57 protein-coding genes (2 of these 57 running past the window's edge) are annotated in these 56053 nt (G+C 66.5%); 30 read left to right on the forward strand and 27 right to left on the reverse strand.

From position 1 onward, the window contains the following. Positions 1–30, forward strand: partial view of a tetratricopeptide repeat protein gene (locus tag ACQR1H_RS01950; protein ID WP_316215930.1) — the 3' end only. The gene continues 708 nt to the left of window position 1, outside the view; 30 of the gene's 738 nt are visible here — the last part of the coding sequence; its start codon lies off the left edge, out of view; the stop codon is at positions 28–30. 100 nt (positions 31–130) lie between these two features. On the opposite strand, the gene ACQR1H_RS01955 is transcribed toward ACQR1H_RS01950, so the two are convergent. Further along, positions 131–613 (reverse strand): PaaI family thioesterase, encoded by a 483-nt coding sequence (locus ACQR1H_RS01955; RefSeq protein WP_315801205.1) that lies wholly within the window; start codon positions 611–613, stop codon positions 131–133. 198 nt (positions 614–811) lie between these two features. Here ACQR1H_RS01955 and purL point away from each other — a divergent pair, with 198 nt between their 5' ends. Next, on the forward strand, positions 812–3022 hold the full coding sequence (gene purL, locus ACQR1H_RS01960) for a phosphoribosylformylglycinamidine synthase subunit PurL (protein ID WP_316183079.1): 2211 nt from the start codon (positions 812–814) through the stop codon (positions 3020–3022). A gap of 293 nt (positions 3023–3315) precedes the next feature. Here purL and ACQR1H_RS01965 read toward each other — a convergent pair whose 3' ends face one another. Further along, positions 3316–4512: an acyltransferase family protein gene (locus tag ACQR1H_RS01965; protein ID WP_316183080.1), complete on the reverse strand. Its 1197-nt coding sequence runs from the start codon at positions 4510–4512 to the stop codon at positions 3316–3318. A 429-nt stretch (positions 4513–4941) separates the two neighbouring features. Here ACQR1H_RS01965 and ACQR1H_RS01970 point away from each other — a divergent pair, with 429 nt between their 5' ends. Next, on the forward strand, positions 4942–5115 hold the full coding sequence (locus ACQR1H_RS01970; RefSeq protein ID WP_009031962.1) for a DUF1328 domain-containing protein: 174 nt from the start codon (positions 4942–4944) through the stop codon (positions 5113–5115). A gap of 80 nt (positions 5116–5195) precedes the next feature. On the opposite strand, the gene ACQR1H_RS01975 is transcribed toward ACQR1H_RS01970, so the two are convergent. Further along, complete coding sequence (locus ACQR1H_RS01975) at positions 5196–5561, reverse strand: DUF427 domain-containing protein (protein WP_316183081.1); 366 nt, start codon at positions 5559–5561, stop codon at positions 5196–5198. 255 nt (positions 5562–5816) lie between these two features. On the opposite strand from ACQR1H_RS01975, the gene ACQR1H_RS01980 reads away from it, so the two are divergent. Together ACQR1H_RS01980 and ACQR1H_RS01985 are read left to right on the forward strand one after the other, a co-directional pair. Continuing rightward, positions 5817–6056 carry a BolA family protein gene (locus ACQR1H_RS01980; RefSeq protein ID WP_315714834.1) on the forward strand — a complete coding sequence of 80 codons (240 nt, stop codon included), beginning with the start codon at positions 5817–5819 and terminating at the stop codon, positions 6054–6056. A 39-nt stretch (positions 6057–6095) separates the two neighbouring features. Further along, the gene (locus ACQR1H_RS01985; protein ID WP_316183082.1) at positions 6096–7298 is read left to right on the forward strand and encodes a low temperature requirement protein A; all 1203 of its coding nucleotides are present in this window, start codon (positions 6096–6098) and stop codon (positions 7296–7298) included. Here the strand turns inward: ACQR1H_RS01985 and egtD are convergent. Together egtD and egtB are read right to left on the reverse strand one after the other, a co-directional pair. Then, positions 7274–8245, reverse strand: a complete 972-nt coding sequence (gene egtD, locus ACQR1H_RS01990) for an L-histidine N(alpha)-methyltransferase (RefSeq protein WP_315801199.1) — start codon at positions 8243–8245, stop codon at positions 7274–7276. The genes ACQR1H_RS01985 and egtD overlap by 25 nt on opposite strands. Before the next feature lie 54 nt (positions 8246–8299). Continuing rightward, a complete protein-coding gene (gene egtB, locus ACQR1H_RS01995; protein ID WP_434890950.1) occupies positions 8300–9550 on the reverse strand; it encodes an ergothioneine biosynthesis protein EgtB in 1251 nt (416 codons plus the stop codon). Positions 9551–9855: 305 nt separating this feature from the next. Between egtB and grxD the strand changes: the two genes are divergently transcribed. Both grxD and ACQR1H_RS02005 read left to right on the forward strand, forming a co-directional pair. Continuing rightward, a complete protein-coding gene (grxD, locus tag ACQR1H_RS02000; RefSeq protein WP_006609190.1) occupies positions 9856–10194 on the forward strand; it encodes a Grx4 family monothiol glutaredoxin in 339 nt (112 codons plus the stop codon). Then, positions 10191–10760 (forward strand): O-acetyl-ADP-ribose deacetylase, encoded by a 570-nt coding sequence (locus ACQR1H_RS02005; protein WP_316238867.1) that lies wholly within the window; start codon positions 10191–10193, stop codon positions 10758–10760. The genes grxD and ACQR1H_RS02005 overlap by 4 nt, the downstream gene beginning before the upstream one ends. A 52-nt stretch (positions 10761–10812) precedes the next feature. Here the strand turns inward: ACQR1H_RS02005 and ACQR1H_RS02010 are convergent, their stop codons facing one another. The 6 genes from ACQR1H_RS02010 to murI all read right to left on the reverse strand — a co-directional run bounded on the left by ACQR1H_RS02010 (position 10813) and on the right by murI (position 16165). Further along, on the reverse strand, positions 10813–11880 hold the full coding sequence (locus ACQR1H_RS02010; protein ID WP_316238809.1) for a threonine aldolase family protein: 1068 nt from the start codon (positions 11878–11880) through the stop codon (positions 10813–10815). Between the two features lie 72 nt (positions 11881–11952). Then, complete coding sequence (locus tag ACQR1H_RS02015) at positions 11953–12507, reverse strand: hypothetical protein (protein ID WP_316215933.1); 555 nt, start codon at positions 12505–12507, stop codon at positions 11953–11955. 200 nt (positions 12508–12707) lie between these two features. Continuing rightward, the gene (rpsD, locus tag ACQR1H_RS02020) at positions 12708–13325 is read right to left on the reverse strand and encodes a 30S ribosomal protein S4 (protein ID WP_315801195.1); all 618 of its coding nucleotides are present in this window, start codon (positions 13323–13325) and stop codon (positions 12708–12710) included. Between the two features lie 214 nt (positions 13326–13539). Continuing rightward, the gene (locus ACQR1H_RS02025) at positions 13540–14364 is read right to left on the reverse strand and encodes an acyltransferase (RefSeq protein WP_434907041.1); all 825 of its coding nucleotides are present in this window, start codon (positions 14362–14364) and stop codon (positions 13540–13542) included. Between the two features lie 217 nt (positions 14365–14581). Continuing rightward, complete coding sequence (locus ACQR1H_RS02030) at positions 14582–15355, reverse strand: HpcH/HpaI aldolase family protein (protein ID WP_434907042.1); 774 nt, start codon at positions 15353–15355, stop codon at positions 14582–14584. Positions 15356–15367: 12 nt separating this feature from the next. After that, positions 15368–16165 (reverse strand): glutamate racemase, encoded by a 798-nt coding sequence (gene murI / locus ACQR1H_RS02035; RefSeq protein WP_315801192.1) that lies wholly within the window; start codon positions 16163–16165, stop codon positions 15368–15370. A gap of 1029 nt (positions 16166–17194) precedes the next feature. Here murI and ACQR1H_RS02040 point away from each other — a divergent pair. From ACQR1H_RS02040 to ACQR1H_RS02075, 8 genes are all read left to right on the forward strand, one after another. Beyond that, positions 17195–17524, forward strand: a complete 330-nt coding sequence (locus ACQR1H_RS02040) for an ArsR/SmtB family transcription factor (protein WP_434907043.1) — start codon at positions 17195–17197, stop codon at positions 17522–17524. Then, positions 17521–18000: an SRPBCC family protein gene (locus tag ACQR1H_RS02045; protein WP_434907044.1), complete on the forward strand. Its 480-nt coding sequence runs from the start codon at positions 17521–17523 to the stop codon at positions 17998–18000. Before ACQR1H_RS02040 ends, ACQR1H_RS02045 begins: the two co-directional genes overlap by 4 nt. A gap of 14 nt (positions 18001–18014) precedes the next feature. Then, entirely contained in the window at positions 18015–18431 is a 417-nt protein-coding gene (locus tag ACQR1H_RS02050) for a GFA family protein (RefSeq protein WP_434907045.1), read from the forward strand. 323 nt (positions 18432–18754) lie between these two features. Then, positions 18755–19549 (forward strand): RDD family protein, encoded by a 795-nt coding sequence (locus ACQR1H_RS02055; RefSeq protein ID WP_434892350.1) that lies wholly within the window; start codon positions 18755–18757, stop codon positions 19547–19549. Positions 19550–19649: 100 nt separating this feature from the next. After that, positions 19650–19928, forward strand: coding sequence for a hypothetical protein (locus tag ACQR1H_RS02060; RefSeq protein ID WP_315801380.1), 279 nt, complete (start codon positions 19650–19652; stop codon positions 19926–19928). Positions 19929–20092: 164 nt separating this feature from the next. Next, positions 20093–20854: an ABC transporter ATP-binding protein gene (locus tag ACQR1H_RS02065; RefSeq protein ID WP_315801187.1), complete on the forward strand. Its 762-nt coding sequence runs from the start codon at positions 20093–20095 to the stop codon at positions 20852–20854. Beyond that, on the forward strand, positions 20848–23214 hold the full coding sequence (locus tag ACQR1H_RS02070) for an ABC transporter permease (protein ID WP_434907046.1): 2367 nt from the start codon (positions 20848–20850) through the stop codon (positions 23212–23214). The genes ACQR1H_RS02065 and ACQR1H_RS02070 overlap by 7 nt, the downstream gene beginning before the upstream one ends. 2 nt (positions 23215–23216) lie before the next feature. Continuing rightward, the gene (locus ACQR1H_RS02075; protein ID WP_316215938.1) at positions 23217–24416 is read left to right on the forward strand and encodes an efflux RND transporter periplasmic adaptor subunit; all 1200 of its coding nucleotides are present in this window, start codon (positions 23217–23219) and stop codon (positions 24414–24416) included. A gap of 25 nt (positions 24417–24441) precedes the next feature. On the opposite strand, the gene ACQR1H_RS02080 is transcribed toward ACQR1H_RS02075, so the two are convergent. The 4 genes from ACQR1H_RS02080 to ACQR1H_RS02095 all read right to left on the reverse strand — a co-directional run bounded on the left by ACQR1H_RS02080 (position 24442) and on the right by ACQR1H_RS02095 (position 27089). Continuing rightward, positions 24442–25539: a D-alanine--D-alanine ligase family protein gene (locus ACQR1H_RS02080; RefSeq protein ID WP_434899193.1), complete on the reverse strand. Its 1098-nt coding sequence runs from the start codon at positions 25537–25539 to the stop codon at positions 24442–24444. A gap of 99 nt (positions 25540–25638) precedes the next feature. Then, positions 25639–26175, reverse strand: coding sequence for a thermonuclease family protein (locus ACQR1H_RS02085; protein WP_315801379.1), 537 nt, complete (start codon positions 26173–26175; stop codon positions 25639–25641). Between the two features lie 152 nt (positions 26176–26327). Further along, positions 26328–26510: a hypothetical protein gene (locus ACQR1H_RS02090; protein WP_409997892.1), complete on the reverse strand. Its 183-nt coding sequence runs from the start codon at positions 26508–26510 to the stop codon at positions 26328–26330. Between the two features lie 165 nt (positions 26511–26675). Continuing rightward, entirely contained in the window at positions 26676–27089 is a 414-nt protein-coding gene (locus tag ACQR1H_RS02095) for a hypothetical protein (RefSeq protein WP_315801182.1), read from the reverse strand. Between the two features lie 409 nt (positions 27090–27498). On the opposite strand from ACQR1H_RS02095, the gene ACQR1H_RS02100 reads away from it, so the two are divergent. After that, entirely contained in the window at positions 27499–28446 is a 948-nt protein-coding gene (locus tag ACQR1H_RS02100; protein WP_315801181.1) for a sensor histidine kinase, read from the forward strand. Positions 28447–28819: 373 nt separating this feature from the next. Then, positions 28820–29839 (forward strand): zinc-dependent alcohol dehydrogenase family protein, encoded by a 1020-nt coding sequence (locus ACQR1H_RS02105; protein WP_434907047.1) that lies wholly within the window; start codon positions 28820–28822, stop codon positions 29837–29839. Between the two features lie 84 nt (positions 29840–29923). Here the strand turns inward: ACQR1H_RS02105 and ACQR1H_RS02110 are convergent, their stop codons facing one another. From ACQR1H_RS02110 to ACQR1H_RS02135, 6 genes are all read right to left on the reverse strand, one after another. Beyond that, a complete protein-coding gene (locus ACQR1H_RS02110) occupies positions 29924–30838 on the reverse strand; it encodes a DMT family transporter (RefSeq protein ID WP_434907048.1) in 915 nt (304 codons plus the stop codon). A gap of 368 nt (positions 30839–31206) precedes the next feature. After that, complete coding sequence (locus ACQR1H_RS02115) at positions 31207–32379, reverse strand: M20 aminoacylase family protein (RefSeq protein ID WP_315801178.1); 1173 nt, start codon at positions 32377–32379, stop codon at positions 31207–31209. A 193-nt stretch (positions 32380–32572) separates the two neighbouring features. Continuing rightward, positions 32573–32785: a hypothetical protein gene (locus tag ACQR1H_RS02120; RefSeq protein WP_315801177.1), complete on the reverse strand. Its 213-nt coding sequence runs from the start codon at positions 32783–32785 to the stop codon at positions 32573–32575. A gap of 84 nt (positions 32786–32869) precedes the next feature. After that, the gene (locus ACQR1H_RS02125) at positions 32870–34615 is read right to left on the reverse strand and encodes a CHAD domain-containing protein (protein ID WP_434880720.1); all 1746 of its coding nucleotides are present in this window, start codon (positions 34613–34615) and stop codon (positions 32870–32872) included. Between the two features lie 240 nt (positions 34616–34855). Continuing rightward, on the reverse strand, positions 34856–35809 hold the full coding sequence (locus ACQR1H_RS02130; RefSeq protein WP_316183095.1) for an exopolysaccharide biosynthesis protein: 954 nt from the start codon (positions 35807–35809) through the stop codon (positions 34856–34858). A gap of 28 nt (positions 35810–35837) precedes the next feature. Then, on the reverse strand, positions 35838–36815 hold the full coding sequence (locus ACQR1H_RS02135; protein WP_434907049.1) for a TerC family protein: 978 nt from the start codon (positions 36813–36815) through the stop codon (positions 35838–35840). 556 nt (positions 36816–37371) lie between these two features. Between ACQR1H_RS02135 and ACQR1H_RS02140 the strand changes: the two genes are divergently transcribed. Both ACQR1H_RS02140 and ftsH read left to right on the forward strand, forming a co-directional pair. Continuing rightward, on the forward strand, positions 37372–38325 hold the full coding sequence (locus ACQR1H_RS02140) for a lipid kinase (protein WP_315801173.1): 954 nt from the start codon (positions 37372–37374) through the stop codon (positions 38323–38325). Between the two features lie 66 nt (positions 38326–38391). Beyond that, positions 38392–40239, forward strand: coding sequence for an ATP-dependent zinc metalloprotease FtsH (ftsH, locus tag ACQR1H_RS02145; RefSeq protein ID WP_315801172.1), 1848 nt, complete (start codon positions 38392–38394; stop codon positions 40237–40239). A gap of 81 nt (positions 40240–40320) precedes the next feature. Here ftsH and ACQR1H_RS02150 read toward each other — a convergent pair whose 3' ends face one another. Further along, positions 40321–40863, reverse strand: coding sequence for a cytochrome b (locus ACQR1H_RS02150; protein ID WP_316183097.1), 543 nt, complete (start codon positions 40861–40863; stop codon positions 40321–40323). Positions 40864–41137: 274 nt separating this feature from the next. On the opposite strand from ACQR1H_RS02150, the gene ACQR1H_RS02155 reads away from it, so the two are divergent. After that, entirely contained in the window at positions 41138–43570 is a 2433-nt protein-coding gene (locus ACQR1H_RS02155; RefSeq protein ID WP_434873133.1) for a DUF2235 domain-containing protein, read from the forward strand. A 133-nt stretch (positions 43571–43703) separates the two neighbouring features. Continuing rightward, positions 43704–44468 (forward strand): hypothetical protein, encoded by a 765-nt coding sequence (locus ACQR1H_RS02160; protein WP_434873134.1) that lies wholly within the window; start codon positions 43704–43706, stop codon positions 44466–44468. Between the two features lie 27 nt (positions 44469–44495). On the opposite strand, the gene purB is transcribed toward ACQR1H_RS02160, so the two are convergent. Then, a complete protein-coding gene (purB, locus tag ACQR1H_RS02165; protein ID WP_434873135.1) occupies positions 44496–45803 on the reverse strand; it encodes an adenylosuccinate lyase in 1308 nt (435 codons plus the stop codon). Positions 45804–46087: 284 nt separating this feature from the next. On the opposite strand from purB, the gene ACQR1H_RS02170 reads away from it, so the two are divergent. Next, the gene (locus ACQR1H_RS02170; protein ID WP_315801167.1) at positions 46088–46261 is read left to right on the forward strand and encodes a hypothetical protein; all 174 of its coding nucleotides are present in this window, start codon (positions 46088–46090) and stop codon (positions 46259–46261) included. Continuing rightward, the gene (locus ACQR1H_RS02175) at positions 46258–46845 is read left to right on the forward strand and encodes a TetR family transcriptional regulator (protein WP_316183102.1); all 588 of its coding nucleotides are present in this window, start codon (positions 46258–46260) and stop codon (positions 46843–46845) included. The genes ACQR1H_RS02170 and ACQR1H_RS02175 overlap by 4 nt, the downstream gene beginning before the upstream one ends. Positions 46846–47027: 182 nt before the next feature. Here ACQR1H_RS02175 and ACQR1H_RS02180 read toward each other — a convergent pair whose 3' ends face one another. Both ACQR1H_RS02180 and ACQR1H_RS02185 read right to left on the reverse strand, forming a co-directional pair. After that, positions 47028–47675 carry a response regulator gene (locus ACQR1H_RS02180; protein ID WP_434873136.1) on the reverse strand — a complete coding sequence of 216 codons (648 nt, stop codon included), beginning with the start codon at positions 47673–47675 and terminating at the stop codon, positions 47028–47030. A 10-nt stretch (positions 47676–47685) separates the two neighbouring features. After that, a complete protein-coding gene (locus tag ACQR1H_RS02185) occupies positions 47686–49044 on the reverse strand; it encodes a histidine kinase (RefSeq protein WP_434873137.1) in 1359 nt (452 codons plus the stop codon). A gap of 195 nt (positions 49045–49239) precedes the next feature. Between ACQR1H_RS02185 and ACQR1H_RS02190 the strand changes: the two genes are divergently transcribed. The 4 genes from ACQR1H_RS02190 to ACQR1H_RS02205 all read left to right on the forward strand — a co-directional run bounded on the left by ACQR1H_RS02190 (position 49240) and on the right by ACQR1H_RS02205 (position 52490). Continuing rightward, on the forward strand, positions 49240–50019 hold the full coding sequence (locus tag ACQR1H_RS02190; RefSeq protein ID WP_434873138.1) for a MotA/TolQ/ExbB proton channel family protein: 780 nt from the start codon (positions 49240–49242) through the stop codon (positions 50017–50019). Next, positions 50016–50687 carry a hypothetical protein gene (locus ACQR1H_RS02195; RefSeq protein WP_316183106.1) on the forward strand — a complete coding sequence of 224 codons (672 nt, stop codon included), beginning with the start codon at positions 50016–50018 and terminating at the stop codon, positions 50685–50687. Before ACQR1H_RS02190 ends, ACQR1H_RS02195 begins: the two co-directional genes overlap by 4 nt. After that, positions 50684–51292, forward strand: coding sequence for a hypothetical protein (locus ACQR1H_RS02200; protein ID WP_434873139.1), 609 nt, complete (start codon positions 50684–50686; stop codon positions 51290–51292). Before ACQR1H_RS02195 ends, ACQR1H_RS02200 begins: the two co-directional genes overlap by 4 nt. A gap of 259 nt (positions 51293–51551) precedes the next feature. Continuing rightward, positions 51552–52490 carry a S1/P1 nuclease gene (locus ACQR1H_RS02205; protein WP_434873140.1) on the forward strand — a complete coding sequence of 313 codons (939 nt, stop codon included), beginning with the start codon at positions 51552–51554 and terminating at the stop codon, positions 52488–52490. A gap of 13 nt (positions 52491–52503) precedes the next feature. On the opposite strand, the gene ACQR1H_RS02210 is transcribed toward ACQR1H_RS02205, so the two are convergent. Next, on the reverse strand, positions 52504–53223 hold the full coding sequence (locus ACQR1H_RS02210; RefSeq protein ID WP_434838441.1) for an SDR family oxidoreductase: 720 nt from the start codon (positions 53221–53223) through the stop codon (positions 52504–52506). Positions 53224–53322: 99 nt separating this feature from the next. Here ACQR1H_RS02210 and ACQR1H_RS02215 point away from each other — a divergent pair, with 99 nt between their 5' ends. Further along, the gene (locus ACQR1H_RS02215; RefSeq protein WP_434907050.1) at positions 53323–54213 is read left to right on the forward strand and encodes a LysR family transcriptional regulator; all 891 of its coding nucleotides are present in this window, start codon (positions 53323–53325) and stop codon (positions 54211–54213) included. A gap of 111 nt (positions 54214–54324) precedes the next feature. On the opposite strand, the gene ACQR1H_RS02220 is transcribed toward ACQR1H_RS02215, so the two are convergent. Beyond that, entirely contained in the window at positions 54325–54555 is a 231-nt protein-coding gene (locus ACQR1H_RS02220; RefSeq protein WP_315801156.1) for a hypothetical protein, read from the reverse strand. A 609-nt stretch (positions 54556–55164) separates the two neighbouring features. Here ACQR1H_RS02220 and ACQR1H_RS02225 point away from each other — a divergent pair. Both ACQR1H_RS02225 and ACQR1H_RS02230 read left to right on the forward strand, forming a co-directional pair. Beyond that, entirely contained in the window at positions 55165–55905 is a 741-nt protein-coding gene (locus ACQR1H_RS02225) for a metallophosphoesterase family protein (protein WP_434907051.1), read from the forward strand. 3 nt (positions 55906–55908) lie between these two features. Then, positions 55909–56053, forward strand: the start of a protein-coding gene (locus tag ACQR1H_RS02230; protein ID WP_434907052.1) for a serine/threonine protein kinase. 1328 nt of this gene lie beyond the right edge of the window; only the first 145 of its 1473 coding nucleotides appear in the window; the start codon lies at positions 55909–55911; its stop codon lies beyond the right edge, outside the window.

The raw sequence follows: 56053 nt of genomic DNA on the forward strand, positions 1-56053 counted from the left end.
TCGATCGCCGAGAAGCAGCTCGCGGGGTGAGGCCGTAGCCCGGATGAGCGCAGCGACATCCGGGTTCACCGAGGGAGCGCGTGAGATCCCGGATATCGCTGCGCTCATCCGGGCTACAAATCAAATCAGGCTACGGCGAGTTCGCTGCCTCCGGCGTCCGCCGCTTGACGCGCTTGATGGTCCCTGAGAACGAGAACAGCGGCTTGGTGCCGGAATGCAGCATGCCGCGCAGGAAGATCAGCGACGCGCCGGCGCGGGTGACCTCGCCGGTGGCCTCGATCAATTCCCCCTCGCGCGCGGCGTCGAGGAATTCGGACGAGAACGAGACCGTGACGCCCGGGCCCTGCATGATCGGCGCGGCGAAGGCGAACAGGCAGTAATCCGCGAAGGTCATCAGGCAGCCGCCATGGACGTTGCCGCCGCCGTTCAAATGCTTCTTCTCGACCCGGAAGGCGCAGCGGATCGAACCGTCGTCCTCCATCCGGTGCCAGAACGGTCCGGTATGGGATTCGTAGCTGTCGCGCATCCAGGTGCGCCAGCCGGCGAACTCGCCGTCGGTCGCGATATGGATGCCGGGGCGGTTCTCGAAGGCGGAACGGGTCAGATCGTGCACGTGCAAGGGCCTTTAACTGTTGATTTACCGTCTTAAATCCGATTGGCCGCCAATCTGCAAATATCCCGCTTGGCGGGTCCGGGCCAAAGCTCTGGACAGGGCGGAATAGGGCCGTAAAAGGCCTTTTCCGCTTCTGCCTCTGTATCTATGAAGCAGGGTTTAAGGGACCAGCGGCCCACGGGGCAAAGGCATTTCTCCATGCGCAATGAACCGCAGATCACCCCCGAGCTCGTCGCCGCCCACGGCCTGAAGCCCGACGAATATGAGCGCATCCTGAAGCTGATCGGGCGGGTCCCGACCTTCACCGAGCTCGGCATCTTCTCGGCGATGTGGAACGAGCACTGTTCGTACAAATCGTCCCGCATCCATCTCAAGGGCCTGCCGACCAAGGCGCCCTGGGTGATCCAGGGCCCCGGCGAGAACGCCGGCGTGATCGACATCGGCGACGGCCAGGCGGTCGTGTTCAAGATGGAGAGCCACAACCATCCGAGCTACATCGAGCCGTACCAGGGTGCCACGACCGGCGTCGGCGGCATCCTGCGCGACGTGTTCACCATGGGCGCACGCCCGATCGCCTGCCTGAACGCGCTGTCGTTCGGCGCGCCGGAGCATCCGAAGACGCGGCATCTGGTGTCCGGGGTGGTGGCCGGCATCGGCGGCTATGGCAACTCGTTTGGCGTTCCGACGGTCGGCGGCCAGACCCGCTTCCACACCCGCTATGACGGCAACATCCTGGTCAACGCGATGGCGGTCGGCCTCGCCGACGCCGACAAGATCTTCTATGCGGCCGCCTCCGGCGTGAACATGCCGATCGTCTATCTCGGCTCCAAGACCGGCCGCGACGGCATCCACGGCGCCTCGATGGCCTCGGCCGAATTCGACGACTCCTCGGAGGAGAAGCGCCCGACGGTGCAGGTCGGGGATCCTTTCGCCGAGAAGCTGCTGCTCGAAGCGTGCCTCGAGATCATGGCCGCCGACTGCGTGATCGCGATCCAGGACATGGGCGCGGCCGGGCTGACCTGCTCGGCGGTCGAGATGGGCGCCAAGGGCGACCTCGGCGTCGATCTCGATCTCGATGCCGTGCCGACCCGCGAGATCGGCATGAGCGCCTACGAGATGATGCTCTCCGAGAGTCAGGAGCGCATGCTCATGGTGCTGAAGCCGGAGAAGGAGAAGGAGGCGGAAGCGATCTTCCGCAAGTGGGGGCTCGATTTCGCGGTGGTCGGCTACACCACGCCGAGCAAGCGGTTCGTGGTGAAGCATGGCGGCGACGTCATGGCCGACCTGCCGATCAAGGAGCTCGGCGACGAGGCGCCGCTGTATGATCGCCCGCACGTGGCCTCATCGGCGCTGCCGGTGATCCACGCCCGCGAGGTCAAGGCGCCCCTGGCCATCATCCCGGCGTTGGAGAAGCTCGTCGCAACGCCCGATCTGTGCTCCAAGCGTTGGATCTGGGAGCAGTACGACCATGTGATCCTCGGCAACACCGTGCAGCGCCCGGGCGGCGATGCCGCCGTGGTGCGCGTGCAGGACGGGCCGAAGGGGCTGGCGCTCACCGTCGACGTCACGCCGCGCTATTGCGAGGCCGACCCGTTCGAGGGGGGCAAGCAGGCCGTCGCCGAAGCCTGGCGCAACATCACCGCGGTCGGTGGCCGGCCGCTTGCGATCACCGACAATCTCAATTTCGGCAACCCGGAACGGCCCGAGATCATGGGCCAGTTCGTTGGCTGCCTGAAGGGCATTTCGGAGGCCTGTCGCGCGCTCGACTTCCCCGTCGTCTCCGGGAACGTCTCGCTCTACAACGAGACCAACGGCCGCGCGATCCTGCCGACGCCCTCGATCGGCGGCGTCGGCCTGCTCGATGATTTCACCAAGTCGGCGAGCATCGCCTTCAAGGCCGAGGGCGAGGCGATCCTGCTGATCGGCGAGACCCATGGCTGGCTCGGCCAGTCGGTCTACCTGCGCGACGTCTGCGGCCGCGAGGAGGGCGCTCCGCCGCCGGTCGACCTGGCCGCGGAGAAGCGCATCGGCGATGTCGTGCGCGGCATGATCCATGCGGGCACGGCGACGGCTGCGCATGATCTGGCCGACGGTGGTCTGCTCGTCGCGCTCGCCGAGATGGCGATGGCCTCCGGCATCGGCGCGCGGCTGCTGGCCGCGCCTGCCTCGATCGTGCCACATGCCTATTGGTTCGGCGAGGACCAGGCGCGCTATCTCGTGACGGTGCCGGAGACCGAGGCTGGCCGCGTGCTCGCCAAGATGCGCGGCGCCGGCGTGCCGTGCACGCGCATCGGCACGACAGGCGGCACTGCGCTGGCGATCGCCGGCGAGGCCTCGGTGGAAGTGGATACGCTGAAGAGCCGGTTCGAGAGCTGGCTACCAGAATATATGGGCGGGGCGGCTGCCTGACACACCGTTGTCGTCCCGGACAAGCCACGGCGGCGCACCGCGCCGACGTGGCGCCGATCCGGGACCCACTCGGTGTACGGAGTAGTCGGCGGGACTGGTCGTTGACCTGCGCCAACAACAAGATCTTGCGGTTATGGGTCCCTGCGTTCGCAGGACGACAGCGGAGTACGTTGTCAGCGCGGTGCCTTTCCACGCGCTCATTGCGAGCGCAGCGACGCAATCCAGAGCTCCGGCGGGAGGTTGGATTGCGTCGTCGCTGCGCTCCTTGCAATGACGGAGGAGGCAGGACCGTCCTACAACACGTTCTTCGCCCCCGGAATCTGCCTGAGCACCCAGGTCGCGCCCCAGCTCAGCAGCATGCTGCCGACAAAGGCGATCGTGGCCTTGGCGATGGCCGGCAGGCCGAAGTCGAACAGCCAGTACTGGATCCACAGCACGATCGGATAGTGCACCAGGAACATGCCATAGGCGTCGGCCTGCATGCGATCGAGCACGGAGAATTCCGAGCGGCGGTTGTTGAGGAAATAGGACAGGATCGCAAACAGGATCGCGGCGCTGAAGATGACGAACAGGAAGCCATAGGCTGCCTCGTACCATTGCGGCAACACGGGGGGATTGCCCAGCACCTGGCGCTTGATCGTGATGAGCACCCAGAGCAGCGCATAGGGCACCAGCGTAACCACGATCCAGGCCCCGAGTCCGCGCTGCGACATCTGCCCTTCTGCGGCCAGCAGGCCACGTTCGACATTGGCCGAGCCGATGCCAGCCCCGACGTAGAAATAGGCGGCGTAGAGCAGGACGCGGCTGGCCTGCACCGAGAGCGGTCCGGCTTCAAACCAGAACGTCGGGCCGAAATAGAGCCGGGACGGGATGTAGAGTCCGCCTGTGATCAGCAGGAAGGCAAAGAAGAAGTCGCGCGGATGCTCGAAGGCGCGCTGCGACAGCCGATTGATCGGATCCAGCAGGCGTGGCGAGACGCGGTACAAAAGGGCTGCCGAGGTGTCGAACGCCAGCAGCACCCAGATGAACCAGATCGGCCCGCTCGGCCATGGACCGACCGTGACCGTCTTCCACCAGAAGGCAGCGAAGGTGGCGTCCGGATTGGCGCGCAGCTCGATCGCGTAATAGGCAAGCGGAATGACGGTCAGGGCTGCGATGGCGAACGGCAGGCCAAGGCGCAATAGCCGGTCACGCAGGAACTGCAGCGTCGACTTGTGAGCAAGGCCCGACCACACGAACAGGCCCGACAGAAAGAAGAACATGGCCATGAAGAAGCTGTCGGTGGCCAGCACGATGGCATCGAAGCCGAGGAAGAACGTCGGATCGGTGTGCCCGAAATAGGTATAGGGAATCACGGCGTGGTGGAGCAGCACCACCAGCGTCAGGAATGTCCGGGCGTGATCGAGCGCGGCGTTGCGCGCCCGGGCGCGCGGGCGGGCCTGAAGCTCGATCTTCGCGGCCGCCGCCGATTGTGTAACCGATATGACCATACGCCCCCCGGCGTCGCTGCTGCCCGGCCCGTGCAGCGGATGGGACGTTCGCATCCCCCTCGCCGCGGGGCGTCATGCAAACGTCGTCCAAGGCTGCGCGAGCCGGAATGAGTGGATGAGCTCGTGTGACCTATGGCACCGTCATTCGCTGGAGTCGCCCGCAAGCGGGCGAATGACGGCGCCGGACTACCAGATGTCGTCTTTGGTGCTGCAAATCAGCAAGTGCCGCGGTCCGCAAGCCGGTTTCTCACACATGCCGATTTCCGCTCCCGATATCCTTACGAACCGACGACCTATGAAGTTACGGCCGGGACGGTCGTGGGTTGCGCATTTCTTCGGCGCCGGGACCGATGGCCGAAGGAACCGGTTCCCCGCCTCATCGTTAGTGAGGCGCCGCGCCGGCACGGCGCAGAACCGGAGGACCATACCGTGACACTTCTCAAATGGGCGCTGCTGTTCTTCGTGATCTCGGTGGTGGCCGGTATTCTCGGCTTCACCGGCATCTCGGCAGCTTCCGCCGACATTGCGCGGATCCTGTTCTATATCTTCCTGGTGATCTTCCTCGTGCTCCTGATTCTCGGGCTTACGATTTTCAGAGTGTAGCACGCCATCAGGTCAGTGATCGAAACAACCGCCGCGCCGGTATCGCCTCGCGCCCGCCGCGCGGCGGGCTGTCACCGGGTTCAATCAGCTGCGACCTCCTCGATCCGCACCTTGTCCGGATAGAACGCCAGGTGGCCCGAGATCTCGGTCATCGCCGGGAAGGGCGCCTCGTAGCTCCAGATCGCATTGTCCAATGTCTTGCCGTTGGCGACGACGCTGAAATAGCTCGCATCCCCCTTGTACGGACAATGGGTGACACGATCAGTCTTCTGCAAGGCCGCCATGTTGGCGTCGGCCCGCGGCACGTATTGAACCGCGGGGTAGCTCGCTTCCTTCAGCGTCAACGCGCGGGTCGTGTCGGCAATCACGACGCCGTCGGCGATCACCCGTACGCGTTTTGGGTTGGGGGTGACGGTGATCGGATGATCCGGTCCTGGAAGCTTCATGTCGTCGTCCTCCCGATTCGGCCTTTTGGGTGCGTCACCCAGTCCGACGTATCTCGTCTGATCCCGGTATATAGTGGTTCCGCGCGTGACCTCGAAAGCGGTTCGCGCTAGATTTCACTATCACGGTCCCGCGAGAATGCCTTGATTCGCCGTGCTCGGCGGGCCACTGATGGGAGCTGCAGCCAAGCCGCGGGCCCTGCGGGCTACATCGTCTACGGGATGCGGCGCCGGCCCGACACAAGGAGATGCACCGGGATGCCCATGGATGCCCACGATATCGAGCAGATGATCAAGTCTGCCATCCCTGACGCCCAGGTGACGATTCGCGATCTCGCTGGCGACGGCGACCACTACGCCGCGACGGTGATCTCGGAATCGTTCCGCGGCAAATCCCGCGTGCAGCAGCACCAGCTCGTCTATCAATCGCTGCGCGGCCAGATGGGTGACGTGCTGCATGCTCTGGCGCTGCAGACCGGGGTGCCGGACCAGCGCTGACCATTCAGGGGCAGATCGCGCAGCACGCATCCGGGGGAGATGGCGGTGGACAATCCGCGTGGTGCGCTGTTTCGCGTCATCGAGCCGAACCGGCACAGTCGGGTCACCTTCGTCGAGCTGTTCTTCGATCTCGTCTTCGTCTACGCGGTCACGCAGATCTCGCACTATCTGATCGGCCATTTCTCGCCGCTCGGCGCCGCCCAGACGGCCGTTCTGTTTCTCGCGGTCTGGTGGGTGTGGGTCTACACCGCCTGGGTGACCAACTGGCTCGATCCCGAGAAGGCGCTCGTCCGAGGTCTCTTGTTCGCGCTGATGCTGGCGGGCCTCGTTCTGTCGATGTCGATCCCGCGGGCGTTCGAGGACCGCGGCCTGTGGTTCGCCATGGCCTACGCCGCCATGCAGGTCGGCCGGACCGCGTTCTGGCTGACCGCGACGCCGCCGCAGCGATTGGCCGTCCGTCGCAACGCCGCCCGCATTCTCTCCTGGCTCAGTGCCTCCGCCGTGCTCTGGCTGCTCGGCGGCCTTGCCGAGGGCCCGGCGCGGATGGGGCTATGGGGGGCGGCGCTCACCCTGGAATATGTGTCGCCGGCCGTCCGCTTCTGGGTCCCCGGGCTGGGTGCATCCACCGTCGAGGACTGGATGGTCGAAGGCGGCCACATGGCGGAGCGCTGTGCGCTGTTCATCATCATCGCGCTCGGCGAATCCATCGTCGTCACCGGCGCGACCTTTGCCGAGCTCGACTGGACCGGAGCCAACATTGCCGCCTTTGCCAGTGCCTTCATCGGCACGGTGGCGATGTGGGCGGTGTATTTCAACCGCGGCGCTGAGGCGGGATCGGAGGTGATTTCGCAGTCGGCGCAATCCGGGCTTATGGCGCGCTCGGCCTACACCTACCTGCACATGCCGATCGTCGCCGGCATCATCGTTTCGGCGGTATCGGACGAGATCATCCTGAAGCACCCCCTCGGGCATACCGACCTGAATACGGCGGCGACAACGATCGGCGGTCCGTTCGTGTTTCTGCTCGGGACCATCCTCTTCAAGTTCAACATCCGCGGCTTCCTGCAGCTGTCGCACGGCGCTGGCCTGCTGGCGCTGATCGGGCTCGGCTGGTTCGCGACCGAACTGTCGCCGCTCGTGCTATCAGCGCTGACGAGCGCGCTGCTGGCGATCGTCGCGCTGTGGGAGACGCTGTCGCTGCGGTCGAAGCCGGAGCCTCACGCCTCGGCGACGAGCGCCTGAACCGAGAACATTTTTTCCGCATCCGTCCACACGGTCTGGACTTTCCAGCCGGAGCCGCGGGCCAGCGCGCCGAAGCGCTCGATGCTGTATTTATAGCTGTTCTCGGTGTGGATGCTCTCGCCGGCCCGGAACGAGAGGGTGGTGCCGAGCAGCCGCACGGTCTGCGGCTTTCGTGCAACCAGATGCATCTCGATGCGGTGCTGCTCGCGATTGTAGATCGCGCGGTGAACGAAGGCGGACAGGTCGAAATTGCCACCGAGCTCCCGGTTGATCCGCAACAGCAGATTGAGATTGAAACGCGCAGTCACGCCGGCGGCGTCATTGTAGGCGGCATGCAGGACGCGCTCGTCCTTCTCCAGGTCGACCCCGACGATCATCAGCGCGCCGGTCCCCAGGATCTCGCGTGCCGAGCGCAGGAAGCGGCACGCCTCATGCGGCTCGAAATTGCCGATCGTCGATCCCGGAAAGAAGCCGACCTTCGGCTTGCCTTCGATGGCGTCAGGCAGTTTGAATGCCGTGGTGAAATCCGCGATGACCGGGTGCACGGCCAGCTGCGGGAAGTCGCGGCGGAGGCTGTCGGCCTGTGCGGTCAGGAACTCGCCGGAAATATCGACCGGCACGTAGGCCGCGAAGCGGCAGCTTTCCAGCAGCAGCCGCACCTTGGTGGTGGCGCCGGCGCCGAACTCGATCAGCGCAGCATCGTCGGGAATGACCGCCGCGATCTCGGCGCCGCGATCCCTGAGGATGCCGAGCTCGGTGCGCGTCGGGTAGTACTCCGGCAGGCGCGTGATCTGCTCGAACAGGTCTGATCCGGCGGCGTCGTAGAAATATTTCGGCGATAGCTGCTTGGGCTGCTGGGTGAGGCCTGCGACTGCGTCTGTCGCAAAGGCCGACGTCTTGTCGTCGGGGAGATGGGCATCGAGCAGCGCGTTGACGTGCACGTTCATGATACTCTCCTGGACGCGCACACGCGCGACTGTCGGGCAACGAATGCTGATAGCTCAGGCGTAGTCCGCGAGCCGGAGCCCGGTGAATTGCCAGCGATGATGTGGATAGAAGAAGTTGCGATAGGTGACGCGGCTGTGGCCCGCCGGCGTCGCGAGCGATGAGCCGCGCAGCACCAGCTGATTGACCATGAACTTGCCGTTGTACTCGCCGAGCGCGCCTTCCGTGGCCCGATAGCCGGGATAGGGGCTGTAGGCGCTGCGGGTCCACTGCCAGACAATGCCGAAGGCGTCGCTGAGCTGGTTGCCGCGCGCGGCGACCTCCCACTCCATCTCGGTCGGCAGATGCTTGCCGCGCCAGCGTGCGAATGCGTCGGCCTCATAGTAGCTGACGTGGCACACGGGTGCATCCGGATCGACCGGCCGCAGTCCTCCCAGCGTCATGATGCGCCATTCGCCCTCGACCTTGTACCAATGGCCGGGCGCCTGCCAGCCCTCGCGACTGGCGGCGGCGAAGCCGTCCATGAGCCAGAGCGTGGCGGTCCGGTAGCCGCCGTCATCCATGAAAGCGAGCCACTCGGCATTGGTGACGAGATTGCGCGCGATGCCCACCGGCCCGACGAGCGCGCGATGGGCTGGCTCCTCATTGTCGAAATGGTAACCATCACCGGCGTGTCCGACGGTATGGATGCCCTCGGGGAGATGAATCCAATCCGCGCCCCGGCCTGCCGGGGCAGGAAAGGTCCAGGATGGATCATAGGCCGGGGCCGTCGGGTTCTGCGCGAATGCGTGCAGGATGTCGGTCAGCATCAGCTCCTGATGCTGCTGCTCGTGATTGAGGCCGACCTCCACCAGCGGCGTCACAGCGGCCAATGTGGCAGGCTCGGCGCTGCCCAGGAAGTCCGCCATCGCCGCGTCGACGTGTTGCCGATACGCCGTGATGTCGGCCACGCCCGGCCGGGTGATCAGGCCGCGCTCGCCCCGCGTGTGGCGCGGGCCGGCACTGACGTAATAGGAATTGAACAGGAACGCGTAATCGGGGTGAAAAGGGGTATACTCCCGATAGTGCTCGCCCAGCACGAACTGCTCGAAAAACCAGGTCGTATGGGCGCGATGCCATTTGGCCGGACTGGCGTCCGGCATCGACTGGATGACCTGATCCTCCGGGCTCAGCGGCGCCGCGCGCCGCTCGGTCTCGCCCCGAACGGCGAGGTACGCCTCGGTCAGGCGCCCGGCGAGGGAGCCGGACCCGGTCTGAAGCGTATCAGTGACGGGGATGGAGGCCGTAGCGGAGGCAGAACTGGTCACGAGGGTCTCCGTTTGCCAGCAGAAAACGATGTTCGACGGAACAAGTTCCTTTCGACAGTTCGTCCTAAATAGGGGCTTGGTTACGGGATGAAACCCTCGTGGCGGCTATAATATTGCTGCCGTCAGCCTATGGTCCGGCCGGGGGGCCTGGGTCGCGGGCCGATCCTCGGCATTTTACTTTGGCTGAACAACGGTTTGCGCTACATATAGAAGAGTGGCGATCGGCTGCGGACGAAATCCGTCCGATGACGATCAGCGCGCACCGAGCCCCAGGCGTTCCTTGAGGCGCCCTAGAGGAAGCGAAGATGAGCATTGAGCAATTCATTGACAATGAAGTGAAGTCGAACGACGTCGTCCTGTTCATGAAGGGGACGCCGCAGTTTCCGCAATGCGGATTTTCCGGCCAGGTCGTGCAGATCCTGGACCACGTCGGCGTCGGCTATAAGGGCCTCAACGTTCTCGAATCCGCCGAGCTGCGCAACGGCATCAAGACGTTCTCGAACTGGCCGACGATTCCGCAGCTCTACGTGAAGGGCGAGTTCGTCGGCGGCTGCGACATCGTCCGCGAGATGTTCCAGAGCGGCGAGCTGCAGCAGCTGTTCACCGACAAGGGCATCCCGGTCGGCACGGCGGCCTCCGCCTGAGCTATCCGGTCCGAAAGATCGGCACGACCCGATTCGAGGTCGTCGTCACCGACATCACCAAGCTCGGCGTTGACGCCATCGTCAACGCCGCGAACACGTCTCTGCTCGGCGGTGGTGGCGTCGATGGCGCGATCCACCGTGCGGCGGGACCGGACCTCGTCATGGAATGCCGCATGCTCCATGGCTGCAAGACTGGCGAGGCCAAGATCACCAAGGGCTACCGGTTGCCCGCCCGTCATGTGATCCACACGGTCGGCCCGGTCTGGCAGGGCGGCGACCGCGGTGAGCCGGAGCTGCTGGCCTCGTGCTACCGCCGCTCGATTGAGCTGTGTCACAACCACCTGCTGTGTTCCGTCGCCTTTCCCGCAATCTCGACCGGCATCTTTCGCTTTCCCGCTGATCGCGCCGCCTCGATTGCGGTCGCCACTACGATCGAGGCCATCAGCGGCGAGACCTCGCTGTCGCAGATCGTGTTCTGCTGCTTCTCCGAGGCGAGCGCCGAGCTGCACGATGAGGCGTTGAGTAAGGCGATCGAGAGCCGCGCTCGCAAGGGGTCGCCGCGATAACGGCGGCCGCCTGTGTGGCCGGCTGGTTTACGCAGCCCTCGCGTCATGATCGTCATGCGCCGCGCACGATCTCCCTGACATGGCCGATCGCTTCCTCAATCATAGCGGCTGACACGTCGAGATGCGTGCAGGCACGGATGCGGCCGTCCATCATCGCCAGCAGCACGCCGCGCTTGCGTAGTTCACTCACCATCTTGTCGCCTGACACGCCGGCGCCATCCGGCTTGAAGAACACCAGATTGGTCTCGGGCTCCTGCACCTCGACGCCCTGGATCTGCGACAGCCCGCGCGCCAGCGCCCGCGCATTGGCGTGATCCTCGGCGAGCCGGCCGACGTGATGATCGAGCGCGTAGATGCAGGCCGCCGCGACGACGCCGGCCTGGCGCATCGCGCCGCCGAGCCGCTGCTTCCAGCGCCACACTTCGTCGATGAAGGCGGCGCTGCCGGCGAGCACGCCGCCGATCGGCGCGCCCAGTCCCTTGGAGAAATCGATCCAGGCCGAGTCCCAGCCCGCGGTCATCTCGGCCGCGGGAATGCCGGTGGCGACGGTCGCGTTGAGCAGCCGCGCGCCGTCCATATGCGTCGCCATTGCATTCGCCTTGGCGATCTCGACGATCTCGTCGAGATCAGCCTTCTTCCAGATCGTGCCGCCGCCGATATTGGCGGTCTGCTCGACGCTGACCACGGTCTGCGGCGGCTGGTAGCGGCTGCGCGGATGTAGCGCGGCGCGAAAGGTCTCCGGTGTGAACTGCCCGTCGGGGCCCTTCAGCTGCGTCACCTGGAAACCACCGAGCGCCGCATGCGCGCCGCCCTCGCGCGAGATGATGTGCGCGGTCTCGTGCGCCAGGATCTCGTCGCCCGGCCGGCAATGCACCAAGGTCGCCCCGACATTGCACATCGTGCCCGACGGCATCAGCACCGCCGCCTCCTTGCCGAGCAGGGCGGCGACGCGGGCGGTGAGCTCGTGCACGGTCGGGTCGTCGCCGATCTGCTCGTCGCCGACCTCGGCCCGCGCCATGGCTTCGCGCATTGCGGGCGTCGGGCGGGTCTGCGTGTCCGACAGCAGATTGACGCGCACGGGCGGCGCCTTGGGATCGCGCGGGGGCGGGGTGTAATACATCGGCAGTCCTCGTTCGCTTATCACGACCCGACCTTACCCAACTCGCAACGCTCCCGCAAAACGCCTCCTCGACTACGCCGCGCGCGGCGGGTTGAGCCAGATGTCCGGCCGCCGCAACGGCTTGCTCTCGATCGGCTCGGCGACCAGCGGCGGCGCCGCGGTGCAGTCGAACACCCAGGGTTCGAGCGGGCTCTGCCGCGACGGTGAAAGCAGCAGCGCGGCGCCCGGGCGCTGCCGCTTGACGTTCCAGCCCATGTTCACCGCGGCCCAGCCCACCAGCATGGTGTGCCATTCGTCGGTGAGCTCGCGCGAGTCGTCGAAACAGTGGAGAAGCTCGAGCGCGTAGGGATCGTGGCGAAGCTGCGCATCGGCAAAGGTGAGCCCGGTCCCGACATGGCGGATCACATGGGCTGTCGCATCGGACTGGACGTGCCAGCAGGAGCGTTCGAGGATGTCGAAGACGGTCGAGGGATAGAGGCCGTCGTTGAAGCGATAGCGGACGCCGGAGGTCCGTGCGCGTAACGGCGGAGCGGTGAGCGGCGGCGCCCGCAACGGCGGCAGAGGCGGGGCGCCGACCGCATCGGTCGGCAACGCACCAAAGATGATATTGCGCCTGTTGAACTCCATGGCGAACGCCCCGCTACTTTACAACTGCAGACAGTGAATCACGGGACGGATTCCCTGTCAGCCCAGGTTGGGGCGAATTCGTGGCAAGTGTGGCATTCGGGAATCGGTTCGCCGCATCCGAAACCCCAAAAAGCAAAGGCCCCGGCGCGTGCCAGGGCCTTCGGATTATCAGATGGTGCCGGACCGCAGTCCGGTCAAGATCAGCGCGAGTAGAACTCGACGATCAGATGCGGCTCCATCTGCACCGCGAACGGCACGTCCGACAGCGCCGGGATGCGGATGAACTTCGCGGTCATCTTGCCGTGATCGGCCTCGATGTAGTCGGGCACGTCACGCTCGGCGAGCTGGCTCGCTTCCAGCACCACGGCGAGCTGCTTCGAGGCTTCCTTGACCTCGATCACGTCGCCCGGCTTGACCTGGTAGCTCGCGATGTTGACCTTGCGGCCGTTCACCTTGATGTGGCCGTGGTTGATGAACTGGCGCGCGGCGAACATGGTCGACACGAACTTGGCGCGGAACACGACGGTGTCGAGACGGCGCTCGAGAATGCCGATCAGGTTCTCGCCGGTGTCGCCCTTGAGACGGCCGGCCTCGACATAGATGCCGTGGAACTGGCGCTCGGAGATGTTGGCGTAGTAGCCCTTCAGCTTCTGCTTGGCGCGCAGCTGCACGCCGAAATCGGACAGCTTGCCCTTGCGGCGCTGGCCGTGCTGGCCGGGGCCGTATTCGCGGCGGTTGACGGGGCTCTTCGGGCGGCCCCAGATGTTCTGGCCCATGCGGCGATCGATCTTGTACTTCGCCTCACTGCGCTTAGTCATCGCGTCCTCTTCGATCAAGTTAGGGTTTGAGGAAACGCGCCCTCCTGTGTGTCCGGAAAATCCGGTCCACCGACAGGCCCCTCCCCAAAGCATGAAGGGAGAAGGCCACGGGTCGCGAAACGCAACGCGGGCCGAAAGCGGCCCGCGAGCAGGGGGTTCTTAGGCGAGAAACTGCCGGCTTGTCAAACCGCAACCGCCGCTTTTGCCGGCAAAATCACCCTTTCGGCCCCTTCAGGACGGTCATTTTCCGCCGCCCCGCCTCGCATCCCGGGTCAGCCTCCGCCGGCCCGCGCCCGGGAACCGGGCGGGCCCGCAGTTCGGCCGCGATCTCCCCGTTCAGCACCTGTTCGAGCCGGATCGCCGTCCGGGCGATCATGGCACCGTCGGTAACCCGGTGATCCCAGCGGATCAGGATGGCAATCGTCTGGTCCGGCCCGACGACGTCGTAATTGATGATGAACGGTCCCGGGCTCAGGGCGAGGAGCTGGCCGCCGCCGCACGCGGCGACGCTGGTGACCGAGAAATTGCCGAACCAGTTGGCGCGCTGGCGGCCGAAATTCAGCCCGACCCACCAGGCGAACCGGCGCAGCGGCAGCGGCAGCCGGGTCGCCCGCATGATCTTACGGAACATGGCGACGTCCCCGACCGGCGCCTCCTTGCCCTGCCGGATGACCGCGTCGATCTCGGCCAGCGACATGGCTTCGGGGGCGGAGACGCGCTGCGGCAGCACGCAATCCTCGCCATTCTCGACCCGGGCGATGGTGACGGTGGCGACGCTGCGCGGCAGCTCGTAGAGGCAGCGCCGCGGCCAGCCGGTGTAAAGCGTGCGCAGCACCGGCTCGTCGCGGGCGACCAGGGCGAACGCCTTGACGAAGATCGCGGCGAAACCGGGCGGGCGGACGGCCGCGGCGCGGGCCTCCAGCAGCGGCCCGAGCTGGATCGTCCGGGCCAGCGACACGAACGGCACGCCGCGCGAGGCGTGCATCAGATCGATGATCAGACGGCGGTGCAGCGAAATCGGCCTGGTCGTTCCGCGCATCCTGAACCTGTCGCTCCCGTTTGTTGTGCTTGGCCTGATCCGGCTCCCCGGCGGCGGCTGCTGTTAACACCGCAGGCCGGGTTACGGAAGCGCCGCTCTAGGGCGCCTGTGCGGCCAGCGGCCCGAACACGGCCAGCGACGTGCCCAAAATCGTCTTCTTCGTCATGGGCTTCTCCCCCAATCCTGTTTTTCGTTTGGAACGTGAAGCGGCCCTGAATCAGCGCTTGATCCCCTCGAAGCTTGCGGCAATGCCGCGCTGGAACAGGGACCAGTCGAAGCCGAGCGCCAGCGCGACGTAGCCGCGCGCGATCATCGCATTGGCCTGATCGGCGCTGCGCGCGGCGCCGCCGATCGGCACGCCCGATCTGAGGATGCCGGCCTCGGCGCGGGCGATGAGGGATTTCACCAGGGGATCATCGAGTTGCCCGCGCTTGTTGATCGAGGTCGCGAGATCGCCCGGGCCGATCACCGCGATGTCGATGCCGGGCGTCGCCATGATCTCGTCGATCCGCTCGACCGCCTCGACATGCTCGATCGTGACCATGCAGATCATGTCGTCATCGGCCGTCGCCATGTAATCGGCCATCGACACGTTCCAGTGGAACGGAGCGTGGAACGGACCCCACAGGCGGTCGCCGCGGGGCGGGTAGCGCACGCTGCGGACCGCCTTCTCGGCCTCGGTGCGGCTGGAAATCATCGGGAAGTTGATGCCGAGGGCCCCGAGGTCCATCGGCGCCTTCGCCAGGTGCGGCTCGTTGGCGGCGATGCGCACCAGCGGCACGCAGGGCGTGCCCGCGGTGGCCGTGATCATCGCATGCGCGGTGGAGAGATCGATCGGCCCGTGCTCGAGGTCGACGATGATCCAGTCGAGCTGTTGCGCCATGATGCGCACCGTCTGGATGCTCGGGATGGTGGCGATGGCGCCGAACGTCGGCCTCCTGTCGCGCCAGGCCTGCTTGAGGCGGTTGAGCGGTTGGGGCGGTGCGGACATCGGCGGTCTCCGTCAGGCCGGGACGCGGCCGCCGAAATAGGGCGTGAGCGCGCGGCCGAGCTGATGTGGCTTGTTCGAGGTGAAGATCATGGTGGCGCCGCCATCGTCGGCGTCGCCAGCCGGGGGGCCCAGCAGGTCGACGACGCGGCGCGCGATCGCCGGTGCCGGATCGATCCAGGTGACGGGCCAGGGCGCCAGGCGTTCGAGCCGGTCGAGCAGCAGCGGATAATGCGTGCAAGCGAGCACGACCGTGTCGGTTCGATCAGCGGGATCGGCGGCGTCGCCCACGAAGCAGGGTGCGATCTCGGCGGCGATGGCCGCGTCGCTGACCTGCGTTCCGCTGAGCGCGGCCTCCGCCAGTGACGCAAGCTCCGGCGAGCCGACCAGGGTGACGTTGCAGCCTTGCGCAAAATCGCGGATCAGCGCGTGGGTGTATTCGCGCTGCACGGTCGCCTTGGTGCCGAGCACGGAGACGCGCCTGGTCTTTGACTGCGCGCAAGCCGGCTTGATCGCCGGCACGGTGCCGACGAAGGGCGTGGGGTAGGCGGCCCGCAGCGGCGCCAGCGTCTGCACGGAGGCGGTGTTGCAGGCGATCACGACGAGGTCGGGCCGGTGCGCGGCGATCAGCTCGCCCATCAGCGGCACCACGCGGGCGACCAGCGCCTGCTCGCTGTGATGGCCGTAGGGAAAGAAGGCGTCGTCGGCGACATAGACGTAGTGGGCGTCAGGCCGCGCCCGCACCACCTCGCGCAGCACGCTGAGGCCGCCGAGGCCGGAGTCGAACACGAGAATCGTAGGGCGATGGGTCACGCGGCGAGTGTACCGGATCGGGAAGGCGGATTCAGTCGGTTTTTCTGCGGGATTTGGCGGGAGTGAGGCGCTTGGGTGTGCTCCAGCGGCGGAAGGGAAGGTTCAAAAACGCGCATGTGAGCCAAGCTGGTCATCCAGAAACCGATGTCATCCCGGCGAACGCCGGGATCCATAACCACCGGCGGAAATTGGCGCCAAGGCCGTCCGCTCCAGCGTGCCTCAAACAACCGCCGCGGCGTAGGAGTCCCGGGTCGGCGCCGGGCCAACGCTTGCGCGTTGCCGCAGCTTGCGGGGACGACAGCGGAAATGAAAGCATAATTGCGAGCGAAGCGAAGCAATCCAGAGTCCCGCGACGACTCTGGATTGCTTCCGCCGTCGCCCTTCGGGCTATGGCGGACAAGTCGTCGCTGCGCTCCTTGCAATGACGGCGGTGAGACATGGGCAAAACATGCGCTCTCATCCTCGCGCCCGCTTTCGCGTCCGAGTGTTGCTCATCTCATCGCCCTCTCCTAGATGAGGGCGCGGGAAAGGCCGGGTGCCGGTCGCACCCATGGCCCGCCTGCGAAATAAATGCAGGCGGCAGGAACCACAGGTACGGGCCGGATCATCCCGGCCTTCCCCGCGCAATGGTTTGAACGGCTTATACGTGATCTCCCCGGGGATCGGCTTTCTTGCCCCCGTCGCCAGCGCGCTCGTCGAACTTGCAGCGCCAGCTTGGCATCAGCACCGGGATGCCAGGACCACACGACTTCGCCGTACGCATCGGATCGTTCGTCGGCATGATCGCTCACGCTGCAACCCGACACGCCCACCGCATCCCGCACCCAACGCTCGTGACGATCGCGATGCGCCCCTCAAGTGGGACGGGATGCGACACCATAACATTGAATTCTGAAAAACGGAAGCAAAAAATTCGGATTTTCTAGCGGTGCCATCGCGCGGGTGGAGAGCTGCGACGGCGTCAGGGCCACGCGGCACTTCGATAACATTAGTATTGACTAATTGATTAGCGATTACTATTGTTTCTCCATGCTCCAGCCTGAACCCATCACCGCCGTCATGCGCGCGCTGGCCGACCCGACCCGGCGCGCGGTGTTCGAGCGCATCGTCAATTCCGACGAGATCACCGTCGTCGAGCTCACGCGCGGCAGCACCGTCACGCAGGGCGCCATCTCGCAGCATCTGAAATCCCTGAAGCAGGCCGGCCTGGTCTGCGAGCGCCCCGAGGGGCGCAAGGTCTATTACCGCGCCGAGCCCCGCGGCCTGGAGCCGCTGGCCGACTGGATGAGCCATTACGGCGTGTTCTGGCGCGACCGCTTCGCCAATCTGAGAAACCTGCTGAAGGACATCGATCCATGAACCAAGCCGTGAATGCCAAGACGCAGGCCATCGTCGTCGAGGACATCTTTCCTCATGCGCCGGAGATCATCTGGAAAGCCCTGACCAATGGCGACCTGATCGGCCGCTGGCTGATGGCGCCCAAGGGCTTCGAGCCCGTCACGGGCAATCGCTTCACGTTTCAGACCACGGCGGCGGGCCAATGGGACGGCACCATTCACTGCGAGGTGCTGGAGGTCGTGCCGAACGAGCGGCTGTCCTACGCGTGGAGGGGTGGCCACGACAGCAATGTCGGCTACGGCGCGAAGCTGGAGACGGTGGTCACCTTCAGCCTGACCAGGGCCGACACGGGCACGCGCCTTCGCCTGGTGCATTCCGGCTTCGTGCTGCCGGCCAACGAGACGGCGTATCGCAAGATGGGCGAGGGCTGGAAGACGGTGGTCGAGAAGCTCGATCAGATCGTCGCCGAGCAGGCGTCATCGCAGCGGCCGCATTGAACAAGGAGAGCGACATGACGAATTCCTTTGCCGGCGGCTGCGCCTGCGGCGCAGTCCGCTACGAGATCACGGGCGAGCCGGCTGTGATGCTGGACTGCCAGTGCCGGCAATGTCAGCGCGACAGTGGCACCGGGCATCAATCGCATTTGACCTTCGTCGCGGCGGAGGTGAAGGTCGACGGCAAGGTGTCGCACTGGCAGACCACAGGCGACGGCGGCACCGTCAAGCGGCGCGCGTTCTGTCCGACCTGTGGCTCGTCGATGCACCTGACGTTTCCGGCGATGCCCGATGTGTTCATCGTTACGCCGGCGAGTCTCGACGACCCCGGCCGCTACCGGCCGCAACTGGTGTCCTGGACCGCGGCCGGACACCCCTGGGATCATCTCGATCCGGCGCTGCCGAAATTCGAGAAGATGCCGCCGCCGCGGTGAGTTTGGATATCGAATCCTGGGGTTCGGGCGGTCAGGTTGCGAAGGCAATATACCGACTTGTTGCGCGACCTTGACAGCAGCATCGGCATGTCTGGGCGCGTACGATTGCGCTTTGCGTATTGGTTCGTCGTCGGCATGATCTTGCACGCTGCAATCTCTCGGCGCTGTGCGCTCACCGGCCTTGATCGAGCCTCGTCCATCGGTGCAATCTCTCTCACGAGAAAGAATTGGATCGGCGCTGCCGCATGACCGGACGGGAGCGGATTGAAATGGCGGTCGGCGTTCCAATCGCGTCGTCCTGTTGGACGACGGCACGCGCCTGATTGGGGGACCCGATGAGCTTTAAAGCCGATGTACAGGCCCGTGCCACGGCGGCCGGAGGCCGGCCGTACTATGCTCGGTTCGGCCGTCGTCTGAGGGCCATCGTGATCGACTGGATTGTGGCGGTCAGCCTGATCTTCGGCGCGCTGTCGATTGCAGCCTCGGCGCGCAACGATGATTTCTCACGCCCGCTGGGAATTTTGGTCGTCGCGATGCTGCTGTTGTATGAGCCGGTGCTGGTGTCCGTGACGGGCAGCACCTTGGGACATTATGCCGCCAATCTGCGCGTGGTGGATGATCGCCATGGTGGCAATCCAGGCTTCGGCAAGGCGCTGGCCCGATCGGCTCTGAAGGCTCTGCTCGGTTGGTACTCCTTCATCGTCATGGCGGCGACCCAGCGCAATCAGGCCCTGCACGATCTGTTGACCCGCTCGACGGTGCAGATCCGCGATCCTGCCAAGGCGCGGCCGCACGACTACATCACCGAACGCCGTGATCTGAGTGACCCGGGCATGCCGTCCAGGCCGCGGCGGCTGGCCGTCATCTGCGGCTATCTGTTCCTGGTGGCACTCGTCTATGTCGTCATCCTGATGGCCGGTGCGGCAATCGGCGCGTATTCCGCGGACTGTATCGGCTATGAAGAATCTGTGCTGGCGCATTCCAGGTTCCGGCGCCCCTGCAGCGCAGGGGAGAATCTGCTGCTCTCGATGTCGGGACTGATCTGGCTGGCGATCTCCGCGGTATGCATCGGATGGGGCTGGCGGGGCAGATTGTTCGGCGCGCGCAGGCATGCCTAAGCAGGTCTCTCGAGCTTTCACTGCATTTGTCAGAGCTGCATGCCTCACCCGGCACGTGCAATCGGCAAGCTGATTGGTGCTCTCGAACGGTGGCGGTCCGATGTCGCGATTCCTCAACTGGTTCTTCCGCAATCGCGCGACCGGCGAGATCACGATCGCCCAGATGCCGAACCCGGCGCTGTGGATCGTGCTGGTGGGAAGCCTCGTGGGCTGGGCCTTGCACCCGCCGGGTCGGACGGGCGCGAATCTGGATTGTCTGGTGAAGGCCGGTCTCGTCGTCTGGGCCGTCGATGAGCTCGTGCGCGGCGTCAATCCCTGGCGCCGCTGTCTCGGGGCCGCCGTGCTGATCTACGAGGTCTCGACGTTGGGATGGACGTGAGCAGATGTGTGTGACGCGCCCCGATGATGTCGGTCGCTTGATATGCATCAACCGGCAAAGACGGCTGCTGACCGATTGTGGGCTATGAAGTCGTCCGGCCTCGATGGCATGGAGGTGTCTCGGGCGTTCTGCGTAGGCCTTCGCCGGACAGGAACTGCGGCCTCATGAGTCCGACCACGATCAACGACGCGAGCGCTGCCGCGCGTCCGGAGCATCCGGGCGCCGCACCCGTGTTTCGCGCCCGCAAGCTCTCCAAGACCTACCGCATGGGCGAGGTCGAGGTGCATGCGTTGCGCGACGTCGATCTCGACATCTACGAGGGCGAGTTCGTGGTGCTGCTCGGCCCCTCGGGATCCGGCAAGTCGACCTTGCTCAACATTCTCGGCGGGCTGGACAGCCCGACCTCGGGCGAGGCGCAGTGGCGCGATCATCAACTGGTCGGCGCCGGCGATGCCGAGCTGACGCGCTACCGGCGCGAACATGTCGGCTTCGTGTTCCAGTTCTACAACCTGATCCCGAGTCTGACGGTGCTCGAGAACGTCGCGCTGGTCACCGAGATTGCCGACAGGCCGCTCGATCCGCGCGAGGTGCTCAAGCTCGTCGGGCTCGAGCGGCGGATCGACCACTTTCCCTCGCAGCTCTCCGGAGGCGAGCAGCAGCGCGTCGCGGTGGCCCGCGCCATGGTCAAGGCGCCCGACGTGCTGTTGTGCGACGAGCCGACCGGCGCCCTGGACTACGAGACCGGGAAGGTGGTGCTCGCCGCGATCGCGCGCGCCAACGCGCAGCTCGGGACGACCACGATCATCATCACGCACAATGCGGCGATCGCCGGCATGGCCGATCGCGTGCTGCGGCTCGGCGGCGGGCGCATCGTCGGCGAGGAGCGCAATGCACGGCGGCTGTCGGCCGAGGAGGTGCATTGGTGAGCCTGCTGGACCGCAAGCTGTGGCGCGACATCGGTGCGATGCGCGGGCAGGTGATCACGATCGCGCTGCTGGTGGCGGCCGGCGTCGCGGTGTTCGCAGGCTCGGTCTCGACCTATCTGTCCCTGCGCGACGGCTGCGAGCAGTTCTATGCCGATGGCCGGTTTCCGCAGATCTTCGTCACGCTGAAGCGGGCGCCGCTGGCGCTGGTGCCGCGACTGAGCTCCATCGCCGGCGTGGTCGCGGTCGAGCCGCGCATCGTGCGCGAGGTGATCGTCGACTGGCCGGCGGCGTCGCAGCCGGTCTCGGCGCGCCTGGTGTCGCTGAGCCGCGCGGGCGACGAAGCGCTGGCGCGTTTGCATCTGCGGCGCGGCACGGCGCCCGAGCCGGGGACCGCGCGCAGCGCCGCGGTCAATGAGGCGTTTGCCGAGGCCAATGGCGTCAATCCGGGCGACGACATCCGCGTGCTGCTCAATGGCCGCGTGCAGGGCTTCCGGGTCTCCGGCATCGCCTTGTCGCCGGAATATGTCTACGCGGTGAAGCCGGGATTGCCGATCCCCGACGATCGTCTCTACGCCATCCTGTGGGTCGACCGGAGCGCGGCCGAGGCCGCCTTCGATATGAAAGGGGCGTTCAACGACGCCGTGATCGCGCTCGCCCCGGGCGTCGATCCCAAGCCCGTGATCGAGGAGCTCGACCGGCTGCTCGAGCCCTATGGCTCGATCGGCGCGATCGCGCGGCGCGACCAGCCGTCGAACCGCTTTCTCGAGGACGAGTTGAACCAGCAGAAGGTGATGTCGATCACCATCCCCATCATCTTCTTCGGTGTCGCCACATTCCTGCTCAACGGCGCGCTCGGGCGGCTGGTCGCCGCGCAGCGCGAGCAGATCGCGGCGCTGAAGGCGCTCGGCTTTCCGACGCTGCGGCTCACCTTCCATTATCTCAAGCTGATGCTGGTGATCGTGCTGATCGGATCGGCGCTCGGCATCGCCGGCGGCGTCGGCTTCGGCCATGCCATGATATCGAGCTATCAGGGATTCTTCCGTCTGCCCGAGCTGCCATTCCGGCTGGCGCCCTGGGCGGCGGTGGCCGGCGTCGCGATCAGCGTCGCGGCGGGCGCGCTCGGCGTGGTCACGGCGCTTCAGGAGGTCGTCGGCCTTGCGCCGGCAGAGGCGATGCGGCCCGCGATGCCGCTGGGGTTCCGCCGCTCCTGGATCGAGCGCATCGTGCCCGGCACGGCGTTCGGCGCGCGGCGGATGATGATGCTGCGCAACGTCGCGGGGCGGCCGTTCCGTTCGCTGTTCACCATCATCGGCATCGCCTTCGCGGTGCCGATGATGGTACTCGGGATCTTCTGGCGCGACGCCATCGGCGAGATGATCGAGCTGCAGTTCAACCTGGTCGAGCGCGGCAACGCCGCGATCACGTTCATCCATCCGATGGACCGCGCCATCCTGCGTGACCTGGCGCGCCAGCCCGGCGTGCTCGCGATCGAAGGCCAGCGCATCGTTCCGGTGCGGCTGCGGGCCGGGCACCAGAGCTACCTCACCTCGGTGATCGGACTGGCGGCCACCGACGAGCTGCGCCGACCGCACGATTCCGCACGTCGTCCGATCGTCGCGGCGCCCGACGGCATCACGCTGACCCGACGCCTCGCCGAGCGCCTGGCGCTGAGCGCGGGGCAGATCGTGACGGTGGAGGCGATGGAGGGCCACCGCCGGCGGCGCGACCTGCCGGTGAGCGCCATCGTCGACGAGGCGATCGGGATGGCGTCCTACATGGACATCGATACGCTCAACCGCTTCACCGGCGAAGGCGCGGTGATCTCGGCGGCGAGCCTCTATGTCGAGCCGGCGGCGCTGGCCGCGCTCGGCGCGAGGTTCAAGAGCATGCCGAAAATCGAATCCGTCACCATGAAGGCCTACACCCTCGCATCCTTCATCGAGAAGATCGCGGGCCTCGTGTTCGTCACCGCCGGCATCCTCACCGGCTTCGCCGCGATCATCACCGTGGGCGTGGTCTACAACAGCGCCCGCATCAGCCTGCAGGAGCGCGCCTGGGAGCTCGCCAGCCTGCGCGTGCTCGGCTTCACCCGCGGCGAGGTCGCGGGCATCCTGTTCGGCGAGTTCGCGCTGGACATCGCGGTCGGGATTCCGCTCGGCCTGTTGCTGTCGCACGCCATCATCGGGCTGATCGCGCGGCTGCATTCCAGCGAGAGCTTTCAGATCCCGGGTGTGATCGCGCCGCGGACCTACCTGATCGCGACCGCGGTGGTCTTGGCCAGCGCCGCGATCAGCGCCATCATCGTTCGCAGGAGGGTGGATCGGCTCGATCTGGTCGCGGCCCTCAAGACCAGGGAATGAGCATGCCCCCCGTTTTGCGCCGCGTCGTCATCGTATCGAGCGTTCTGGCCGCGGCCGGCATCATCGCCTGGATGGTGATGCCGGGTCCGGTCCCGGTGGAGACGGCCGCGGTGACGAAAGGGCGGTTCGTTGCCACCGTCGATGACGACGGCAAGACGCGGGTGCGCCAGCGCTACGTCGTGGCGGCGCCGCTCGCCGGCCGTCTCGGGCGCATCCGCTTCAAGGCCGGCGACCAGGTCAAGGCCGACGACGTCGTCGCCACCATCACGCCGGCGCCGGCACCGCTGCTCGATCCGCGCTCCCGCCGCGAGGTCGAGGAGCAGCTCGGCGCGGCCGAAGCCAATGTCGAGCGGGCCAAGGAGGTGGTGGCGCGGGCGCAGGCGCAGAGCGCGCAGGCGAGCGCTGATCTTGCGCGCACCATGGCGCTGGCCGCCAGCGGCGCTGCGACGGCGCAGGCGCGGGAGCGCGCCGAGCTCGCGATGCGGATTGCCGAACGTGACCTGCGCGCCGCCGAATATGCCGACCATGCCGCCGAGCACGAGCTCAGTCAGCTCAGGGCGATGCTGGCGCGCTACGGGAGCAACACGGATACCGACGCGCCCGCGGATAGCTGGAACGTGACCGCACCGGTCGGCGGGCTGGTGCTGAAAGTGACCCAGGAAAGCGAAACGACGGTGCAGCCAGGCGCGGCGCTGCTCGAGCTCGGCGATCCCCGTGATCTCGAAGTGGTCATCGACGTGCTCAGCACCGACGCGGTCGAGATCCGTCCCGGCGCCGAGGTCACGATCGATCGCTGGGGCGGGGCAGGCCGCCTGTCGGGCCGGGTTCGCCGGGTCGAGCCGGCGGCCTTCACGAAGATCTCCACGCTGGGTGTCGAGGAGCAGCGCGTCAACGTGCTGATCGACATCGTCTCGCCGGCCGAGCAATGGCAGCGGCTCGGCGATGCCTATCAGCTCGATGCGCAGATCGTCGTCTTCACGCAGGAGGACGCGACCATCGTTCCGACCGGCGCGCTGTTCAAGCGCGGTGACGACTGGTCGGTGTTCGCGCTGAAGGATGGGCGCGCCGAGTTGCGCACCGTCCGGCTCATCCGGCGCTCGGGCCGGTTCGCCGCCGTGGCCGACGGCGTCGCCAGCGGCGATGTCGTGATCATCTATCCCAGCGACCGGGTCGCCGCCGGCGTCAAGGTGGCGCCGCGCTGACCTGCGGCGGCCGCAGAAGCGTTCCTCAGCGCTGCGACGCCAATTCTCTCAGCCGCGCATGCCGCGCCAGCGCATGCGCGATCAGACGATCCATCAGCGCCGGCTGGGGCAGGCCGGTGGCCTCCCACATCTTCGGATACATGCTGATGTTGGTGAAGCCCGGCAGGGTGTTCACCTCGTTGACATAGACCTCCTCGCCGCGGACGAAGAAGTCGACGCGCGCGAGACTCTCGCAGCAGAGCACGCCGAACACCTCGGTGGCCATCTTGCGGATGCGCGCGGCGAGCGCAGGTTCGACCTGCGCCGGGACGTGCAGCGAGGCGCCGGATGCGTCGGTGTACTTGGCTTCATAGGAATAGAAGCCGTGGCTGTCGGCGGGCACGATCTCGCCGAGCTCGGAAGCCGCCACCTTGCCGTCGGGATGCTCGAGCACGGCGCATTCGATCTCGCGCACCGGGCTGATGCAGCGCTCGATCAGGATCTTGCCGTCGAAGCGCAGCGCGAGGCGGCAGGCAGCGTCGAACTCCGCTTCGTTGCGCGCCTTGGAGATGCCGACGGAGGAGCCGAGATTGGCCGGCTTGACGAACAGCTCGGGCGAGCCCATCGCGGCGACCGCCGCTTCATAGCTCACCGCCGATGCGGCGGTCATCGTGACGAACGGCACGATCGGCAGGCCGGCGTCGCGCAGCAGGCGCTTGGCGACGTCCTTGTCCATCGCCGCCGCCGATCCCATCACGCGGCCGCCGACATAGGCGACATCGGCGAGCTCCAGCGCGCCCTGCACGGTGCCGTCCTCGCCGTTCGGACCGTGCAGCACCGGGAAGACGACGTCGAAGGCGAGCTCGCGCAGGGGCCCGTCGCCGATGACCAGCGCGCGGCCCCGGCCGGCCGGCAGCAGCACGATCTGCGGGCCGTCCGCGGGCACTGTCAGGGCCGCGCCTGTGCCGTCATTCGCGGCGTCGGCCAGCACCCAGCGTCCCTCGGTGGTGATGCCGATCAGCGTGACGGCGTAGCGGCCGGCATCGAGCGAGCGGACAATGTTGGCCGCCGAGGCGCGCGAGACGTCGTGCTCCGCCGAGCGCCCACCGAACAGGATCGCCACGCGCGTCTTTGTCTCTGTCATCGTCCTCGTCCAGCCCTGGTCCTTGCGGTGCGCGACCGTACAGCGAGACGCCGAGGCGTGGCAATTGAGCCGTTGTGCCGGTGGACAAGGCGGCGCCACTCAACGCCAGCCGATCCCGCCGTCCGAGCACACCGCCGTCGTTCCACCTGAATGCATGCAGCTGCGATAGAGCGGCGGCTCGGTGAAGCGGCCCGACCAGATGCCGCGGCCGGCGCGGCGGGCGGCGCGCTGATCGGCGGTGTAAACGCCGCGCGAATATTGCGGCTCCTCGACCGCGAGCCCGCGCGCCACCATGAACTGGCCGAGATCCGTCGCGCCGGCTGCGCAGCGCGCGACGATGCGGCCGTAGCGATCGCCATCGACCGGCAGGCAGCGCAGAACCTTGCCGCGCGTGAACGCGTCCAGCGTGTTGGCGGCCAGCGCGCCGCAACGATATGGCTTGCGGTCGCGGCCGCGGCAGAGCTGCGCGCTTTCGGGCGCGTCGATGCCCCACAGGCGAATGCGCTCGCCATGAATGTCCAGCGTGTCGCCATCGACGATGCTGACGCGGCCGACGAGCTCGGCGGCTGCGGCGGGGAAGCTGAGGAGAAGCGGCAGAACGAGGCAGGCGAGGCGGGGGAGGAGACGTCGCAAGATCGGCACCTGTGGCGCTGAGAGGGGCGTGATCGCTCGCTGCGCGAATCGATCGCGGATCATCCCGATCTATAGCGAAGTGGAGTTGCGCGATTGTGTGGCGAGCACCGCGACAGCAGCGGAGCGCAATCGGAGCAGGTCGTCGCGAGAGCGGTTCAGCGAAGGCCGGCGTCCGCGTGGCTGTCGGGTGCGCGCGCCGCGCGTTCGACCTCGGCGGCGAGCATGCTCAGATGCTCGGCCAGGCGCGCGAACAGCTCGCGCTTGTCGCGGTCGGTGGCGAGATCACGAATGAGGGCGCATTCTGCCGCGTCGGCCCGCAGCTTGTCCGGCTGGGTCATAAACTCTGACATGTTCCGCTTCCCTGCCGCGCCGGCAACAGTTCAGAACGGTGGATCTTCATGTTTGTTCCGGGTGTCGATGTATTTTTGCGAGTGCAGCGCTCGGTCCTGATCGGAGTACCTCCGCGGATCAGAGGCGACACACGACGCGCGCGGTTCGACTGTCTATCGTTCACCGGGCCACCATGTCGAGGCCGGATGTGCGGCCGAGATCTTGGTCTCGCGCAATGCCACCAGCGCGCTGCGCTTATAGGGATGACCGCGAAGCCGCGAACAGTCCTGGCAGCGCATGTAGCGCTCGAGCTCATGGATCGGCGTCGTCTTGGCGCGCCTGATGACGTCGAGCGCGACCGTCTGATTGGTGTCGCAGCCGAGGCAGCGCACTTCGAGATAGTAGTAGCCCGCGTTCAGCGCATCGCCGAGCAGCGGCGACGGCTGCGCCGGTCCCTTGTAGCCGAGCATGCGCTTGTTCCAGGCGTCGCAGGCCAGACGATCCGCTTCCTTGCGTGCGCGCGCGGCCTGCTCCTGCGCGATGCGGATGCCGGCACCGTAGAGTCTCTCGCGCGATTTCGTCGTCATGGTCGCATGATCGACGCTGCGGCGCTCAGCGGCAAGCCGCTAGGATTAGCGCAACAAGAGGCGCTGGATACAAGCTCTCTTACGTGCAGCGCTCCGATACCATCGCCAATCAGTTCGTCGGCGCGGCCTGCGACGAACTGATCGTGCAACGTCCGGCATTCGTGCTACTCGGACGCGACGCGGAGTAGCACCGATGCCCTCGAGCAGCCCCGATGCAGCGCGCTTCACGCTATGCAGTGACGCATGTCTGTCACGATTGAATGGTGGCTTCTCCCACGGCGCGGCATGATGCGGTCCGGCGATGGTAAAAGGGACGGCTGAACGCAACGACACTGCAAAAGTTCCTAAAATTTTTGCACCTGAGTGGCAGTTCCTTCAGCTTGTTCCCGGCGGCGTCGGGCGATAGACGTTGCGCTCGGGGTCAGTCGTGCGAGTGGGTCAGCGTTTCTCAGATTGGATCGGTCGGGGCAGACAGTGGTCGGCGACCACGTTTCTGCTCACCACGTTTGCTGTCGCGATTTCGACCGCAGGCCGGATCGGGTTGGATTTCGCCGGCGCGACGCTGCCCTACGCGACCTTCTATCCCGCGGTCGTGTTCGCCGCGCTGCTCGGCGGCATTCCCGCGGCCATTTTTGCCGCCTGGCTCTCGGCCACAGTGGTGCTGGTGGGCTTCACCGACCGTCCTGATCATACCGAGGCGGTCAACCTCGTCGGGTTCCTGAGCACTGCGGCGCTGATCATCTGGCTTGCGCATCTCTGTCGCGGCGCGCTGATCGAGCTGAAGCGCAGCGAGCATGCGCGCGAATTGCTGCTCGGCGAGCTGAGGCATCGCGTGAACAATCAGCTCGCGCTGTTTCAGGCGATCGTCAGATCGAGCCTGTCGGGCGAGGATCGCGCCAAGGGAGAAGCGATCGCGCTGCGGCTCGATGCCGTCGCGCGCGCCAACAGTCTGGCCTGGTCGGATCACCGCCTGATGACCTTGCGCATGCTGCTCGACGTCGAGCTGCAGCCGTATCGCGCCTCCGGCGCGGTGACGGTCGAGGGGCCGGACATGCCGCTGGGGCCGGAGGCGGTGCGCAACCTCGCGCTGGTGTTTCACGAGCTCGCGACCAACGCCGTCAAATACGGCGCGCTGCGCGGCCCGGGCGGACGGCTCGAGCTGCAGATCGCGCAGGAAGGCGGCCGGGGCACCGTGGCCTGGCGCGAACTCGGTCCGCACCCGATCGAGCCGCCCGGGAAAGAGGGGTTCGGCACGCGCATGATCCGGGCAAGCCTTGCGGCGATCGGCGGCAGCATCGAGCAGGATTATCGCGACGAAGGTCTGGTCTGCCGGATCAGGTTCGAAGCGGCGATGTGACGGAGTGTCGTCGGTCGGTGTGCGGTTCCTCGCAGGCGTCGCATGTCTCGCGGCGCGCGGCATGGCTGCGATGCGAAACGCGCAGCAGCGCTGCCGCGTATGTGTTCGATGGAACGACGCGACATGCTTCTGCTGGCTGGATTGCTGCTGCTCTCGATCACCATCACCTGGGTTGGCACGGAATATGTGCTGAACCACGTCGTGATTCCGCTGATCGAGGACTGAGAGCCGCCGGCGCCGTGTCCATCGGATAGGCGCGGGTTCGCGTCGTTTGTCCGTCGCGCGGAACGCACTCGGCTTGATCGCCGGCACGAAACGCTTCACCATTCCCGTCAGAACAACAAGGCGGCGCCGCAGGGGCGGGAGACATCCGATGCAATGTTACGAGCTGCAGGGGCCCGGCGGAATCGATGCGCTGGCGCTGGTCGACAAACCGGTGCCGCAGCCGGGGAGAGGCGAGGTGCTGGTGCGGCTGACCGCGGCGAGCATCAACTATCGCGACCTGCTCACGGTGAGGGGCGGCTACGGCTCGCGGCAGAAATTTCCGCTGGTGCCGCTGTCCGACGGCGCGGGCGTGGTCGAGGCGGTCGGTGAGGGTGTCGCGGCGTTCGCGGCCGGCGACCGTGTCATCGGCAGCTTCTTCGAGAGCTGGACCGGCGGCGAGCCGAGCGAGGCGAAGATGCGCGCGGCGCTGGGCGGCGCCGTCGACGGCACGTTGACGCAGTATCGGGTGTTTCCGATGCAGGCGCTGGTGCGGACGCCGGCGCATCTCACCGACATCGAGGCTGCGACCTTGCCCTGCGCCGGCGTCACCGCCTGGAGTGCGGTGATCAAGCTCGGCGGCATCGGGCCCGGCCAGACCGTGCTGACGCAAGGCAGCGGCGGCGTCTCGATCTTCGCGCTGCAGATCGCGAAGATGGCCGGCGCGCGGGTGATCGCGACGTCGTCGAGCGAGGCCAAGATCGCGCGGCTGGCGGCGCTCGGCGCCGACGTGACGCTGAACTACAAGCAGGTGCCGGACTGGGGCAAGAAGGCGCGCGAGATCACCGGGCAGGGCGTCGATCTCGTGGTCGAGGTCGGCGGCGTCGGCACCTTGAACGAATCGATCCGCGCCACCCGGATCGGCGGCACCATCGCCTTCATCGGCGTGCTTGCCGGCGCCCCGGCCTCGGAGCTGCGGCTGCCGCTGATGGTGATGCAGCAGCAGCGGCTGCAGGGCGTCACGGTCGGCGCGGTCGATGATCTCCAGGCGCTGGCGAACGCGCTGGCGCTGCATCAGGTGAAGCCGGTGGTCGATCGCGTGTTTCCGTTCAGCGAGGCACGCGAGGCGTTCCACTACATGGCGAGCGGCGCGCATCTCGGGAAGGTCGCGATCGCGATCGCGATCGGGTGAGGCGTGGTTTGCTCGCTCCGCGTAGCCCGGGCGAGCGAAGCGACCCCGGGCAACCGTCCCCGCATGTCGCTGCGCTCATGCGGGCTACGACGCCTCCCGATCTTTCGTGACCGCCTTGCGCACCGGCATCGTCATCGCGACCACGCCGATGACGATGCAGCCGAGCCCGATCCACGCCGTCGGCGCGAGGCGCTCGCCGAGGCCGGCGACGGCGATCGCAACGCCGATCGGCACCCGCAGATAGGATTGCGCGGTCGCGCCGATCGAGCCGAGCGTCTGCACCAGGCGGAAATAGATCACCATCGCGGCGGCGGTCGAGACGGTCGCGAGCGCGGTCAGCGCCAGCACCGAGCGCAGCGACGGTGCCAGCGCCCATGGATGGTCGACGACGAGCGCGACTGGTATCAGCACCGCGGCGCCCGACAGCAGCGATCCCGCGGCCGGCAGCATCGGATCGAGCCCCTTGAAGCTCTTGCCCAGGATCGCAGCGCCGGCATAGCAGATGGTGGCGGCGACGATCGCGAGCTGGGCCCATAATTGCTGGCCAAGCCCGTGCAGCGCCTCGACGCCGACGATGAGGCTGGTGCCGGCGAGGCCGGCCGCGACGCCGATCAGCTTGCGCAGCGTGACGGGCTCGTGGCGCGTGACCAGCGCGGTCAGAAGGAAGGTGAAGATCGGCGAGGTCGCGTTCAGGATCGTGGCGAGGCCTGCCTCGATGGTGCGCTCGGCCCACGCGATGAGCGTGAATGGAACGACGCTGTTGAGGCCGGCCTGGATCAGAAAGCGTTGCCAGATCCTGCGCTCGCGCGGCCAGGCGAGGCCGCGGCTGCGGATGATCGCGGCCAGCAGCAGCCCCGCAATCAGCGTGCGCGCGGCGATCAGGGTCAGTGGCGGGATCGTCTCGACGCCGATCCTGATCAGGGTGTAGGAGGCGCCCCACAGGGTGGAGAGCAGAAACAGGAGGGCGAGGTCTCGGGGGAGGTCGGAGCTGCGCTGCATATGGGCCTCGTGGACGGAGAGGGAGCCCTTCTCCTAGCCGCTGGCCGCGCGCGACGTTTCGATAGGGAGCGAACTGTTCCCTTGGAGTTCGAAGCGCACGCCAGTCTGGTTCGCGCACTGCGCCCCTGGATCGCTTCGCTGGCGCTCGCGATGTCGGAGCTTGGAGGGCTTCCGGTGCCCACCACCGGCGTCATTGCGAGCGAAGGAATCCAGTCTGTAGGGTGGGCAAAGGCGCGGCCGTGCTGTTTCGTCGCGTGAGATCGTGGTGGCGCCGTGCCCACCATCTCGCCGCGGAGAATGCCGCGCGACGGTGGGCACGCTGCCGCCTTCGGCGGCTGCTTTGCCCACCTTACGTTTTCGTCAGCCGATCAGTTCGCCGGCATGCTCTTCTCGACCAGCTTCACCCAGTACGACGCACCGGCGCTGAGGATGTTGTCGTTGAAGCGGTAGGCCGGATGGTGGCACTCGTTGCCGGGACCCATTCCGAGGAACACGAACGCACCGGGGCGGGCCTCCAGCATGAAGGCGAAGTCCTCGCCGCCCATCAGCGGAATGGCGCGGTCGTTGACGCGCTCCTGGCCAGCGATCTCGCGGGCGACGTCGGCGGCGAAAGCCGCCTGCGCAGGGTGGTTCATCGTCACCGGATATTTGCGCTCGTAGATCGCTTCCGCCGAGCCGCCATAGGCGCGCGCGGTGGCTTCGGTGACCTCGACGATCCGCTTCTCGACGAGATCGCGGATCTCCGGATCGAGCGTGCGCACGGTGCCGAGCATCTCGACCGTCTCGGGGATCACGTTGAAGGTGGTGCCGCCGTGAATCGAGCAGACCGAGATGACGGCGGATTTCAATGGGTCGACGTTGCGGGCGACGATCGATTGCAGCGCGTTGACGATCTGCGAGGCGATCAGGATGCTGTCGATCGCCCGGTGCGGGCCGGCGCCGCCATGGCCACCCTTGCCGGTGACCTTGATGTGGATCGCGTCCGCCGAGGCGAGCATCGGTCCGGGCGAGATCTCGAAATGCCCTTCGGGGACGCCCGGCATGTTGTGCATGCCGTAGACCTCCTGGATGCCCCAGCGCGTCATCAGGCCGTCGTCGACCATCGCCTTGCCGCCGGCGCCGCCTTCCTCGGCCGGCTGGAAGATGACGATCGCCGTGCCGTCGAAATTGCGGGTCTCGGCGAGATATTTGGCGGCACCCAGCAGCATCGCGGTGTGGCCGTCATGGCCGCAGGCATGCATCAGGCCCGGCGTCTTCGAGGCGTAGGGCACGCCCGAGGTCTCCTCGATCGGCAGCGCGTCCATGTCGGCGCGCAGGCCGATGGTCTTGCCGGAGGCCGACTTGCGGCCGCGGATCACGCCGACCACGCCGGTGCGGCCGATGCCGGTCACGACCTCGTCGCAGCCGAATTCGCGCAGTTTGTCGGCGACGATGCCGGCGGTGCGATGCACCTCGTACAACAGCTCGGGATGTTCGTGGAAATCGTGGCGCCAGGCGGCCATTTCGTCGGAGAGAGCGGCAATGCTGTTGAGGATGGGCATGAGGACCGGATGACTCGCTGAAGTGGAATGGGACGCTGCAGTGATGCGGCCAGACCGGCCGGCAGCACCGCGCTGTCACCGACTATGACCCGGTCAAAAAAGCCAGGCAAGTTGCGCCCGGCCATGGTGCCATGCGCAGATGCGCGGTCATCTCGACCGACCATGCCGGTCGTTCCGGATTTCGGAACGGGAGTCAGGCGAGCGGAGCGGGGGCCGGCACGCGCGGGTATTTGTGCTCGGGCGGCACCTCCAGCCGGAAGGCCCGCAGCTTCGGCTCGTCCCACGCCGCCAATGGCGTCCCGCAGACGCCGCAGTCGAACCGGCCGGCCGAGCCGACCGCGGATGTCGATTCCGCGATCTCGTAGGCGGCACGGCAATGAGGACACGTCACGCTGGATATCTTCATGGGATCACGCTCCTACATCTCTCGCCCGGACGTCTTGAACCAGATCAATGCGGTCCATGAACCGACGTCATCGGCCTCCGGTCGTCACGCCTCCTCGGCCTCCCACGGCGTCGGCGCCTTGGTGAAGGCGCGCCACGCCTCGCGCAGTGGCTCCTCCACGCCCGCCATGGCATGCGACTGCCAGCCGGTGATCGCGGCGGCCGCGATCGCCGCGTCGGTGGAGGTGGTGCCGAGGGTCTCGATCACGCCGGCGGTGACCGCCATGTCGTTGTAGTGGCCGAGCTGCTCCTGGAAGCCGGCGAGCGTTCTCGCGTATTTCTTCGCCGATTTGCTGGCGCCGTAGAGCGGCAGCAGGAAGTCGATGCTGTAGCGCAGCTTCTTCAGCGCAAGACGCAGCCGGTGGCGGCGCTCGGCCGGCAGTTTCTTGAAGCGGCGACCGCGCTTGAGCACCTTCTGATGGCGCTCCGACAGGACGGGCCCGGCGAAATCGATCGCGGGCGCGGCGAGGCGTCGGAGATCGTCGGGGGAGACGTCGTTGCGCCAGCCGCGGGTCTCGATCCATTCGCCGAGGCCGAGCACGAAAGCGGCGCAGCGGCGCTCGGCAATCGCGATGCGCAGCGTGCGATAGGCGAGCTCGCGCCGCCGCTCGGCGAGCGCCCGGAGCGAGTCGAAGCCTGCGACCGTCGGGCAGGCCTCGGCGATCTCGGGCAGCGTATCGGTCAGGAACACGTCGAGGTCGCGCGCTGCCGAGAGGCTCTGCGCCAGCCAGCGCGCATCCGCCTCGAGGCCGTCGAGCCTCGCCGAGGTCCCGAGCGGCCGCATCAGATGCAGCGCGGCGCGCAGGCGGCGCAGCGCCACCCGCAACTGATGCACGCCTTCCGGATCACGGCCGTCCTCCGCCGCAGGCATCGCCTGCAACAGATGATGCAGGCTGCCGCGCAGGACGATCGCAAAGCTCTCGTCCAGCGACACCGCTGGATCGAGGCACGGTTTGCGCGGCTTCTCGGCGCCGGGAGCCTTGCCCGTGGCGAGATCGAAACCGCGCGCCGACTTGCTGCGGATCGAAGGCCGGATCGCTCCGTGATCGCCGATGCGCTGTGCGATCTCGTAGATGGCGGCGGGGTTGCCGCTCTTGAGCTCCAGCTCGATCTCGCTCACGATCTCGCTGTGCTCGGCGGCCTTGATGACGCCGCTGTCGAACGCGATCTCGATGGTCGCGCCGGGCACGTCGAGCATGCGCGCATGGCGATGCACGTCGGCCGTGAACACCGCTTCGAGCGTTGCATCGGCCAGCGTCGCGCGCAGCTCCTCCGGCAGCAGCGCGGCCGCCAGCGCCGGATCGGGCGCCAGCGAAGATACATTCGCCTCCCATTCGCCGCGCTTGAGCGGATCGTCGCAGTGCTGCGCCTTCACGGTCTGCACGAAGCGCGAGCCGCTCTGGCGCACCCGCAAGGTGAAGCCGTTCTTCCACAGCGTGCGCTTTGGCGTGTCGTAGTAGACCGAGGTCAGATGCTTGCGCGAGCCCTTGTTGCGCGCATGCGCGATGACGACCGGCGCGTTGTTGAAGCCGGCGAGCTGATCGGGTGGGACGAGAAGCTTCAGCTCGATCTCGTGGCCGCTGCCGGCCGCCGGATCCGGCAAGGACGGCGCTGCGGCGTCCACGCTGGGCGCCGTGGCATCACCCTGCGTGACCGCATGATCGGCAAGGTGCTGCGCAGTCAAGCTGTCGGCGGCGCCGCCGGGATCGCTGCTCGCCGACTCGCCACCCTCCCGCACGCCGACCGCATGGCCATCGCCGTGGATCGACGCCGGTGCGTTCGAATCGGGCATGTGTCGATTCTGTAACCGTTTAGTGACAGTCATCTCTCGTATAGCTGCAGCCGGCACAAAGGGACAGTGGCATTTCTCGCAGGGCGTCGATGATACGCGACGCGTCGGCGCTTACCGGTCGCATTTTTTGTTGCCGCTTCAATGACAAGTGCTCGCGCTTGCGCGGACAGGCGCTCACGGAGATATGTCCGTCGCAGCCGCAATGCACCGTCGCGCGGCCGCGCTGCCACAGCGGGAACTTCAGATCGAGCCGGTGAGCATGAAGCGCGTGGCGACGAAGACGGCGGCTGCGGTGGTCGCAATGCTCGCGGCGGCCACGAGGCCGCGGCCGCGACGCGCCAGCGCGCGGGAGCGCTCGCGGGGATCCTGCGCCGGATCGTAGGATGCGCGCCGGCTGCGGCGGTGGCGCACCGCCTGCACCCAGAGGGCCAGCGCGGCGATGCCGGTTGCCACTGCAAACACGGTTGTCACGCCGGCGGCAAAGCCGAGATCGACACCGATGCTTTCCAGCATGGCCCGCAGTTGCACCGCAAGCCGTGCCAGGAGAGTTGCGGCATAATCGGCCGCCGCGGCGCCGGTGTAGAGCAGAACGGCCGTCCACACCACGGCGGCCATTGCAATCAGGATCGACACCAGCACCGCGAGGCCGTCGCCGGCCATGAAGCCGATCGAGGCGGCGATCAGCGCCAGCGCCGGCATCACGTTGCCCATCGGGATCGGCAGGATGATGGTGACGGCCATCAGCAGCAGCGGCAGCGCGAGCAGCATCCGCGCCGGCCGGCCGGTCAGCCAGACCAGCCGGTCCTCGCGCAGGCCGCGTTCGGCATAGCCCGCCCAGTCCAGCCCGGCGCGGATGATCTTGCGCAGCAGCCGCTGCGGCACCGGCCGGCGGCGCAACTGCTCGGGCAGCCACAGCCGCTCGGCGCCGAACAGGATCTGCAACGCGACCAGCGCGACAAACGTGCCGAACACCATGCCGAATGGGCCAGGCAACGGGATCAGCGCCGGCAGGGTCAGCAGCAGCAGGGTCAGGCCGAGACCTTCCGACTCCAGCCGGTCGAACAACTCGCCGATCGACGGCTCCTCGGACCGCACCGTGCGGGCGATCGCGAGCAGCCGGCGGCTGATCGGCCCGTTGTGACGGCGCGGCGCCGAGGAGTCCTCATCGTCGGATGTGACATCATTCATTGCCACGCAGCAACCTCATGTCCTCTGACCTGCCTCACTTCATCGGCTCGACCGCAGGCCGCGTCTTCCACAGCGAGTAGGCGATGCCCGCGCCGAGCAGACCGAAGGTGATGCCGAGCGAAATGGCGGGCGGAAACTTCTCGAGCCCGAGCAGGTCGGCCAGGAAGATCTTCGAGCCGATGAAGATCAGCACCGCCGCCAGCGCCAGCTTGAGATATTGGAAGCGATCGACCATCGCGGCGAGCGCGAAATAGAGCGCGCGCAGGCCGAGGATCGCGAAGATGTTCGAGGTGTAGACCACGAACGGGTCGGTCGAGATCGCGAAGATCGCGGGCACCGAGTCGACCGCGAAGATCACGTCGGCGAACTCGATCAGGATCAGCGCCAGGAACAGCGGCGTCATGAACCAGGTCGGCTTGCCGCGCGGGTCGGGCTGGCGCACGAAGAAGCGCTCCTCGTGCAGGCGGTCGGTGACGTCGAAGCGGCGGCGCATCCAGTTGAGCGCCGGATTGGCGCCGACGTCGTGCGGCTTGTCCTTGAACACCAGCATCTTGACGCCGGTCGCGACCAGGAACAGCGCGAACAGATACAGCACCCAGCTCGCCTGGGCGACGATCGCGGCGCCGAGGCCGATCATGATCGCGCGCAGCACGATCACGCCGACGATGCCCCAGAACAGGACGCGGTGCTGATAGGCGCGCGGGATCGCGAAATAGCTGAAGATCATGGCGATGACGAAGACGTTGTCCATCGCCAGCGCCTTCTCGATCGTGAAGGCGGTGAGATAGGCGGTGCCGGCCTCAGCGCCGAGCTGCCACCACACCCAGGCGCCGAAGGCCAGGGCGAGCATGATGTAGACGGCGCTCATGACGAGGCTCTCGCGGACCGAGATCTCGCGCGTCTTGCGATGGAGGATGCCGAGGTCGAAGACGAGGAGGGCGAGCACGATTGCGAGGAAGGCGAGCCACATCCAGACGGGCTTGCCGGCAAACGCGATGAACAGGAATTCCACGACGGGTCCTCTTAATCAGGCCGGTGAGATTGATGTCAGGTCCGACATCGTGAGCGCACCGGCAGCTTCACCAGAGGGGCCCGGACCAGGGGTAGGCGACGGACGTAGGTGTGTGCCGATTGGTTTTCAAGAGCCCGCGGTTTGCGTCAACGTTCAGCAAGATGAACGGCGAGGTGCGACAGAGTGTCTGCCACCCCGGCAGGCGTCTTGCAGGCGGGCGTCGGTCAACTAATTCCAGAGGACCGGAGATCCGGGCCCCTCTGATAGTCCCCGGGACTATGATGTCGGACTCTCTTTCATGACCGATACCGCTGACGGTATTGCGCGCTTTGGAGCGCGGAGGAGTTTGACGAGATGCGGCCACACGCGTCGCTTGTAGCTATCGGCCCTCGCGGCTCTCGCCCCCCACTTCACCATCCCGACAATCGTCATCCGCGTGCCTTCCGGAATCCTCCGGTTGGGGCCGGGATCGTGATGGAACCGGAGTGCCTGCTCGCCACTTTGTATGGAACCCGCGCGCCGAGGCGCGCTGGCATCTTGTGTACGGGAGACAATCGTGACCACGGGGGGTGACCAGGTATCGATCGCGAAGGCGCCGCCGTCGCGCCCCGCCGTGGCAACGCGCCGCCTCCTGATGATCATCAACCGCGGCAGCCGCTCCGGCGGCGAGGCGGCCGGCATTGCCGTGTCGCGGCTGAGCGCGGCCGGCTATGATCTCGTGATCTCGGCACCGCATAGTCCGCGCGAGGTGGCGCCGTGGATCGAGGCCCATGCCGACGACGCGGAGGCGGTCGTCGTCGCCGGGGGAGACGGCAGCCTGAACGCGGCTGCGCCGGCGCTGGTCAGGACCGGCCTGCCGCTCGGCATCATTCCGGCCGGCACCGCCAACGACCTTGCCCGTACGCTCGGCCTGCCCCAGGACATGGAGGCCGCGGTCGACGTGATCGCCGCCGGCCATCGCCGCCGGATCGATCTCGGCGAGGTCAACGGCCATCCGTTCTTCAACGTCGCCAGCCTCGGCCTGAGCGCCGAGCTCGCGCGTCAACTGACCAAGGAGACCAAGCGCAGGTTCGGTCGGCTCGGCTATGCGGTCACGGCGCTGAAGGTGCTGACCAATGCCCGGCCGTTCCGCGCGATGATCGTGTCGTCCGACGGCGCGGTGCGCGTCAAGACGCTGCAGATCGCGGTCGGCAATGGCCGCTACTACGGCGGCGGCATGGCGGTCGACCACCGTGCCGAGATCGACGATTCCCACCTCGATCTCTATTCGCTGGAGATCGGCCGCGTCTGGAAGCTCTTGGCGATGGCCTATGACTTCCGCAGGGGCCGCCACGGCCTGTGGCAGGAGGTGCGCGCATCGCGCGACACATCATTCGAGATCCGCACCCGGCGGCCGCGCCCGATCAATGCCGACGGCGAGCTCGTCACCTTCACGCCGGCGCGCTTCTCCGTGCTGCCGCGCGCGGTGGCGGTGTTCGTGCCCAAGGCCGCAGCGCAGGACCGCACCTGAGGGCGGCGCCGGATGATCCGCAGGTTGCGGCCGCCCGTTTTCGACTGATCACCGATCGAGAGACCCATGACCAAGCAGACCCGCTTCAATCTCTGGTACGCTGTTGTCGCGATCTTCGTCGCGATGATGATCCACAATGCGTGGACGAGCTATCGCCAGGTCGCCGTCATTCCCTACAGCCAATTCCAGGATCTGCTCAACGCCGGCAAGGTGAAGGAGGTCGGCGTCTCCGAGAACTATCTGGAAGGCACGCTGAAGGAGCCGCTGCCGAGCGGGCAGACGCGCTTCGCGACCACCCGCGTCGACCAGGAGTTCGCCAAGGAGCTCGCCAAGGCCAACGTCACCTTCACCGGCCGGGTCGAGAGCAACATTCTCGGCGACATTCTTTCGCTGGTGATGCCGATCGCGCTGTTCTTCGGCGTCTGGTACTGGCTCTCGCGGCGGATGATGGGCGGCGCCGGCGGGCTCGGCGGCGGCCTGATGCAGATCGGCAAGAGCAAGGCCAAGGTCTATGTCGAGGCCAACACCGGCGTCCGCTTCGAGGACGTCGCCGGCGTCGACGAGGCCAAGGACGAGCTGCGCGAGATCGTGTCCTTCCTGAAGGATCCGAAATCCTATGGCCGGCTCGGCGGCCGCATGCCCAAGGGCGTGCTGCTGGTCGGCCCGCCCGGCACCGGCAAGACCTTGCTCGCCAAGGCGGTCGCGGGCGAGGCCGGCGTGCCGTTCTTCTCGATCTCGGGCTCCGAATTCGTCGAGATGTTCGTCGGCGTCGGCGCGGCGCGCGTGCGCGACCTGTTCGAGCAGGCGCGCGCCAAGGCGCCGGCGATCATCTTCATCGACGAGCTCGATGCGCTCGGACGCGCCCGTGGCATGGGCCCGTTCGCGGGCGGCCATGACGAGAAGGAGCAGACCCTCAACCAGCTCCTGGTCGAGCTCGACGGCTTCGATTCCTCCACCGGCCTCGTGCTGCTCGCGGCGACCAACCGGCCGGAGATTCTCGATCCGGCGCTGCTGCGCGCCGGCCGCTTCGACCGCCAAGTGCTGGTCGACCGTCCCGACAAGCCTGGCCGCATCCAGATCCTCAACGTGCATCTGAAGAAGGCGAAGCTCGCCGCCGACGTCGATCCCGAGAAGGTCGCGGCGCTGACGCCGGGCTTCACCGGCGCCGATCTCGCCAACCTCGTCAACGAGGCCACCCTGCTGGCGACGCGGCGCGGCGCCAACGAGGTGACGCTCGATGATTTCAACAACGCGATCGAGCGCATCGTCGCAGGGCTCGAGAAGCGCAACCGGCTGCTCAATCCGAAGGAGCGCGAGATCGTCGCCTATCACGAGATGGGGCATGCGATCGTGGCGATGAGCCTGCCGGGCACCGATCCCGTGCACAAGGTCTCGATCATTCCGCGCGGCGTCGGCGCGCTCGGCTACACCATCCAGCGTCCGACCGAGGACCGCTTCCTGATGACGCGCGAGGAGCTCGAGAACAAGATGGCGGTGCTGCTCGGCGGCCGCGCCGCGGAGCTCGTGGTCTACGGCCATCTGTCGACGGGCGCCGCGGACGACCTCCGCCGCGTTACCGACATCGCCCGCTCGATGGTGACGCGCTACGGCATGTCGGAGCAGTTGGGCTCGGTCGCCTATGAGCGCGACAACCAGTCGTTCCTGGCGCCGGGCGCCTCGCGCAGCGCCGACTATGGCGAGGCGGCCGGCGACGCGATCGACGCCGAGGTGCGTACCATCGTGACCGCAGCGCTCGAGCGCACCCGCAAGCTGCTGCAGGACAAGCGCGACGTCCTGGAGCGCGCCGCGCGCCGGCTGCTGGTCAAGGAGACGCTCGATGAGAGCGAATTGGCCGCGCTGCTGAAGCAGGACCAGCGCGCCGGCGATCTCGTCGTGGCAGCGAAGCCGATCTAATGGGTCTCCTGCTCGTCGGTTGATCGATGAGCATGACGGGCGAGAGTGATCATTCTACGACGAGATGCGACGCGCCTACGCTCACCGCCGCGGCCACATCCGGGCCAAGGTCTCGTCCTTCTTGACGAACGCGTGCCAGAGCGTGGCCGCGATGTGCAGGCCGACCACGAGATAGACCAGATAGGCCAGCGTATCGTGCGTGACCTCGCCGGCATGGGCGATCGCCTTGTCGCCGGCGAACAGCCGCGGCCAGCTGAAGGTCCCGAAATAACGCAGCGAATAGCCGCCGGCCGACGAGAACATGTAGCCGGTCACCGGCATCACCAGCAGCACGGCATAGAGCGCCCAGTGATTGAGCTGCGACAGCGCGCGGACAACCGGACCGAACGCCGCGGGTGCGGGCGGGGCGCTGGTGCGGGCCCGCACGATCAGCCGGGCGATCGCCAGCAGAAACAGCGTGATGCCGAGCGACTTGTGGATTTCCAGGAGCTCGCGCCGTGGCGACGTCCCCGCCGGCTGCAGCCCGCAATACAGGCCGATCAGCATGGCCGCGATGAAGAGCAGGGCGGTGGCCCAGTGAATCCATCGCAGCAGGGGATCATAGGCGGTCGTCGTCTCGATCATATCCGGGTCTCGCACGCGCAAAGGAGCGGCCTGCATAAGACCACGCTGGCGCGATGTCGAAGGATCAGAGGTCGACGTCCTCTCGCACGACAACTGGATGAGGGTCTCTCTCGATCATTTCTGGGTGATGCGAGCTGCGCGGAGACGGTCGCTGCTGCGATCCCGAGAGCAATCTGACAGGCCGAGCAGCCAAGTCGCTCGCGCGAGGATTGCGCCTTGCTTTTATTACAATTGGGTCCCAAGCTCCGCTCCGGCATTCTGGTCGGGGGGCCTCATGTCCAACGCTGCTGCGAGAAACATCGTGCTGCTGTCGGATGGGACCGGCAACAGTGCCAAGGCCTTGTTCAAGACGAATGTCTGGCGGCTGTTCCAACTGCTCGATCTGCGCGATCCCAGCCGGCAGATCGCGTTCTACGACGACGGCGTCGGCACCTCGTCGTTCAAGCTGTTCGCGGCGCTCGGCGGCATCTTTGGCTTCGGCCTGAAGCGCAACGTCATTGCGCTCTATAGCTTCTGCTGCCGCAACTACCGGCCTGGCGATCGCATCTACTGCTTCGGCTTCAGCCGCGGCGCTTTCACGATCCGCATCGTGGCGGCGATGATCGCGGGACAGGGGCTCGTTCCCTACAACAACAATGACGCTGATCTGGCACGGTTCGCCGCCGATGCCTATCGCCGCTACCGCCGGCGCTACAACAGCGGCATCCTCCGATATCTCGGCAGGATCGGCCTCGATCTCCGCGGGATCCGCGATTGGGGAATCCGCAAGCTGCGCAGCTGGCGTAACCTGCCCCCCGAGCCGCCGCCCATTGAGGTGGAGAGCATCCATTTCATCGGCATCTGGGACACGGTCGACGCCTATGGCGGTCCGATCGAGGAGATGACCCGTGCCATCGATTATTGGATCTGGCCGCTGTCGATGCCAGACCAATTCATGAGCTCGAAGATCCATCGCGCCTGCCATGCGCTCGCGATCGAGGAAGAGCGCGATGCGTTCCGCCCGGTGATCTGGGACGAGCGCTACGTGTGGGGGCGTGACGAGGCGGTGCCCGGCCGGAGTGACAAGAAGGACTGGCTGTTCGGCATCGATCACGATCCACGCAGCGAGGCCGCGAAACGCGCCGACCCGCCGCCGCATCTGCGCACCGATCTGCCGGCCAGTGACCGCGAGCGCATCAGCCAGGTGTGGTTCACCGGCGTGCACTCCGACATCGGCGGCGGCTATCCGCAGGATGGTCTGTCCTATGTGACGCTCGACTGGATGCTGGACCGGGCTCAGGCCTATGGTCTCGTCTATCTCGACGAGCGGCGCAGCCTGCTCTACGACCCCGAGATCGATCCGCTCGATAAGCTCAACGACTCCCGCAAGGGGCTTGCGGCCTACTACCGCTACAAGCCGCGCAATCTGCGAGAGATCTACGACGCGCCGCCGTACAAGCTCTCGCTGCGTTACGATATCAGGCGCATGAAATGGCTGCTGCATTCGCCGTTCAAGCCGCAGACGGAGCTTCTGGCCGGCGATCTGCATCCGAGCCTGCCACAGCCGCCGTTGCCGCCGGCGAAGCCTGTCATCCACCACACCGTCTTCGAACGCATCCGGTCGGGCACCGATCATTATGCACCGGTCGTCGTGCCAGCCAGCTACCGCGTGACCGACGACTCGGGCACATCAGCCGATGGTCTGCATCCGTGCGATCAGGGACGCGCGCGGATACGCGTCCAGGATGACGTCTGGAACTGGGTGTGGCTGCGCCGCGTGGTCTATTTCGTCACCATGTTCGCGCTGCTGTTCGTCGCGGCGATCCCATACGCCGTCATCTATTGGCCGCGCTTCCTCTATGTTCCGCTGCATGTGGTGGGCGATCCGGCGGTCAACGCGGCCGCTGCGTTCCTGCCAAAATTTCTCGACCCCTGGTTCGTCGCGTTTCGGGATTCGCCCGGTTTCCTTTTGATCGGGGTAGCTGTGGCGCTCGGCTTGACGTCGTGGGGCACCTCGCTTCAGCAGAAGATCCGCGATACCGCACGCATCGCCTGGAACGATCCGTCACGGCACACGCCGGTGACCGGCTGGCGCGCGACGGTCTATTCGCTGCGCCGCCAGGGCTGGTATGTTGCCGGTTTCTATCTCCTCAAAACGTGGATCTTCCCGTTCGCCATCATGTTCTGGCTGTTCTGGTGGCTGGGGTTCGGCGCGGCCAATACGGCCGGGCTGTTCTGCAAGGAGACGTTGAGGCCGACCGAGGTCGAGCAGACAGAGATCGGCGCATACCCTGGTGGAAGCATTCGGCCAGTGTTCGAGACGCGGCACCATTGCTATCCGACGGCGCTGACCGTGGCGCAGGGCGAGACCTATCAGATCGTGCTCGACGTCGGGGAGGCATGGAGCGACGGCGGCATCCCTGCGACTCCGGCCGGCTTCGGTTACGGCACCTGGACCCAGCTACCCGGGATACCATTCAAGCGTCTGATCTGGTCGAACTGGTTCGCGCCGATCGTGCGGGTGGGGAGCACGGGGCTCGAGGAGCATCTCCCGGCTTTCCAGCAGGAAACGCCCGGCAGCCGCCGCTGGACAGCCAGGTTCACGGCCCGCAGCGATGGGGAGGTGTTCGTCTATGTCAACGACACGTCCATCCTGTTTCCTTGGCTGTTGTATCGATTCTACTTCAACAACAAGGGTAGTGCGGTCGTCTCGTTGAAAAAGCTATAGCTGCGCGCGCCGTCAGGTCTGGCATCGCCACGTCGAGCGTGACGACGTCGCGCTACGGATGGTGCGCGGCGCGGACTGGCGTCGGCGCGGGGACGCGGTAGGATGCAGGGATAGGTCGCCTGCGAGGAGTGCCATGACCCGACGAAGCTTGACCGGATGGATCGCATGCCTGGCGCTCGCCGCCGTCACGCTCGCCGGCGCCAGCGCGGATGCCGCCGAGCGAACGATGTCCTGGGACAGCGGCTGCCGTTTCACGGTCCGGTTTGATCCCGCCAAGCAGGACGAGATTCGGCTGCGCAATACCGTGCATCTGCTGTTCGGCCCGTCCGATTTCGAGTCCCCCGGCACGCTGCCGGCGTTCGAGCCGAAGGCGGTCGCCGCGCTCGACCCCGATAAGATCGATCGCGCCTGCAAGGCTGCGCTCGACGTCGCCGCCCGGCTGGAGTTCATCGCGCTGCCCGGCGTCGACGACTATCGCCGCGCCAGGGTGGCGGAGCTGAAGGACAGCTGCGATTTCGAGCTGGCACAGACCCGCGGCTTCAAGACGCCCTCGGCATTGCGCGACTATCAGCCTGCCGCCGCCTGCGCACGCTTCGTCGACGCGATCGAGGGCAAGACCGACCTGCAGCAGATGTTTCGCCAGACCGTGGCGCAGGGCTGCGCCAACAACGCCAGCCCGCAGGCCTGCAACGCCCGCTATTCTGCCGAAGCGCAGAAGGCGGACGGCCAGGAGCGCATGCGGATCTACCTCGTCAATTTCGGCTGGACCAATTGCGCTGTCAACTACAACCTCCGCAACACCGGCGCCAAGAAGATGGAGGCGATGCGGAGCGCGCTCGAGACTCAGTTTCGGAAGATGTTCAAGGTCAAGCAGGACAAGTGCGAGGAGGCGGACTGACGCGACGTCCGCCTGCCCGACACGGGATCACGCCTCCCCGAACACGCGCCTGAAGATGGTGTCGACGTGCTTGAGGTGATAGCCGAGGTCGAACTGCTCGTCGATCTCGGCGTCGGTCAGGTACTTCTTCACGTCGGCATCGGCCTTCAACAACGTGCGGAAGTCGCCTTCGCCGCGCCACACCGGCATCGCGTTGCGCTGGACCAGTCTGTAGGAGTCCTCGCGGCTCGCCCCCTTCTGGGTCAGCGCGATCAGCACGCGCTGCGAGTGCACGAGGCCGCCGAGCTTGTCGAGGTTCTTCTCCATGTTGGCCGGGTAGACCAGCAGCTTCTCGATCAGGCCGGCGAGGCGCATCAGCGCAAAGTCGAGCGTGACGGTGGCGTCGGGGCCGATCATGCGCTCGACGGAGGAGTGCGAGATGTCGCGCTCGTGCCACAGCACGACGTTCTCCATCGCCGGGGTCACATAGGCGCGCACCATGCGGGCGAGGCCGGTAAGGTTCTCCGACAGCACCGGGTTGCGCTTGTGCGGCATCGCCGACGAGCCCTTCTGGCCCTCCGAGAAGAACTCCTCGGCTTCGAGCACCTCGGTGCGCTGCAGATGGCGCACTTCGGTCGCCAGGCGCTCCACGGACGAAGCGATGACGCCGAGGGTCGCAAAGAACATCGCGTGGCGGTCGCGCGGAATCACCTGGGTGGAGATCGGCTCTGGCGACAGGCCCATCGCCTTGGCGACGTGCTCTTCCACCCGCGGATCGATCTGGGCGAAGGTGCCGACGGCGCCGGAAATCGCGCAGGTCGCGACCTCCTTGCGGGCGGCGACCAGGCGCTCGCGCGCGCGGGAGAATTCGGCATAGGCATAAGCGAGCTTGAGGCCGAAGGTCACCGGCTCGGCGTGGATGCCGTGCGAGCGGCCGATGGTCGGCGTCATCTTGTGCTCGAAGGCGCGCGTCTTCAGCGCCGCCAGCACGCGGTCGAGATCGGCGAGCAGCAGGTCGGCGGCGCGGGTGAGCTGGACGTTGAGGCAGGTGTCGAGCACGTCGGAGGAGGTCATGCCCTGGTGCACGAAACGCGCCTCGGGGCCGACGATCTCGGCGAGATGGGTCAGGAAGGCGATGACGTCGTGCTTGGTCTCGCGCTCGATCTCATCGATGCGGGCGACGTCGAAGGTGGCGTCCTTGGCTTTGGCCCAGATCGTCTTGGCGGCGTCCTTCGGGATCGTGCCGAGCTCGGCCAGGGCGTCCGCCGCATGCGCCTCGATCTCGAACCAGATCTTGAACCGGGTCTGCGGCTCCCAGATCGAGGCCATTTCGGGACGGGAATAGCGGGGGATCATCGACGGCGCTCCGAGGCGGGAGGGAAGGTGGGCGGGACCAAGCGTCCGCGCCGGCATTTTACGCCGCGCTTTACCAGAGCGGCCGGATCGACACAAACGGCGGTCTTTCCGGCGAGCCGGCGGGTCAATTCAAGATTATAATACCATTTCTCAAAAAAAATCGCGCTGACAGATATTGAAATCTGTCAGCGCGATGATGTATATCGATTGTGCCACCGTGCTTAAGACCAACTTCCACTGTCTGACCTTGGGTTCAGCGGTTTCAACTGCGAAGGACCGCTTCGATGAAGATTGAAAAGCGATTGTTGCACTCACAATTTCAGGACTGGCTGAATCTCCAGGTCGCGCGTCACCTAGAGGCCCAGGCGGCCAAGTTCCGCGCGCCGTCGTCGGCCGATCGGGCTGAGACGATCCAGATCAAGGCGCATACGTCCGACGCCGATATGGTGCACGCATGAATGAGGCCGTGGTTCTGACATCCGAGCGCATCCTCGAAGTCACCGAGGATGTGTTGCGCCGGTACGGGCTCGCCAAAGCGACGGTCGTCGACGTCGCGAGAGCGCTCGATGTCAGCCACGGCTCCGTTTATCGTCACTTTCCCAGCAAGGCCTCGCTACGCGAGGCGGTTGCCAAGCGCTGGCTCGAGCGGGTCAGCGCGCCGCTGGCGCAGATCGCGGCGGAGCCGGGCCCCGCGCCGGCGAAGCTGGAGCGCTGGCTGCGCGAGCTGTTCGGCGCAAAGCAGAAGAGGGTCTGCGAAGATCCGGAGATGTTCGCGACCTATCTCACCCTGGCGCGCGAGGCGTGCTCGGTGGTCAAGGCGCACAAGCAGAACCTGATCGCCCAGGTCGAGGGCATGATCGCGGAGGGCGTCGCGCAGGGCGCGTTCGACGTCGCCGATCCAAAAGTTGCGGCCGCCGCGATCTTCGATGCGACGAGAAGTTTTCATCATCCGGCCCATGCCGACGAGTGGAGCGAGTGCACCTGCTCGGCCCGAGCCGATGCGGTGCTGACGTTGTTGTTGCGCGGGCTTGCGGCGCGTTAGTTGTCGCGGAACTCGTAGGGTGGCAAAGGCGCATGGCACGACATCGGGTTGGGCCGAGATAGCGCGCGCCGTGCCCACCATTGATCGACACACACCGCGGTGAGATGGTGGGCACGGCGCCGCTGCGATCTCGCGTGTGGTGACGGCACGGCAACGCCTTTGCCCACCCTACGGCATCAGGGCTACAAATCCGTCAGCCCGCTTGTGACCGCCAGCCGCACGAGCTGTGCATCCGTCTGCAATCCGGTCTTGGCCTTCACCAGATAATGATAGTTCTGCACCGTCTTGACGCTGAGGTGCAGGTTGGCGGCGATCTGCTCGGTGGTCAGACCCGAGGCGAACTGGCGCAGGATCTCGATCTCGCGTTCGCCCAACCGGTCCAGCACGGTCTGCTGCGGATCGAGGCTGTCGGCGGCCAGCACATGGGCGACGTCGTCGCTGAGCGCGCGCCCGCCGCTGATCACCATGCGGATGGCGCGGACCAGCGCCGACGGCTCGCTGCTCTTGGTAACGAAGCCGCCGGCCCCGGCGGCGAACGCTGCCTTCACCAGCGGCGCCTCGCCATGCATCGAGAACACCAGGATGCAGGCGCGATTGTCGCGGGCACGGATGTTGCGGATCGCCTCCAGCCCGCTGGCGCCCTTCATCGAGATGTCGAGCACGACGACATCAGGCGCATGCGCCTTGAAGGCGGCGTAGGCCGCCGCGGCGCTGTCGGCCTCGGCGATGACGCGAAACCCCTCCTGGCTCTCCAGCACGCGGCGATAGCCTTGGCGGACCACCGGATGGTCGTCGACCAGCAGGATCGAAATGCCTATCGGCCCGGCCATCGCAATCGTCTCAAGCGGCCAGTGGAATTGTCGCGGAGACGCTGAGCCCGCGCGCGGCCGGGCCGATCGACAGCGAGCCGCCGACGGCGGCGATTCGCTCGCGGATGCCGGTGAGGCCGAAGCCGCTCGATTGCACCAGCAGTGCCGCATCGCCGCCGCCGTCGTCCTCGACCGAGATCACGAGCGCGCTGTCGGGACCCTGGCGGCGCTCGACCCGCAGCGACACCTCGCTCGCGCTGGTGTGGCGGAGCGCATTGGTCAGGCATTCCTGCGCCATGCGATAGGCGGTGACCGCGACCGGGCCCTGAATGTCGGCGAGATCGCCGTGCAGGGCGAGCCGGATCGCGGGTCGCGCGGCATGCTGATAGTTCTCGGTCAGCGCGATCAGGCCGGCGGCGAGGCCGAGCTCCTCGGTGAGCGGACGGCGCAGCCGGCTCAAGGTGCCGCGCAGGCAGGCCATCAGATGGCTGACGGACTGCGTGATCATGCGTGCATCCTGGGCGACCTGATCGTTGCGGCCGCTGCCGGCGCTCTCGATCGTCGAGGCAAAGGCGAGGATGGCCGTGAGGTTCTGCCCGAATTCGTCGTGCAGCTCGCGCGCCAGCGCCCGCCGCTCCTCGTCGCGGATGTCGAGCAGGCGCTCGGTCAGCGCGGCGCGCTGCTCGTTGGCCTGCGCCAGCCGGTCGCCGAGCTCGCCGACGGCGCGGCCGATCATGGCGAGCTCCATCGAGCGGAAGCGCGGCAGTGCGGGGCGGTGGTCGCCCTCGGCCATCCGCTGCAGGGCCTGGACGATGCTGCGCGCCGGCGCCAGCGCATGCGCGATCGCCAGCGAGGCCAGCACGCCGATCGCGATCGCCATCGCCAGCGCCACGCCAAAACTGTCCTGGATGCGCAGCCAGGCGAGCTGGATCGCCGCATCGGGATCGGCGATCGCCGAAACGGTTCCCGCCGTGGTGGAGCGCGCGCTGATCGGCTGCGCGACCGCCGCGTGATCGCCGAGGATGGCTTCCACGGCGCCTGAGAACCAGCGCGGCGGCGCGGCGCCGAGGCCCTTGCTCTGGCCGCACAGCGGCTTTTCGAAGGCGGCCTCGGGCTTGAGCTGCACGCAGATGCCGGGCGCGATCAGCTTCATGGTCTCGGTCGTGCGCCAGTCGGGCAGCGGCAGCAGCCGCTCGCGCGACCGGTTGCCGCGCAGCAGAAGCTCGCGCCAATACAGCGCCTCCAGCGCCTGCGAGACCCGGTCGGCCGATGCCGCGGTGGCGCGGTCGACGCTGCGATAGGCGTCGATGGTGACCCATACGGCCGCGGCGGCCAGACACAGCAGCACGATCAGCGCGAGGCGCGCAATGAGCTGGAGCACGAGACGCATGCGATCCTCTCCACGGCTTTTGCCGCAGCGTAACAATGGGCTGGTGCTCCGCCAAGTAAATGCACTGCAGCAAGCCGCAGGTTGGGAAATTTTCCCGAGCGCCTCGAGGCAGATGTCTTTGGACGCTGTTCCGCCGCTCTGCTTAACTCCCTCTGCGAAGCGCCGAACGAAAAGGCGCGCATCGGGAGGTCTTGCATGAGCGTGATCAGCAGTGCCGATCGGGTGGAACCTGCGCGCGATAGCGCCGAGCGCGGGCCGCTGCTGCTCTGGATGATCTTCACCGGCCTCACGATATTCGCCGCCGTGGTGCTCGCCCGCTACGGCTATTTCCACCTGATGGTCGCCTCAGACCGCACCTACATCTCCAGCGTCATCGCCGTGCTCTACGTCGTGACCTGCTGCCATTGCTTCTGGCGCACCAGAGCGATCGCGCGCGAGGCGGATGCAGCGCGGCGCTGCCGCGCCGTGCTGATCGGGCCCGATGCGGCGCGCGCGCTCGAACCTGATGCTCAGTTGCTTCCCAACGGGCTCGTCACCAACCACATCCGCAGCCTCGTCACCAAGGCGCAAACGCAAGGGGCAGGGCGTCTCGACCAGACCTTGCTGCTGCGGACGCTCGCCGACCGCCTGCGCGGCTCCAACGGCTTCGGCGGCTTCGCCTCGGACACGCTGATGAAGCTCGGCCTGCTCGGCACCATCATCGGCTTCATCATCATGCTGGCGCCGATTGCCGGTCTCGACATCAACGACAAGCTGGCGATGAAGTCCTCGATGGGATTGATGAGCGACGGCATGGCGGTGGCGATGTACACGACGCTCGCCGGCCTCGTCGGCTCGATCCTGGTGCGCATCCAGTACTACATGCTGGATGCGGCGACCGGGCGCGTGTTCTCGGACGCGGTCATGCTCACCGAGACGCGGGTGACACCGCGGCTCGAGCGCGCGATGGATCGCGCGCCGGAGCAGGACGCATGATGGACGATTTCGGGCTCTATCCGCGCGAGGAGCAGTTCGACCCGTTCAGCGTCATGCTGTTCAAGGCGCTGCAGATCGTCGCGTTCTTCTTCTTCATCGCGGTGCTCGCGATCTCGCCGGACGCCAAGGACGGCAAGGTGGACAGCAAGGCCGAGTTTCTGATCACGATGGACTGGCCGGACAACCATCCCGACGATCTCGACCTGTTCGTGCAGGACCCCGTCGGCAACATCGCCTGGTACCGGCATCGCGAGGCCGGCTTCCTCACGCTCGACCGCGACGACCGCGGCGGCGCCAACGATTTCATCCTGGTCAACGGCCTGAAGATCCCGTCGCCGATCCGCGAGGAGATCGTCACGATCAGAGGCATCGTCGCCGGCGAATACACCGTCAACATCTCGCATTTCCAGAACGTCAGCGGCGCGCCGGTCGAGGCCACCGTGAAGGTGCAGAAGCTCAACCCGACCGCGCAGGTGATCTTCGACGACAAGGTCGTGCTCGACCATTCCGGCGACGAGAAGACGGCGCTGCGGTTCAAGCTCAATGCGGAGGGCAAGGTCATCGACGTCCAGCGGCGGCCAAAGTCGCTGCTGGAGACGTTCCGGAATGTCCGCGCCAACGGTGCCGACCTCGATCCCAAGACCGGCGTCAGGATGATCAGGCGATGACGAGCAATCTGCAGACCGTCATCGTCACGCTGTCCGTGTGCTACGCGCTGATCGGCGCGCTGCTCCTGCTGGTGCTGGTCTATGCAAGACTGCCATGGCAGGTGAAAGCGGTGGCGGTGATCATCACCAGCACGTTCTATGTCGGCAGCTTCGTCGGCGCCCGCGGCCTGCTCGGCTGGGCCAGCGTCGACCGGCTGCCGCGGAGCTTCAAGGTGCTGCAGGTGCGGATCGTCGATCCGCACTCCGTCGAGGGCGATCCCGGCGCGGTCTATCTGTGGGTCGAGGCGCTGGACGACGACAACCGTCCGAGCGGCGTGCCGCGCGCCTATCGCATTCCCTACAGCGACACACTTGCCGACAAGGCCCAGCACGCCGCCGACCAGATCGCGGCCGGTCATCCGCAGGGCGGTCGCGCCGCTGATTTCGGCACCGGCGACGGCGGCGTCATCGACGCCGCGCGCGAATACATTCTGCCGAAGACCATCATCGAGACCGCCGGCGGCGATCCCTCCACCGGCGAGTTCAAGGCCGCCAAGAACGCCGGCGACGGCGTCTCGTTCACGCCACTGCTGCCGCCGCGCATGCCGCCGAAGGACGAGCAGTGAACGGGGCGACGCGGAAGAGCCTCCCAGCGGAGAGTCGATAACTCGCCACCGTCATTGCGAGGAGCGAAGCGACGAAGCAATCCAGGGTCCAGTTCGCAGCCCTGGATGCTTCGCTGCGCTCGCAATGACGGCGGAAAATGACCGCGGCGCAAGCGGTGAAATTGCCAACTTTCTCCATTCAAGCTAGGCTCAGGATCGTCTAGTAATCCAGCCGAATGCGCGTTTCATTTGTTGATTGAATCTCGAGGGGGGCTTCGCGATGCGTAAGCTGATGATTGCGTTTTTGGCCCTGATGTTGTGGCCGGCCGGACCGGCTCTGGCCTGGTGGGACGAGGGCCACATGCAGATCGCCTATCTGGCCTACAAGAAGCTGTCCCCGGCGACGCGGGACCGGGCCGATGCGCTGCTCAAGCTCAATCCCGACTACCCCAGCTGGGTTGCCGGCGCGCCTGCGGGACAGGAGAAGCTATACGCTTTCGTGCATGCGGCGACCTGGCCGGACGACATCAAGATGAAGCCGGACTATTACGACGATCAGGTGACGGATTCGACAGCGAAGCAGCTGGTGCCGTACGGCCACCTCAAGCATCAGTATTGGCACTACAAGGACGCGCTGTTCTCGGCCGACGACACGCCGCTGCCGCGCCCTGATGCTGTGGATGCGGTGTCGCAGCTCAAGCTGATGATCGCCAAGCTGCCGGCGAACACCGACGCCTCGGAGCCGCTGCGTTCGTACAGCCTCAGCTGGAGCATCCACCTCGTCGGCGATCTGCACCAGCCGCTGCACGCCATCGCCCGCTATTCGTCCGCGCTTCCCGACAAAGGCGGCGACCGCGGCGGCAATGAGGAGCAGGTGATCGCCGCCAACGGCGAGACGCAGAATCTGCACGCCTATTGGGACGGCATCTTCGGCGGCTATTCGACCGTGTTCGGCGCGATCTTCGACGCCGACCAGCGCGGAGGCCTGTCGACCGTCACGCCCGACGCCGGCAAGGCGCAGATCATCGACCCCGCGGTGTGGGCGCAAGAGAGCTTCGATCTCGCCAAGACGGTGGCCTATGCCTCTCCCGTTCGCACGGACAAGCAGCCGGTCGAATTGACCCGCGAGTACGAGACCAACGCCCGCGACCTTGCCCGCAAGCAGGCCGCGCTCGCCGCTGCGCGGCTCGCCAACCTTCTCGAGGTGGTGTTGCGGTAGAGCCGCCTGCGCCTCACGGCGCCCGCGTCGGACGAACGACGATCTCGTTGACGTCGACATCGTCGGGTTGCTGGATGGCATAGCGCACGGCGCGGCCGATCGCGTCCGGCTGCAGGGCAATCGCGCGGTAGCTGCGCATCATCTCGGCTGCGGTCTCGTCCGTGATGGTGCTGGCGAGTTCGCTCTCGACCACGCCCGGATGGATGCAGGTGACGCGCAGCTTGTCATTCTCCTGCCGGAGCCCGTCCGAGATCGCCCGCACGGCGTGCTTGGTCGCGCAGTAGATTGCGGCGGTCGGCACGACCTGCAGAGCGCCGATCGAGGCGATGTTGATGATGTGTCCGGAGCCGCGGGCCAGCATGCCGGGCAACACCGCCGCGATGCCGTTCAGCACGCCCTTGATGTTGACGTCGACCATGCGATCCCACTCGTCGACCTTCATCGAGGCCATCGGCGAGAGCGGCATGATGCCGGCATTGTTGATCATGACGTCCACGTGCCCCCACATCGCGCGCGCAGCCTCGGCAAAGGCCGCGACATCGGCGCGGTTGGTCACATCCAGCGCCCGAACCTCGGCGGTTTGGCCGGCCGCGTGCAGCTCGGCGGCGAGCGCCTCGAGCCGATCCAGGCGGCGCGCGCCCAGCAGCAGCCGCGCGCCCGTGGCGGCCAGCTCTCGTGCGATCCCCGCGCCAATGCCGCTCGACGCCCCGGTAATCAGGATGACCTTGTCCATGTTCAACTCCTGTCGGTTGGTGACGGGCGGAAGCTACGTTGCCGGAATTGTCACGAAAATTTGCCCAATGCTTGCCTCGGTGGTAAGCGTATCTAACCAATGCGGGTCGACAAGAACATGATCGAGCTGTTCGTGGCGGTGGCCGAGGCCGGGAGCTTCCGCCTTGCCGCGGACCGTCTGGGCGTGACGCGGTCTGCCGTCAGCCAGGCCATGGGCAGGCTGGAGGACCATCTCGGGATTTCCCTGGTCAGCCGGACGACCCGCAGCTTCAGCCTGACCGAGGCGGGACGCCGTTTCTATGCCGATGTCGCGCCGGCGATCGGCGCGCTGAATGCCGCCGCCGAGCAGATCGGCGACAAGGCCGGGCCGCCGTCCGGCCTGCTGCGGCTGGCCGTGTCCTCCATCGCCGAGCGCTTCATCTCCGGGCCATTGCTGGCCTCGTTCATGCAAACCTGTCCCGCGATCGAACTGGACATCACCATCACCGACGACACCTTCGACATCGTCGCCGAGCACTACGACGCGGGGGTGCGCCTCGGAGAAGTCATCGCGCAGGACATGATCGCTGTCCCGGTGTCCGGAGATCAGAGGCAGCTGGCCTTCGCCGCACCGAGCTATCTGGAAGAACACAGCGCGCCGGCGCACCCGCGCGACCTGATTCATCATGCCTGCATCGGCTGGCGGCCCGCGCCGCTGGTCGCGCCCTATCGCTGGGAGTTCACCGAAGCGGGCAGCGACTTCAATGTCGAGGTGAAGCCCAGCCTGACGACCAACGACATATCGTTGATGATCCGCACCGCATGCGCGGGCGGCGGCATCACCTTCGGCATGGAGGAGACGTTCCAGCCCTACGTCGCGCGTGGCGAACTGGTGCCGCTGCTCGAAAGCTTTTCCGCGCCGTTTGCCGGATTCTACCTGTACTTTCCAAGGCGCCGGAACTTGGCGCCCAAGCTCCGCGCGCTCATCGACCATGCGAGGCGGGGACTATGACAGCAGCGAGGTCTTCATCATCGTGTAGCCCGGAAGAGCGAAAGCGATATCCGGGTTCACCGACAGAGCGCGTGAGACACTCGACTGCCGCTTCCGGCGTGGGCACACGGACTACGACTCCTCCTCCTCAAAGAGGTCGGGTTCGCCAATCCAATTGATGACGATCTGCTTGGCAACCTGCTTGTGTCCCCAAGGAGATGTCAGCCCGACATCATAAATATGCAGGTGATTTCTGTTTTGCGTCTTAAGTCTAGTCAATTGATCTATCAACACATCGACGCCGTCGGTATCGACCATCAGATCGACACCACCAAGTACTTCGTTCCAAACAGCGATAATCATCGGTTATTCCGGAGCGTGAGACGCGGGAACGGATTTCGCCGTGTAGCAAGCGCCATCCAAGAAATCTATTTCATTTTTTCAGAAATCATGCTATACGCTATCATCCCGTCCCGAGCAGAGGGGCGTAGCGCGCGATCGTCACGACACGTGGGGCGGGGAAGCGATGGACGCTGGGCTAGCGTGAGACGAGCGCTTGGCCTGCGGACGTGAAGTCGTGTCGTCCTGGCCTCCCGGTGCCGAGGTCAAGCTGACGCCAGCGCTCGCGCGCTGCGTCAATGACGGGGTCAACAAGCCGGTCCCCGGGGAGATCACGATATAAGCGTTAAAACCGTCGCGCGGGGAATGCCGGATGTTCGGCTGAACCTGTGGTGACTGCCGCCTGCGTTTTTCTGCAGGCGGGCCATGGGTGAGGCCTTCACCCGGCATTCCCCGCGCCCTCTCGCTTGTCGATTGGGCACCGCGATCGCAAAGCTCGGGCGTGAGCCGCCGCGAGAACGAAAGACCGCGCGTCAACCGCCAGCGCTCAAAACCCTTGCCCGGCCCGGCCGGTTTGATGTTGCTCAAATTCCGTGCGAAGCCCGCTTGTACGGTTGAACCGGGAGGAACGGCGTGCTGCTTGCGATCTTCACCGATATCCATGCCAATCGGCAGGCCTTTGCGGCCTGCCTGGAGGCGGCGCGTGCCCGTGGCGCGGATCGTCTCATCTGTCTCGGCGACATCGTCGGCTATGGCGCCGATCCGGAATGGTCGGTCGACACCGTCATGGAGATCGTCGCCGCGGGCGGGCTGGCGGTGCGCGGCAATCATGACAATGCCGTCTCGGTGGCGAGCGAGACCATGAATGCCGAGGCGCAGGCGGCGATGGAGTGGACGCGCGGCCGGCTCAGCGCCGAGCAGCGCCGCTTTCTCGCCGAGCTGCCGATGAGCATCGGCGACGACGACCGGTTGTTCGTGCATGCGGAGGCGTCCAGCCCACTGCGCTGGCGCTATGTGCAGTCGTCGGCCGACGCCGCGCGCAGCATGATCGCCACCGAGGCCCAGGTCACGTTCTGCGGCCACATCCACCGTCCGGCGCTGTACTCGATGTCCGCCACAGCCAAGATGACGAGCTTCACCCCGACCGCCAACATGCCCATTCAGCTGTTGCGCGGCCGGCAATGGCTGGCCGTGGTCGGCTCGGTCGGCCAGCCGCGCGACGGTGATCCGGCCGCGTCGTTCGTGACCTTCGACACCAAGACCCGCGAGCTGACCTATTGCCGCGTGCCCTATGACGTCGACGCGGCGGCGCAGCGCATTCGCGACAACGGCCTGCCGCCCTGGCTGGCGCAGCGGCTCTCGATGGGGCGGTAGAGCATGCCAAGAGCGAAACTTCAGCCGGGCGTCGTGATCGACGGCTTCACGGTCGGCGAATGTGTCCATTCCGGCGGCATGGCGACGCTGTGGAGCGTCGCCCATCCGGACATCGACCGGCCCATCCTGATGAAGGTGCCGCGCGTCT

Source organism: Bradyrhizobium sp. HKCCYLRH2015, from assembly GCF_051168215.1.
Classification (GTDB): Bacteria; Pseudomonadota; Alphaproteobacteria; order Rhizobiales; family Xanthobacteraceae; genus Bradyrhizobium.

Excerpts from the sequence above, each read along its gene's own strand:
- purL (WP_316183079.1), top strand. The coding sequence starts at position 812 with ATGCGCAATGAACCGCAGATCACCCCCGAGCTCGTCGCCGCCCACGGC.
- ACQR1H_RS01965 (WP_316183080.1), bottom strand. The coding sequence starts at position 4,512 with ATGGTCATATCGGTTACACAATCGGCGGCGGCCGCGAAGATCGAGCTT.
- ACQR1H_RS01975 (WP_316183081.1), bottom strand. The coding sequence starts at position 5,561 with ATGAAGCTTCCAGGACCGGATCATCCGATCACCGTCACCCCCAACCCA.
- ACQR1H_RS01980 (WP_315714834.1), top strand. The coding sequence starts at position 5,817 with ATGCCCATGGATGCCCACGATATCGAGCAGATGATCAAGTCTGCCATC.
- ACQR1H_RS01985 (WP_316183082.1), top strand. The coding sequence starts at position 6,096 with ATGGCGGTGGACAATCCGCGTGGTGCGCTGTTTCGCGTCATCGAGCCG.
- egtD (WP_315801199.1), bottom strand. The coding sequence starts at position 8,245 with ATGAACGTGCACGTCAACGCGCTGCTCGATGCCCATCTCCCCGACGAC.
- grxD (WP_006609190.1), top strand. The coding sequence starts at position 9,856 with ATGAGCATTGAGCAATTCATTGACAATGAAGTGAAGTCGAACGACGTC.
- ACQR1H_RS02010 (WP_316238809.1), bottom strand. The coding sequence starts at position 11,880 with ATGTATTACACCCCGCCCCCGCGCGATCCCAAGGCGCCGCCCGTGCGC.
- ACQR1H_RS02015 (WP_316215933.1), bottom strand. The coding sequence starts at position 12,507 with ATGGAGTTCAACAGGCGCAATATCATCTTTGGTGCGTTGCCGACCGAT.
- rpsD (WP_315801195.1), bottom strand. The coding sequence starts at position 13,325 with ATGACTAAGCGCAGTGAGGCGAAGTACAAGATCGATCGCCGCATGGGC.
- ACQR1H_RS02025 (WP_434907041.1), bottom strand. The coding sequence starts at position 14,364 with ATGCGCGGAACGACCAGGCCGATTTCGCTGCACCGCCGTCTGATCATC.
- ACQR1H_RS02030 (WP_434907042.1), bottom strand. The coding sequence starts at position 15,355 with ATGTCCGCACCGCCCCAACCGCTCAACCGCCTCAAGCAGGCCTGGCGC.
- ACQR1H_RS02040 (WP_434907043.1), top strand. The coding sequence starts at position 17,195 with ATGCTCCAGCCTGAACCCATCACCGCCGTCATGCGCGCGCTGGCCGAC.
- ACQR1H_RS02045 (WP_434907044.1), top strand. The coding sequence starts at position 17,521 with ATGAACCAAGCCGTGAATGCCAAGACGCAGGCCATCGTCGTCGAGGAC.
- ACQR1H_RS02050 (WP_434907045.1), top strand. The coding sequence starts at position 18,015 with ATGACGAATTCCTTTGCCGGCGGCTGCGCCTGCGGCGCAGTCCGCTAC.
- ACQR1H_RS02060 (WP_315801380.1), top strand. The coding sequence starts at position 19,650 with ATGTCGCGATTCCTCAACTGGTTCTTCCGCAATCGCGCGACCGGCGAG.
- ACQR1H_RS02065 (WP_315801187.1), top strand. The coding sequence starts at position 20,093 with ATGAGTCCGACCACGATCAACGACGCGAGCGCTGCCGCGCGTCCGGAG.
- ACQR1H_RS02075 (WP_316215938.1), top strand. The coding sequence starts at position 23,217 with ATGCCCCCCGTTTTGCGCCGCGTCGTCATCGTATCGAGCGTTCTGGCC.
- ACQR1H_RS02080 (WP_434899193.1), bottom strand. The coding sequence starts at position 25,539 with ATGACAGAGACAAAGACGCGCGTGGCGATCCTGTTCGGTGGGCGCTCG.
- ACQR1H_RS02090 (WP_409997892.1), bottom strand. The coding sequence starts at position 26,510 with ATGACCCAGCCGGACAAGCTGCGGGCCGACGCGGCAGAATGCGCCCTC.
- ACQR1H_RS02095 (WP_315801182.1), bottom strand. The coding sequence starts at position 27,089 with ATGACGACGAAATCGCGCGAGAGACTCTACGGTGCCGGCATCCGCATC.
- ACQR1H_RS02105 (WP_434907047.1), top strand. The coding sequence starts at position 28,820 with ATGCAATGTTACGAGCTGCAGGGGCCCGGCGGAATCGATGCGCTGGCG.
- ACQR1H_RS02110 (WP_434907048.1), bottom strand. The coding sequence starts at position 30,838 with ATGCAGCGCAGCTCCGACCTCCCCCGAGACCTCGCCCTCCTGTTTCTG.
- ACQR1H_RS02115 (WP_315801178.1), bottom strand. The coding sequence starts at position 32,379 with ATGCCCATCCTCAACAGCATTGCCGCTCTCTCCGACGAAATGGCCGCC.
- ACQR1H_RS02120 (WP_315801177.1), bottom strand. The coding sequence starts at position 32,785 with ATGAAGATATCCAGCGTGACGTGTCCTCATTGCCGTGCCGCCTACGAG.
- ACQR1H_RS02125 (WP_434880720.1), bottom strand. The coding sequence starts at position 34,615 with ATGCCCGATTCGAACGCACCGGCGTCGATCCACGGCGATGGCCATGCG.
- ftsH (WP_315801172.1), top strand. The coding sequence starts at position 38,392 with ATGACCAAGCAGACCCGCTTCAATCTCTGGTACGCTGTTGTCGCGATC.
- ACQR1H_RS02150 (WP_316183097.1), bottom strand. The coding sequence starts at position 40,863 with ATGATCGAGACGACGACCGCCTATGATCCCCTGCTGCGATGGATTCAC.
- ACQR1H_RS02155 (WP_434873133.1), top strand. The coding sequence starts at position 41,138 with ATGTCCAACGCTGCTGCGAGAAACATCGTGCTGCTGTCGGATGGGACC.
- ACQR1H_RS02160 (WP_434873134.1), top strand. The coding sequence starts at position 43,704 with ATGACCCGACGAAGCTTGACCGGATGGATCGCATGCCTGGCGCTCGCC.
- purB (WP_434873135.1), bottom strand. The coding sequence starts at position 45,803 with ATGATCCCCCGCTATTCCCGTCCCGAAATGGCCTCGATCTGGGAGCCG.
- ACQR1H_RS02170 (WP_315801167.1), top strand. The coding sequence starts at position 46,088 with ATGAAGATTGAAAAGCGATTGTTGCACTCACAATTTCAGGACTGGCTG.
- ACQR1H_RS02175 (WP_316183102.1), top strand. The coding sequence starts at position 46,258 with ATGAATGAGGCCGTGGTTCTGACATCCGAGCGCATCCTCGAAGTCACC.
- ACQR1H_RS02180 (WP_434873136.1), bottom strand. The coding sequence starts at position 47,675 with ATGGCCGGGCCGATAGGCATTTCGATCCTGCTGGTCGACGACCATCCG.
- ACQR1H_RS02185 (WP_434873137.1), bottom strand. The coding sequence starts at position 49,044 with ATGCGTCTCGTGCTCCAGCTCATTGCGCGCCTCGCGCTGATCGTGCTG.
- ACQR1H_RS02190 (WP_434873138.1), top strand. The coding sequence starts at position 49,240 with ATGAGCGTGATCAGCAGTGCCGATCGGGTGGAACCTGCGCGCGATAGC.
- ACQR1H_RS02195 (WP_316183106.1), top strand. The coding sequence starts at position 50,016 with ATGATGGACGATTTCGGGCTCTATCCGCGCGAGGAGCAGTTCGACCCG.
- ACQR1H_RS02200 (WP_434873139.1), top strand. The coding sequence starts at position 50,684 with ATGACGAGCAATCTGCAGACCGTCATCGTCACGCTGTCCGTGTGCTAC.
- ACQR1H_RS02205 (WP_434873140.1), top strand. The coding sequence starts at position 51,552 with ATGCGTAAGCTGATGATTGCGTTTTTGGCCCTGATGTTGTGGCCGGCC.
- ACQR1H_RS02210 (WP_434838441.1), bottom strand. The coding sequence starts at position 53,223 with ATGGACAAGGTCATCCTGATTACCGGGGCGTCGAGCGGCATTGGCGCG.
- ACQR1H_RS02215 (WP_434907050.1), top strand. The coding sequence starts at position 53,323 with ATGCGGGTCGACAAGAACATGATCGAGCTGTTCGTGGCGGTGGCCGAG.
- ACQR1H_RS02220 (WP_315801156.1), bottom strand. The coding sequence starts at position 54,555 with ATGATTATCGCTGTTTGGAACGAAGTACTTGGTGGTGTCGATCTGATG.